Source organism: Ruegeria meonggei (genome assembly GCF_042768335.1).
Classification (GTDB): Bacteria; Pseudomonadota; Alphaproteobacteria; order Rhodobacterales; family Rhodobacteraceae; genus Ruegeria; species Ruegeria meonggei.
Map to the genome: position 1 here is coordinate 3,050,819 of NZ_JAXHBT010000001.1, position 56,939 is coordinate 3,107,757.

55 protein-coding genes, 1 pseudogene and 1 riboswitch (2 of these 57 running past the window's edge) are annotated in these 56,939 nt (G+C 58.3%); of the genes and pseudogenes, 36 read left to right on the forward strand and 20 right to left on the reverse strand.

Annotated features, from left to right (window positions below):
* Positions 1-199, forward strand: the final stretch of a protein-coding gene (locus SJY13_RS15050; RefSeq protein WP_085822500.1) for a L,D-transpeptidase family protein. It extends 320 nt beyond the left edge of the window; 199 of the gene's 519 nt are visible here — the last part of the coding sequence; its start codon lies beyond the left edge, outside the window; it ends in the stop codon at positions 197-199.
* Here the strand turns inward: SJY13_RS15050 and SJY13_RS15055 are convergent.
* The 7 genes from SJY13_RS15055 to cysQ form a co-directional block, all read right to left on the reverse strand.
* The gene (locus SJY13_RS15055) at positions 183-1,628 is read right to left on the reverse strand and encodes a nodulation protein NodH (RefSeq protein ID WP_377191921.1); all 1,446 of its coding nucleotides are present in this window, start codon (positions 1,626-1,628) and stop codon (positions 183-185) included. The genes SJY13_RS15050 and SJY13_RS15055 overlap by 17 nt on opposite strands.
* Before the next feature lie 6 nt (positions 1,629-1,634).
* Positions 1,635-3,335 (reverse strand): DUF5927 domain-containing protein, encoded by a 1,701-nt coding sequence (locus SJY13_RS15060; protein WP_377191923.1) that lies wholly within the window; start codon positions 3,333-3,335, stop codon positions 1,635-1,637.
* Positions 3,332-4,318, reverse strand: coding sequence for a glycosyltransferase family 2 protein (locus tag SJY13_RS15065; RefSeq protein ID WP_377193672.1), 987 nt, complete (start codon positions 4,316-4,318; stop codon positions 3,332-3,334). The genes SJY13_RS15060 and SJY13_RS15065 overlap by 4 nt, the downstream gene beginning before the upstream one ends.
* Positions 4,319-4,464: 146 nt before the next feature.
* Complete coding sequence (locus SJY13_RS15070; RefSeq protein ID WP_377191925.1) at positions 4,465-5,532, reverse strand: glycosyltransferase family 2 protein; 1,068 nt, start codon at positions 5,530-5,532, stop codon at positions 4,465-4,467.
* 7 nt (positions 5,533-5,539) lie between these two features.
* The gene (gene galE, locus SJY13_RS15075; RefSeq protein ID WP_377191927.1) at positions 5,540-6,523 is read right to left on the reverse strand and encodes a UDP-glucose 4-epimerase GalE; all 984 of its coding nucleotides are present in this window, start codon (positions 6,521-6,523) and stop codon (positions 5,540-5,542) included.
* Between the two features lie 70 nt (positions 6,524-6,593).
* A complete protein-coding gene (locus SJY13_RS15080) occupies positions 6,594-7,394 on the reverse strand; it encodes a 3-deoxy-manno-octulosonate cytidylyltransferase family protein (protein ID WP_377191929.1) in 801 nt (266 codons plus the stop codon).
* Positions 7,394-8,191, reverse strand: a complete 798-nt coding sequence (cysQ, locus tag SJY13_RS15085) for a 3'(2'),5'-bisphosphate nucleotidase CysQ (RefSeq protein ID WP_377191931.1) — start codon at positions 8,189-8,191, stop codon at positions 7,394-7,396. Before cysQ ends, SJY13_RS15080 begins: the two co-directional genes overlap by 1 nt.
* Before the next feature lie 122 nt (positions 8,192-8,313).
* Between cysQ and SJY13_RS15090 the strand changes: the two genes are divergently transcribed.
* A complete protein-coding gene (locus SJY13_RS15090; protein WP_377191933.1) occupies positions 8,314-9,135 on the forward strand; it encodes an ABC transporter permease in 822 nt (273 codons plus the stop codon).
* Here SJY13_RS15090 and SJY13_RS15095 read toward each other — a convergent pair.
* Positions 9,132-9,734: an alpha-ketoglutarate-dependent dioxygenase AlkB family protein gene (locus SJY13_RS15095; protein WP_377191935.1), complete on the reverse strand. Its 603-nt coding sequence runs from the start codon at positions 9,732-9,734 to the stop codon at positions 9,132-9,134. The genes SJY13_RS15090 and SJY13_RS15095 overlap by 4 nt on opposite strands.
* Positions 9,735-9,947: 213 nt before the next feature.
* Here SJY13_RS15095 and dnaK point away from each other — a divergent pair, with 213 nt between their 5' ends.
* From dnaK to radC, 13 genes are all read left to right on the forward strand, one after another.
* The gene (gene dnaK / locus SJY13_RS15100; protein ID WP_085822508.1) at positions 9,948-11,858 is read left to right on the forward strand and encodes a molecular chaperone DnaK; all 1,911 of its coding nucleotides are present in this window, start codon (positions 9,948-9,950) and stop codon (positions 11,856-11,858) included.
* A gap of 75 nt (positions 11,859-11,933) precedes the next feature.
* Entirely contained in the window at positions 11,934-13,088 is a 1,155-nt protein-coding gene (gene dnaJ / locus SJY13_RS15105; RefSeq protein WP_085822509.1) for a molecular chaperone DnaJ, read from the forward strand.
* Between the two features lie 253 nt (positions 13,089-13,341).
* A riboswitch (TPP riboswitch) is annotated at positions 13,342-13,448 on the forward strand.
* Positions 13,449-13,494: 46 nt separating this feature from the next.
* Positions 13,495-14,298, forward strand: coding sequence for a bifunctional hydroxymethylpyrimidine kinase/phosphomethylpyrimidine kinase (gene thiD / locus SJY13_RS15110; protein WP_377191937.1), 804 nt, complete (start codon positions 13,495-13,497; stop codon positions 14,296-14,298).
* A complete protein-coding gene (locus SJY13_RS15115; protein ID WP_377193674.1) occupies positions 14,295-15,272 on the forward strand; it encodes an FAD-dependent oxidoreductase in 978 nt (325 codons plus the stop codon). The genes thiD and SJY13_RS15115 overlap by 4 nt, the downstream gene beginning before the upstream one ends.
* A complete protein-coding gene (thiS, locus tag SJY13_RS15120; protein ID WP_377191939.1) occupies positions 15,256-15,450 on the forward strand; it encodes a sulfur carrier protein ThiS in 195 nt (64 codons plus the stop codon). Before SJY13_RS15115 ends, thiS begins: the two co-directional genes overlap by 17 nt.
* 2 nt (positions 15,451-15,452) lie before the next feature.
* Complete coding sequence (locus tag SJY13_RS15125) at positions 15,453-16,217, forward strand: thiazole synthase (RefSeq protein ID WP_377191941.1); 765 nt, start codon at positions 15,453-15,455, stop codon at positions 16,215-16,217.
* Positions 16,214-16,810, forward strand: a complete 597-nt coding sequence (locus SJY13_RS15130; protein ID WP_377191943.1) for a thiamine phosphate synthase — start codon at positions 16,214-16,216, stop codon at positions 16,808-16,810. Before SJY13_RS15125 ends, SJY13_RS15130 begins: the two co-directional genes overlap by 4 nt.
* Positions 16,807-17,772 carry a HesA/MoeB/ThiF family protein gene (locus SJY13_RS15135; RefSeq protein ID WP_377191945.1) on the forward strand — a complete coding sequence of 322 codons (966 nt, stop codon included), beginning with the start codon at positions 16,807-16,809 and terminating at the stop codon, positions 17,770-17,772. The genes SJY13_RS15130 and SJY13_RS15135 overlap by 4 nt, the downstream gene beginning before the upstream one ends.
* A gap of 20 nt (positions 17,773-17,792) precedes the next feature.
* Entirely contained in the window at positions 17,793-18,728 is a 936-nt protein-coding gene (locus SJY13_RS15140) for an ABC transporter substrate-binding protein (protein ID WP_085822515.1), read from the forward strand.
* On the forward strand, positions 18,725-19,402 hold the full coding sequence (gene tenA, locus SJY13_RS15145; protein WP_377191947.1) for a thiaminase II: 678 nt from the start codon (positions 18,725-18,727) through the stop codon (positions 19,400-19,402). Before SJY13_RS15140 ends, tenA begins: the two co-directional genes overlap by 4 nt.
* Complete coding sequence (locus SJY13_RS15150) at positions 19,399-20,127, forward strand: ABC transporter ATP-binding protein (protein WP_377191949.1); 729 nt, start codon at positions 19,399-19,401, stop codon at positions 20,125-20,127. Before tenA ends, SJY13_RS15150 begins: the two co-directional genes overlap by 4 nt.
* Positions 20,124-20,858: an ABC transporter permease gene (locus SJY13_RS15155; RefSeq protein ID WP_377191951.1), complete on the forward strand. Its 735-nt coding sequence runs from the start codon at positions 20,124-20,126 to the stop codon at positions 20,856-20,858. The genes SJY13_RS15150 and SJY13_RS15155 overlap by 4 nt, the downstream gene beginning before the upstream one ends.
* A gap of 35 nt (positions 20,859-20,893) precedes the next feature.
* Complete coding sequence (gene radC / locus SJY13_RS15160) at positions 20,894-21,649, forward strand: RadC family protein (protein WP_085822519.1); 756 nt, start codon at positions 20,894-20,896, stop codon at positions 21,647-21,649.
* A gap of 3 nt (positions 21,650-21,652) precedes the next feature.
* Here the strand turns inward: radC and SJY13_RS15165 are convergent, their stop codons facing one another.
* The 3 genes from SJY13_RS15165 to secA form a co-directional block, all read right to left on the reverse strand.
* Positions 21,653-23,209, reverse strand: a complete 1,557-nt coding sequence (locus SJY13_RS15165) for a phosphate ABC transporter substrate-binding/OmpA family protein (RefSeq protein ID WP_377191953.1) — start codon at positions 23,207-23,209, stop codon at positions 21,653-21,655.
* Between the two features lie 24 nt (positions 23,210-23,233).
* Positions 23,234-24,118 carry a hypothetical protein gene (locus tag SJY13_RS15170; protein ID WP_377191955.1) on the reverse strand — a complete coding sequence of 295 codons (885 nt, stop codon included), beginning with the start codon at positions 24,116-24,118 and terminating at the stop codon, positions 23,234-23,236.
* Positions 24,119-24,260: 142 nt separating this feature from the next.
* The gene (gene secA, locus SJY13_RS15175; protein ID WP_377191957.1) at positions 24,261-26,978 is read right to left on the reverse strand and encodes a preprotein translocase subunit SecA; all 2,718 of its coding nucleotides are present in this window, start codon (positions 26,976-26,978) and stop codon (positions 24,261-24,263) included.
* 176 nt (positions 26,979-27,154) lie between these two features.
* Between secA and SJY13_RS15180 the strand changes: the two genes are divergently transcribed.
* From SJY13_RS15180 to SJY13_RS15190, 3 genes are read left to right on the forward strand one after another with little or no spacing between them, the layout of a single operon-like run.
* On the forward strand, positions 27,155-28,003 hold the full coding sequence (locus tag SJY13_RS15180; RefSeq protein ID WP_377191959.1) for a peptidylprolyl isomerase: 849 nt from the start codon (positions 27,155-27,157) through the stop codon (positions 28,001-28,003).
* 6 nt (positions 28,004-28,009) lie between these two features.
* Positions 28,010-29,236, forward strand: a complete 1,227-nt coding sequence (gene argJ, locus SJY13_RS15185) for a bifunctional glutamate N-acetyltransferase/amino-acid acetyltransferase ArgJ (RefSeq protein ID WP_377191961.1) — start codon at positions 28,010-28,012, stop codon at positions 29,234-29,236.
* 55 nt (positions 29,237-29,291) lie between these two features.
* A complete protein-coding gene (locus SJY13_RS15190; RefSeq protein ID WP_377191963.1) occupies positions 29,292-29,690 on the forward strand; it encodes a (deoxy)nucleoside triphosphate pyrophosphohydrolase in 399 nt (132 codons plus the stop codon).
* A 78-nt stretch (positions 29,691-29,768) separates the two neighbouring features.
* Here the strand turns inward: SJY13_RS15190 and SJY13_RS15195 are convergent, their stop codons facing one another.
* Positions 29,769-30,512: a hypothetical protein gene (locus SJY13_RS15195; RefSeq protein ID WP_377191965.1), complete on the reverse strand. Its 744-nt coding sequence runs from the start codon at positions 30,510-30,512 to the stop codon at positions 29,769-29,771.
* 299 nt (positions 30,513-30,811) lie between these two features.
* On the opposite strand from SJY13_RS15195, the gene SJY13_RS15200 reads away from it, so the two are divergent.
* The 10 genes from SJY13_RS15200 (at position 30,812) to SJY13_RS15245 (ending at position 41,722) form a co-directional block, all read left to right on the forward strand.
* Positions 30,812-32,755, forward strand: a complete 1,944-nt coding sequence (locus SJY13_RS15200; protein ID WP_377193676.1) for an AMP-binding protein — start codon at positions 30,812-30,814, stop codon at positions 32,753-32,755.
* A 78-nt stretch (positions 32,756-32,833) separates the two neighbouring features.
* On the forward strand, positions 32,834-33,652 hold the full coding sequence (locus tag SJY13_RS15205; protein ID WP_377191967.1) for an ABC transporter ATP-binding protein: 819 nt from the start codon (positions 32,834-32,836) through the stop codon (positions 33,650-33,652).
* A 29-nt stretch (positions 33,653-33,681) separates the two neighbouring features.
* Positions 33,682-34,668 carry a branched-chain amino acid ABC transporter permease gene (locus SJY13_RS15210; RefSeq protein WP_085822527.1) on the forward strand — a complete coding sequence of 329 codons (987 nt, stop codon included), beginning with the start codon at positions 33,682-33,684 and terminating at the stop codon, positions 34,666-34,668.
* A 2-nt stretch (positions 34,669-34,670) separates the two neighbouring features.
* Positions 34,671-34,928, forward strand: a complete 258-nt coding sequence (locus tag SJY13_RS15215; protein ID WP_085822528.1) for a hypothetical protein — start codon at positions 34,671-34,673, stop codon at positions 34,926-34,928.
* A gap of 3 nt (positions 34,929-34,931) precedes the next feature.
* Positions 34,932-36,008 (forward strand): branched-chain amino acid ABC transporter permease, encoded by a 1,077-nt coding sequence (locus SJY13_RS15220; RefSeq protein ID WP_377191969.1) that lies wholly within the window; start codon positions 34,932-34,934, stop codon positions 36,006-36,008.
* A 74-nt stretch (positions 36,009-36,082) separates the two neighbouring features.
* Positions 36,083-37,366 carry an ABC transporter substrate-binding protein gene (locus SJY13_RS15225; RefSeq protein ID WP_377191971.1) on the forward strand — a complete coding sequence of 428 codons (1,284 nt, stop codon included), beginning with the start codon at positions 36,083-36,085 and terminating at the stop codon, positions 37,364-37,366.
* 71 nt (positions 37,367-37,437) lie between these two features.
* Complete coding sequence (locus tag SJY13_RS15230; RefSeq protein WP_377191973.1) at positions 37,438-38,271, forward strand: ABC transporter ATP-binding protein; 834 nt, start codon at positions 37,438-37,440, stop codon at positions 38,269-38,271.
* 19 nt (positions 38,272-38,290) lie between these two features.
* Entirely contained in the window at positions 38,291-39,511 is a 1,221-nt protein-coding gene (locus SJY13_RS15235; RefSeq protein WP_377191975.1) for a phenylacetate--CoA ligase family protein, read from the forward strand.
* Positions 39,512-39,629: 118 nt separating this feature from the next.
* Positions 39,630-41,294: an ABC transporter permease gene (locus SJY13_RS15240; protein WP_377191977.1), complete on the forward strand. Its 1,665-nt coding sequence runs from the start codon at positions 39,630-39,632 to the stop codon at positions 41,292-41,294.
* A 77-nt stretch (positions 41,295-41,371) separates the two neighbouring features.
* Complete coding sequence (locus SJY13_RS15245; protein ID WP_377193678.1) at positions 41,372-41,722, forward strand: DUF2794 domain-containing protein; 351 nt, start codon at positions 41,372-41,374, stop codon at positions 41,720-41,722.
* Here the strand turns inward: SJY13_RS15245 and SJY13_RS15250 are convergent.
* The 4 genes from SJY13_RS15250 to SJY13_RS15265 form a co-directional block, all read right to left on the reverse strand.
* Positions 41,719-42,438, reverse strand: coding sequence for a C40 family peptidase (locus SJY13_RS15250; protein ID WP_377193680.1), 720 nt, complete (start codon positions 42,436-42,438; stop codon positions 41,719-41,721). The genes SJY13_RS15245 and SJY13_RS15250 overlap by 4 nt on opposite strands.
* The gene (locus tag SJY13_RS15255; RefSeq protein ID WP_377193682.1) at positions 42,422-42,472 is read right to left on the reverse strand and encodes a hypothetical protein; all 51 of its coding nucleotides are present in this window, start codon (positions 42,470-42,472) and stop codon (positions 42,422-42,424) included. Before SJY13_RS15255 ends, SJY13_RS15250 begins: the two co-directional genes overlap by 17 nt.
* Complete coding sequence (locus tag SJY13_RS15260) at positions 42,453-43,835, reverse strand: leucyl aminopeptidase family protein (RefSeq protein WP_377191979.1); 1,383 nt, start codon at positions 43,833-43,835, stop codon at positions 42,453-42,455. The genes SJY13_RS15255 and SJY13_RS15260 overlap by 20 nt, the downstream gene beginning before the upstream one ends.
* Positions 43,836-43,898: 63 nt before the next feature.
* On the reverse strand, positions 43,899-44,288 hold the full coding sequence (locus tag SJY13_RS15265; RefSeq protein WP_377191981.1) for a hypothetical protein: 390 nt from the start codon (positions 44,286-44,288) through the stop codon (positions 43,899-43,901).
* A 144-nt stretch (positions 44,289-44,432) separates the two neighbouring features.
* Here SJY13_RS15265 and SJY13_RS15270 point away from each other — a divergent pair, with 144 nt between their 5' ends.
* The 8 genes from SJY13_RS15270 to SJY13_RS15305 all read left to right on the forward strand — a co-directional run bounded on the left by SJY13_RS15270 (position 44,433) and on the right by SJY13_RS15305 (position 53,137).
* A complete protein-coding gene (locus SJY13_RS15270; protein ID WP_085822537.1) occupies positions 44,433-45,083 on the forward strand; it encodes a carbonic anhydrase in 651 nt (216 codons plus the stop codon).
* 106 nt (positions 45,084-45,189) lie between these two features.
* Positions 45,190-45,726 carry an SRPBCC family protein gene (locus tag SJY13_RS15275; RefSeq protein ID WP_377191983.1) on the forward strand — a complete coding sequence of 179 codons (537 nt, stop codon included), beginning with the start codon at positions 45,190-45,192 and terminating at the stop codon, positions 45,724-45,726.
* Positions 45,727-45,824: 98 nt separating this feature from the next.
* On the forward strand, positions 45,825-46,982 hold the full coding sequence (locus tag SJY13_RS15280) for a LacI family DNA-binding transcriptional regulator (protein ID WP_377191985.1): 1,158 nt from the start codon (positions 45,825-45,827) through the stop codon (positions 46,980-46,982).
* The gene (locus SJY13_RS15285) at positions 46,979-48,334 is read left to right on the forward strand and encodes an ABC transporter substrate-binding protein (protein ID WP_377191987.1); all 1,356 of its coding nucleotides are present in this window, start codon (positions 46,979-46,981) and stop codon (positions 48,332-48,334) included. The genes SJY13_RS15280 and SJY13_RS15285 overlap by 4 nt, the downstream gene beginning before the upstream one ends.
* 63 nt (positions 48,335-48,397) lie before the next feature.
* On the forward strand, positions 48,398-49,630 hold the full coding sequence (locus tag SJY13_RS15290) for a carbohydrate ABC transporter permease (protein WP_377191989.1): 1,233 nt from the start codon (positions 48,398-48,400) through the stop codon (positions 49,628-49,630).
* Positions 49,630-50,838: a carbohydrate ABC transporter permease gene (locus SJY13_RS15295; protein ID WP_377191991.1), complete on the forward strand. Its 1,209-nt coding sequence runs from the start codon at positions 49,630-49,632 to the stop codon at positions 50,836-50,838. The genes SJY13_RS15290 and SJY13_RS15295 overlap by 1 nt, the downstream gene beginning before the upstream one ends.
* A 5-nt stretch (positions 50,839-50,843) precedes the next feature.
* Positions 50,844-52,091, forward strand: coding sequence for an MGH1-like glycoside hydrolase domain-containing protein (locus tag SJY13_RS15300; protein WP_377191993.1), 1,248 nt, complete (start codon positions 50,844-50,846; stop codon positions 52,089-52,091).
* The gene (locus tag SJY13_RS15305; RefSeq protein WP_377191995.1) at positions 52,091-53,137 is read left to right on the forward strand and encodes an ABC transporter ATP-binding protein; all 1,047 of its coding nucleotides are present in this window, start codon (positions 52,091-52,093) and stop codon (positions 53,135-53,137) included. Before SJY13_RS15300 ends, SJY13_RS15305 begins: the two co-directional genes overlap by 1 nt.
* A 54-nt stretch (positions 53,138-53,191) precedes the next feature.
* Here the strand turns inward: SJY13_RS15305 and SJY13_RS15310 are convergent, their stop codons facing one another.
* The 4 genes and pseudogenes from SJY13_RS15310 to phnY form a co-directional block, all read right to left on the reverse strand.
* Positions 53,192-54,100 (reverse strand): endonuclease/exonuclease/phosphatase family protein, encoded by a 909-nt coding sequence (locus SJY13_RS15310; RefSeq protein ID WP_377191997.1) that lies wholly within the window; start codon positions 54,098-54,100, stop codon positions 53,192-53,194.
* Positions 54,101-54,419: 319 nt separating this feature from the next.
* Positions 54,420-55,021 (reverse strand): annotated as a pseudogene (locus SJY13_RS15315) (IS6 family transposase).
* Between the two features lie 161 nt (positions 55,022-55,182).
* The gene (gene pbfA, locus SJY13_RS15320; RefSeq protein WP_377191999.1) at positions 55,183-56,535 is read right to left on the reverse strand and encodes a (R)-1-hydroxy-2-aminoethylphosphonate ammonia-lyase; all 1,353 of its coding nucleotides are present in this window, start codon (positions 56,533-56,535) and stop codon (positions 55,183-55,185) included.
* Between the two features lie 106 nt (positions 56,536-56,641).
* On the reverse strand, positions 56,642-56,939 hold the final stretch of the coding sequence (gene phnY / locus SJY13_RS15325) for a phosphonoacetaldehyde dehydrogenase (RefSeq protein ID WP_377192001.1). 1,166 nt of this gene lie beyond the right edge of the window; the window shows 298 of its 1,464 coding nt (coding positions 1,167-1,464); its start codon lies off the right edge, out of view; its stop codon occupies positions 56,642-56,644.

Here is a 56,939-nt window from a genome sequence, read left to right on the forward strand (position 1 = left end):
CATTGCGCAGGCCAAGGCGGCCGGGGTTGATCCCGGCGGTGACATATTTATCCACGGTCAGCCCAAACGTCGTTCGGAACTCAAGCGTGCCAAAAAGACACCGGATTGGACAGCGGGCTGCATCGCCGTCAAGAATGAAGAGATTGAAGAGATCTACGCGATGGTGAACCGCGGCACGCTGATCACTCTGCGGGCGTAAGCGGCTTCCAACCCCCAAACCCAAATTGCAAATAGTCGCGCTGGTAGGCCTCGGCCGCCAGCGTTTCCAGCGCGTCGTCATAGACCTCGCTTAGAGCAAAGGGCATATCCGCTGCGCTTAGACCGGGTGAAGGCGCGGTGACCTGCCCCATTTGTCGGCCCAGATTGGGCAGGGCAGTGGCGATCTCATCCTCGCGCAGAATGAAGTCGGGCTGGGCAAAGGCGGTTATCCCTTCGATCACCTGTGACTGGCTGCACCACACCCCGTCCACCCGCACCGGTGTTTGCCCCGACAGGTTCTGACGCAGGAATGTCAGAAAGGCCGAGAACGCCTCGTGGTGCTGATCGCGCGAATAGTTGTCCCCGCGCAGTTGGCCGGGGATCGGAATCTTGAACCGGTTGCGTAACACGTTGCGGATTTTCAGATATGCTCCGGGTTCAGTACTCAGGATGTATGAGCAGAACGCGGAATGCGCCCGCGCCAGAGGGTGTCGCAGCACGGTGAACTTTCGATGCTCGGGATGGGCTTGCATCCAACGTCTTGTCTGCTTTCTGTTCTGATTGGTGATCAGCTTATCGGTGCCGACCCCATCCAGATCAGCCAGCCATTGGGCAACGAGCCCTTCGATGCCGCAGCGCACTGGCAGATACATCAGCGGTGTTTTGGGTGCGATCACGTAATTGCCAACCGCCGGACCGCGCCTTGGTTCGAAATTCGGTGTGCGGTGCAGGTTGAAACTGTCGATCCGGGCCAGCGCGCCCTCGGTCTGATCCGGGTTTGTCACCTTGGACAGGGTAGGATCGGGGTTCTGCGGCTTGAGAGTATCGTCAATGGCCGTCAACCGGGCCGTGATGCCAAGCCACGCGGCCAGACCATTCAGGGCGTCCAGACGGTTAAGATCGTCGTAAGCGATGTAAAACCCGGTCTGCCCGGTGTCCTGCAACTGGTGCAGAATCGTCAGTTGAAACCCCTGTTGTTGATCGAGATAACTCTCGAACTCTTTCGGGTCAAATTCGATCCGCGCGTCGCGGCGGCGTTTGATGTTTTTCAGCTGCCACTGTTTGGTTTCGCGCGCGATTTTCAGCGAGATATAGCTGTCCAACGGATTGCGCGTCAGGATGATCTTGGCGCAGCGGGGGTCAGACAAAACAGGCTCTAACACACGTGGATCATGGCCCTGGAAAAAGCGAAACCCGTTCAATGCACCCGGGGCGGACTTTATTGCCCCGATCAGTCTTTGCGGGTCACTGTCGCGATCCTCAAGCGAGATATCCAGCAGGCTGTCCGACTTGAGTCGCCCGATGAAATGCGGGTTGAACGCCTCACCATGGCAGGTGACACCGTCCAGCGCATTCAAGTTGGCCTCAAGCAGGTTCGAACCGGTCCGCATGGCCGCGAGAACGACAAAGTAATCGAAATTGGGTGTCATAACGGACTATTGCACCAGATAGGGTTTTCGGTAAGGCCGGATCCGCGTGCCAAACACATCGTCTGTGGGAAAGTCACCCATCATATAGGGGTGCATCCCCTGGTTCTTGAGGTTTTGCAGGAACTTTCCAAACCCGGACAGGTCCACCATGGTCGGCGCTTCGGTCAGGTGGCTGGCGTGAACGGTTCCTATCTCTTCGATCACCGATTGCAGCGGTTCCATCGGAGATTCCACAAAATCGGCCAGCGACCAGCTGCGTATCCGCGCTTTGGCCCAGACTGAACGCAGCACCTCAATCTGTTTGGCTTCGACCTGTTGCAGGTGGGCCGCCGCAGTCCGGATATCGGCAAAATTCAGGTTTGACCGAAACAGCGGGATAGCCCAGGCGCCGGTAATGACCGAAATCTGCGCATTCTTGTCGCGCGCAAGGAACCAGTTGATTTTCTGGGTATCCCCCGGGCCGAACTGAAAACACTGCCGTTCGCCCCGAGTGTTCCACACCAGATTTGAGAGAAAGGCCGTTGGGTTATAGTCCCGCAACACCGCGCAATCGCTGAGCGCGCCGTTGATGATCGTCTCACCACCCGAAAACTCGGCACGCTCGGGACCGAAAAGATGGCCGTGAACGCGGGTGCCGGTGGTTTCGGTCAGCCACTGCTCAAAATCCTCAAATAGCTCAGCAAAGCCCTGAAAAACTGAATAGGGGAAGGAGGTCAGGCCGTTTTCGCTGCCGTGACGAGGAAAGCGGCTTTGCATATACAGCCCGTCGCGCCCCCGCGTGCGCCGCTCGACTGCATTGGAAAACACCCGGTCGATCTTGCCGGGATTGGGTTCGGTCGGTCTCATCGCCCCGGCCTGATCGGTCAGAAAGGCCTGATACAGGCGGTCCGCATGGGACCACGCCTTGCGGGCCACAAAGCAGTCGGACCGGCGCAAGAGCTGCAGATGGTCGTCATAGTAGATATGTGGACGCCCCTGATAGTCGAACTTGGACAGGGTCAGAGACCGGCTTTCGATATGTGTTGAATAGAGCCGCGATAAAGTCTGGAAATAGCTTTCATCCGGAATCCACACTCGCCGGAAATAGCGGTCATAGGTCTGCCGCCTCGGGTCCTGCAGAACCGCCGAAAGAGTTTGGCGGGTCAGGCACCACCATTGGCTGCCCATATGCGGCATGATCCCGTCGGGGATGCGACGGCGCATCCCGGTGGCGCGCTGAAACTTAACATAGGCGTCGAACAGTTTACGGTTTTTGCGCCACGAAAACGGGAAGCGCAGGGTGAATCTTTCCTGATCCAGCCCACCGATGGTCCAGCTGACATCCGCGGTGGTGGCGCTTTCGATGAAATCGACGCGGGGCCGGTCCAGAAGATAGTCGATCAACTCGTCCACCGGGCGCAGTGGCAGGCAGGCGCCCGAGGAAAGATAGACGTGATGCACATCCGGAAACGCCTCGAGCATCAGCTCAGCCGCGGACTGTGACGCCGCGACGATGCCCCATCCGCCCCATTCACAGACGTGGCGGTCTGAAAAACGGATCAGTGGCTCATCCGCGCAGGCGGTGACGAAATCGGAATAAACCTTGTCGGACACTTTTTGATCCACATGGATTACCACAGGGCAGCCCGACGCGGTCCAGTGACGTGCGACCTGTTCGGCCCGGTGCAGCGCGGTGTGGACCAGCATGAGGATGCCAAGACTGCTCATGCCCAGTTGCCTTTTGACATCAGGCCCAGAATCTCAAGTTGTCGCCAGTTGATGTATTTCTCGGACCGGTCGCACCAGAATACGGGCTTGTCGGCCAGTTGTTCAGCATAGGCGCGGTATTCGCCCGAGCGGCGATAGTGCTGGCCGCGCTGCAGTTCCTCTTGGGCTTTGTCACCCAGGGTGTTGATCAGCTTGGCATGCAGCAACGCGCCACTGGCCTTTTCCCCGCCCCATTCATCATACACCTGGTTCAGGCCGCGCGGCAGCAGCGAATGGGTCGAGCTGACGTAAACATATCGCCGGTCCCACTTCACCAGCGGGATCTTGTTCAGTGCCGGCGCCTTGGCCGGGTTGTCCCGAAAGAACACCCGAGCCCGTGGGCCGCCCTGTATCCAAAGATTCCCGTAATCGGGGTTTTTGGTGATCATGTAGTTCCCCGCATCGAACCACCGGGCGATTTGAAACGGATCCTGTCCTTCGTGATAGGTTTCGGCATCCACCGGACCTTGCGGGTACATGTCGATCAGCATGGTGCCGAAACTGCGTACGGCGCAGCCGTTCAACCAGTCCGTCAGGGCGCGGATAGGGCGGGTATCGCAGAACGGATAGATAAAGAATTCATCAGGGTCGACGGTCAGAACCCAATGGTCGTGGGCATATTTGCGCAGCAGATAGTTTGACCAGTCAGTGCCAAACGTGGCGCGCTTGTAACTGGCGTTGGTATGCCAGATCGACACATCCGGCTGATCGCTCAGATAGTCGCCAGTGCCGTCGTCGCTGTCATTGTCGATGAACAGAAAATGGTTGATGCCCAGCTTGCGGTAATAGTCCAGAAAATACGGCAGGCGGATTTTTTCGTTCCGCACCACACTCATCAATAGGATATCACCGCGTTTGATCTTGGCAGTGTTGTCGGAGACGGACTTCAGATCCCGACGTTTGCGCAGGCAGCGCATCAGGCGACGCTTGCGCCGCAACCTCATCCGGTATGAATCCAACAGACTCACGCGGCTGTTCAACCTTCTTGTCTACGCGAGCATGCCCGGGGTCTGGACAATCCAGAGTGGTGCCGGACAATTGCTGACTTATGCCATTTTTACATCTTTCAAAGCAACGACTTTAAAAACCGTTAGCCGGATGCGTTGCTTTCGTGTTGTTTCCAGCTGATCTGTCCCATCAACCCCAGTTGCTGTAACTGCGCCCAACCCTCATAGCGAACCGAGCTTGCATGCCACATGTCGGGCCGGTCCCCAATGGCATCATAGTATGTCCCAAATAGGTCGGGATCATGAAAATGCTGACGGCGCAGTTTTTCGGTTTTTGACCTGTCCACCACTTCGGGCAGGAATTTGGTGTGCAGCAATACACCCGAGGGCGCATTGCTGCCCGGCCCGTCATACGCCGCGTTCAGGTACCGGGGCACTGCGGAATGGCACGAGTTTACGTAGGCAAAGCGTCGTGACCAGTGCACCAATGGGATTTTGTTCAACGTCGGCGAATGCCGTTTTCTGTCAGCAAAGAACATACGTTCCCGAACCCCGCCCTGAACCCAAAGATTGCCCAGCGGGCTTTGCCGTTGCACCCGAAAAGGACCGGAATCGAACCAGGTTAGAACCTCGGCAGGGTCGGTTAAAGGGTCGTAATCTTGCGCACCTAGCGGGCCTTTGGGATAGAGGTCCAGCAGCAACGCGCCAAAGGCGGTGCGGCCCTGATAGTCCAGCGCCGCGGTCAGATCATGCAGGGATTTGCGGTCGTGATTTGGGTAGATCAGCAGCTCATCCGCATCCACCATCAGGGTCCAGTGGCCGTGCCCATGGCGCATCTGCAGCCAGGTCAGCCAGTCCAGGCCATAGCGGGCATCGCGATAGCTGGCACCGGTTTGCCACAGCGACACATCCGGCTGGTCCAGCAGATATTCGACAGAGCCATCGTTGCTGCCATTATCGACAATCATAAACTGATCCACCCCCAGCGCGCGATAGTGGCGCAGAAACCAGGGCAGGCGGGTGACTTCGTTACGCAACGTGGTAAACGCAAGAATATCGCCTGACCCAATCCGCCCGGTCCGATCGCTGAGGCTGCGCAGTTGACGGCGGCTGCGAAAGGATCGCCACAACAGCCGTTTGCGTTTCAGCCGCAACCGGTACTTCTGTGCCCATCCGATGGGTGGGAGCTTATCGGTTGCCGTGCCTGTCACCTACCGCTCATTTATCGTAGTGACCGTTCTGATGCCAGCGCCATGCATCGCCGATCATCGTCTCTAACGTTGATCTTTTCGGGGTCCAACCCAGCTCCTCTCCTGCGCGGACCGAGCCTGAGACCAGCTTGGTGCAATCCCCGGCGCGGCGCGCGCCGATGGAATAGGGCACCTCGCGATTGGTGACGGCTTTGGAATGGCCGATCACCTCCATCACCGAAAACCCGCTGCCGGTGCCCAGGTTGAAGACCCGGCTGCCCTTGCCCTGTTCCAGCCAATTCAGCCCCAGAACATGGGCGTCGACCAGATCGCAGACATGCACATAGTCGCGAATGCAGGTGCCGTCAGGCGTGTCGTAATCGGTGCCAAAAACGGTCAGCCCGTCGCGCTTGCCGTCAATCGCGTCCAGCATCAGCGGCACTAGATGGGTCTCGGGGCGGTGGAACTCACCTACATCGCCGTCGGGGTCGGCACCGGCCACGTTGAAATAACGAAAGATCACATGGTTCAGCCCATGCGCGGCCTCGAAATTGTGCAGGATATCCTCGATGGCGCGTTTTGAGGCGCCATAGGCATTCAGCGGCTCTTGCGCTGTGTTTTCGTCCAGCACCACATTGTCATGTTCGCCATAAGTGGCGCAGGTTGATGAGAACACGAAATTCAGGCAACCGGCGTTGACGGCGGCCTCGATCAGTGTCAGGGAGCCGGTCACGTTATTGGACCAGTATGTGCCAGGCTGAGACATCGCGTCCCCGACCTGGCTGAGGGCGGCGAAATGCATCACGGCGGCGGGTTGGTATGTGGCAAACACCTCATCCAGCCGTGCCCGATCCAGCAGGTCGCCCCGTTCAAACGGTCCGAATTTCACCGCGTCCTGCCAGCCGGTGATCAGGTTGTCATAGGTTACCGGAGTGTAGCCTGCGCGGGACAGCGCCTTGCAGGCATGGGATCCGATATACCCGGCCCCGCCGGTTACCAACACGTTTGTCATTGCAGATCCCAAGTTGTCGCAGTGCCGACACAAAGCCAACGCGGAGCCGCGGAGTCACGGGGAAAACGGATCACTCCAACCCCATCGCGGCCATCATCTCTTCCAGCTTCGGCACGTCCTGCGGGTTGTTTAGCTCCCAGAACTGGCGGCCTTTGGCTTCCACCTCGACGCACAGAACCTTGCGGCCGTTTTCCATGAACCGCAGCTGTTCCAGCCCTTCCAATTGTTCCAGCGGTCCAACCGGCCAACCGGGATAAGCAGCCAGCGCGTCTGGACGATAGGCATAAACGCCAACATGGTGGAACACCGGGGTCGGTTGTTTCCCCGCATAGGTTTGTGCGGTGTAGGGGACGACCTCTTTCGAGAAATACATCGCGCTGTGATCAGCGGCGAAAACGGCGGTGGTGCCGCCGACGCGCCCGTGTTTGCGGTCGTCCAGCAGACCGTTCAGCGCGTCGCCATCGCAGCGCAGCACGGGGGTCGCGACACCAGCCTCGGGCGCGGCGCGCAGGCCGGCGATCAGGTCCTCGACAAACCAATGTGGGGTCAGGGGGGCATCGCCTTGCAGGTTCACTACGATGTCATAGCCTGCGCCCAGTACGTCATGCGCTTCGGCGCAGCGTTCGGTGCCATTGCCGCAGGTCTCGGATGTCATCACCACCTCGGCGCCGAAACCTTCAGAGGCTTCGCGGATACGGTCGTCATCAGTGGCCACAACCACCTTGTCCACGCCCGATACCGAACTGGCCGCACGCCAGGACCGTTCGATCAAGGTCATCGCGTTGCCACTGGCTCCGGTCAATGGCACCAGCGGTTTGCCCGGGTACCGGGTCGAGGCGTAACGGGCGGGTATGGCGATCAATACGGACATCAGGCCTCCTTCAGCTCAACACCCGGAGCGTAGGCGATGAAGAACGGGTTTGCATAGCCATCCTTGCCATAGGTCAGCGGGCTGTGGTCGTCAAAGCGCACGACCTTGCCGCCCGCGCCGGCCAGAACGGCATGGCCTGCGGCGGTGTCCCATTCCATCGTGCGACCGACGCGCGGGTAGATGTCAGCCTCACCGGTGGCAACCAGACAGAATTTCAGCGATGAACCTGCACTTTTGCTGTCCTGAACCTGATATTTGTTGATGTAGTCATCAGTGGCCTGATCCCGGTGCGATTTCGATGCTACGACCAGAAGGGCCGCGTTGTCCGGCTCAGACACCGAGATCGGTGTTACGGCACCAGCTTGCGCCTTGTCCAACGCGCCGGTTTCCTCAACCGTCTGGCCGTCGGCCAGGGTATAGAACATACGACCACGGGCGGGGGCATAGACAACACCCCGGGTTGGAACGCCGTTTTCGACCAGCGCGATATTCACGGTGAAATCGCCGCGCCGGTTGATGAATTCCTTGGTGCCGTCCAGCGGATCCACGATCAGGAACGTATCCCCTTTTTGCGTGTGCGAGGCAGCCTGTTCCTCGGTCACCAGCAGGATATCCGGGAAAGCGGCACGCAGCCCGGCCGAGATCAGGGCGTCGGCGGCTTCGTCCGCTTCGGTCACGGGGCTGGCGTCGGATTTGACCTTCACGTCGAAGTCATCCGCTTCGTAGATTTGCATGATCGTGTCGCCCGCTTCCAGGGCCAGACGTCGGATGACGGGAATAAGGGCGTCGTAAGTCACAAAAATGCTCCGTTCGCGTGGTTTGTTGATCGAAATTTCTATCGGCCTTATGATGTGCCGGTTACGGATCGGCAAGAAATTCGTGGCAGATTGCTGGCGAAAAAGCGGGAAAGACACTCAGAGTGTATTATTTCAAGCGAAACCAGTCCCTTCTGGGCGGTGCGTTTACAACTGCGGAATTGATATTCCATGCGGTGGTGCGCAACGTGCGGTCGCAGCACTCCAACGCGTTGCTTGCGATCATCATTAACATTGTACAGATACTGGCACTGGTTTTGGTGTTCTATACCATCATGTCGTTCATGGGGTCGCGTGTCGCCAAAATTCGGGGCGAGTTCATTCTGTATCTGTTGACCGGAGTGTTTTTGTTTCTAACCCATATAAAAGCCGTCAGTGCGATTGCGGGCGTCGGCACCGGGAACAGTCCGATGATGCTGCATTCGCCGATGAACATGATGGTCGTTTTGTTGGCCACGGCCTACGGCTCGCTTTACACGCAGATGATGTCCATCCTTGTGATCCTGTTTCTGTATAGCGTTGCGGTTTCCCCGATCGAAATACAGGAACCAGGCGGGGCGTTTGCGATGCTTATACTGGCCTGGTTTACCGGCTGTTCGGTTGGTGTTGTATTCATGGCGATGAAGCCCTGGTTGCCGGGTACGTCTGAGATGCTGAAAAACATCTACCGGCGTTTGAACATGATATTTTCGGGTAAGATGTTTGTGGGCAATGCGCTGGGTGGGTTCATGCTGACTATGTTCATCTGGAACCCGCTGTTTCATATTATCGACCAGTGCCGGGGCTTTGTTTTCCGCAACTATTTCCCGCGAAATACCAGTTGGGAATATGCGCTTTGGGTTGGTTTGGTGTTGTTGCTTATCGGACTTTTGGGAATATTCTTCACGCGTCAGCATGTTTCGCAAAGCTGGGGCGCGCGCCGCTAAGCGGCCACGCGCAAGGTCAGATTGATCCGTCCGCCCTTGGGCAACAGCTTGGAGGAGCCAAAGCGGATACGGTCGACCCCGTGATAGGTCAGGCGCGCGGGTCCTCCCATAATCACCACGTCGCCCGAGTTCAGCCAGATCGATTCCGTTTTACCACCGCGGGTTTGGTTGCCAATGCGGAACAGCGCATCATCCCCCAATGAGATCGACAGGACGGGCCACGAAAAATCCGCCTCATCCTTGTCCTGATGCAGGCCCATCCTGGCGCCCTCGCCGTAGTAGTTGATCAGGCAGCAGTCTGGTTCACGGTCAGAGCTGGCCAGATCCCGCCAGATGTCCAAAATCTTGTCGGGGATAACTGGCCAGATCGCACCTTTGGGGTGTTCGGGCTGATATCGGTATCCGGCCTTATCCGTGACCCATCCCAACGCGCCGGCCGAGGTCATGCGCACGGACATTTCCTTGCCCGAGGGCGTCACCGGCCGAAACAGCGGGGCGGATTTCAGAATCGGGCGCAGCACTTCTACCAACTGGGTCTGTTCCTCCATATCCAGATAGGTTTTTCTGATATCAAAATCGCGCAAATGCAGCCGCGCCATCGCAGAATCCTCAATCCTTGCCAAAACCTTGCCAAAAAAGGCCATAGATTCCCGAAAACCTGCGATTTAGACCGCTTGCAGGCCTTTGGTCTCGCCCTTATATACGCCGGGACGCGCGATGGTGTAGAGCTGTTGCGCATAACTGATCGAGGCCGGGATGCCGTAACGGGTTCAGGCCTTGGGACATCGCCTTGAAGAGAAAGGGATCGACATATGGGAAAAGTAATCGGTATTGACCTCGGCACCACAAACTCGTGTGTGGCCATCATGGACGGCTCGCAGCCGAAGGTCATCGAAAACGCAGAAGGGGCGCGGACCACGCCCTCGATCGTCGCCTTCACCGAAGATGAGCGACTGGTCGGTCAGCCCGCAAAACGGCAGGCGGTCACCAACCCCGACAACACGATCTTTGGCGTCAAGCGCCTGATTGGCCGTCGTGTGGATGATGCAGAAGTCGAAAAAGACAAGAAAATGGTGCCTTATGCCATCGTGAACGGCGGCAATGGCGACGCGTGGGTGGAAGCCCGCGGTGAAAAGTACTCCCCAAGCCAGATCTCGGCCTTCACTCTGGGTAAGATGAAGGAAACCGCCGAAAGCTATCTGGGTGAGGAAGTCACGCAGGCCGTGATTACCGTACCGGCCTATTTCAACGACGCTCAGCGTCAGGCCACCAAAGACGCAGGCAAGATCGCCGGTCTGGAAGTGCTGCGGATCATCAACGAACCGACAGCCGCCGCGCTGGCCTATGGTCTGGACAAGGAAGAAACCCAAACCATCGCGGTCTATGACCTGGGTGGCGGTACGTTCGACGTGACCATTCTGGAAATCGACGACGGTCTGTTCGAAGTCAAATCGACCAACGGCGACACCTTCCTGGGTGGTGAAGACTTTGACATGCGCATCGTCAACTACCTGGCGGACGAGTTCAAAAAGGAACACGGTGTCGATCTGTCCAGCGACAAGATGGCGCTGCAGCGGCTGAAAGAAGCTGCTGAAAAAGCCAAGATCGAACTGTCCTCGACCTCGCAGACCGAAATCAACCAGCCGTTCATCTCGATGGGTGCCAACGGTCAGCCGCTGCACATGGTCATGAAACTGACCCGTGCCAAGCTGGAATCACTGGTGGGTGATCTGATCAAAAAGTCGATGAAACCCTGTCAGGCCGCGCTGAAAGACGCCGGTTTGTCGGCGGGCGACATTGATGAGGTTGTTCTGGTCGGTGGTATGACCCGGATGCCGAAAGTCATCGAAGAGGTCACCAAGTTTTTCGGCAAAGAGCCGCACAAGGGTGTGAACCCGGACGAAGTTGTGGCCATGGGCGCGGCCATTCAGGCCGGTGTTCTGCAGGGTGACGTCAAGGACGTGGTTCTGCTGGACGTGACGCCGCTGAGCTTGGGTATTGAGACGCTGGGTGGCGTGTTCACCCGTCTGATCGACCGCAACACCACGATCCCGACGAAAAAGTCTCAGGTCTTCTCGACTGCCGAAGACAATCAGAACGCCGTGACAATCCGGTGCTTCCAGGGTGAGCGTGAAATGGCCGCGGACAACAAGATCCTGGGTCAGTTCAACCTTGAAGAAATCCCGCCCGCGCCACGTGGCATGCCTCAGATTGAGGTGACGTTTGACATCGACGCCAACGGCATTGTCTCGGTCTCGGCCAAAGACAAAGGCACCGGCAAAGAACAGAAGATCACCATTCAGGCATCGGGTGGTCTGTCGGACGAAGACATCGACAAGATGGTCAAGGACGCCGAAGACAACGCCGAGGCGGACAAAGAACGCCGCGAGTTGATCGAGGCGAAGAACCAGGCGGAAAGCCTGATCCACTCGACCGAAAAGTCCGTCGAAGAACATTCGGACAAAGTCGATCCGACGACTGTCGAAGCCATCGAACTGGCAATCGCCGCGCTGAAAGACGAGCTGGAGACTGAGAACGCCGACAAGATCAAGTCGGGTATCCAGAACGTCACCGAAGCTGCGATGAAGCTGGGCGAGGCGATCTACAAGGCGCAAGCTGAAGAGGGTGACGACGAACCTGCGGCGGCTGACGAGGCTCCGGCGGGTGAAGACGACATCGTCGACGCCGAGTTCGAAGATCTGGACGGCGACAAGCGCAACTAACGGGTAACCGGGCCAAGTCGGGCCGGTCCGGTGACCCGGGCCGGTCCGATTACGTTGAGACATAAGGAACAACTGATGTCAAAACGCGACTACTATGATGTGCTCGGCGTGTCCAAGGGCGCATCGGCGGACGAGATCAAAAAGGGTTTTCGAACGAAAGCCAAAGAGCTGCATCCCGACCGCAACAAAGACAACCCGGATGCCGAAGCCCAGTTCAAAGAAGCCAACGAGGCTTACGACGTTCTGAAAGACGCTGAACGCAAGGCCGCCTATGACCGTTTTGGTCATGCCGCGTTTGAAAACGGCATGGGCGGTGGCGGCGGACGCCCCGGTGGTGGTTTCGGACAGGGGGATTTCTCCAGCGCCTTTTCGGACGTGTTTGACGACCTGTTCGGCGATTTCATGGGCGGCCAGCGCGGTGGCACTGGCGGCGGACGTCGTGCGGCCCGTGGATCTGATCTGCGCTATAATCTGCGCGTGTCGCTGGAAGATGCCTTTGCAGGCCTGCAAAAAACGATCAGCGTCCCGGCTGCTGTGGCTTGTTCGGCTTGTGACGGATCGGGTGCGGAAGGCGGCGTGGAACCTACGACCTGTCCGACTTGTTCGGGCATGGGTAAGGTACGCGCACAACAGGGTTTCTTCACCGTTGAACGCAGCTGCCCCACCTGTTCCGGTCTGGGCCAGATCATTAAGAACCCCTGTAAATCCTGTCAGGGCGCAGGCCGCGTCGAACGTGAACGCGCGCTTTCGGTCAACATCCCTGCGGGCGTTGAAACCGGCACCCGCATTCGGTTGGCTGGCGAAGGCGAAGCCGGGATGCGCGGAGGCCCCCCGGGCGATCTGTATATCTTTGTTGAAGTGTCAGATCATAAGCTTTTCGAACGTGACAGCGTGAACTTGTATTGCCGCGTGCCGGTCAGTATGGCCAAGGCCGCGCTGGGCGGATCCATCGAGGTGCCTACCATTGATGGTGGTCGCGGCCGCATTCAGATCCCTTCTGGCAGCCAATCCGGCCGCCAAATGCGCCTGCGTGGCAAAGGCATGCCGGCCCTGCGCGGAGGCGGCGTTGGGGACATGTTCATCGAACTGGCCGTGGAAACCCCCGTCAATCTGACCAGCCGTCAGAAAGAACTACTGCGGGAATTTGACGACTTGGGTGAGGACAACCACCCGGAATCCAATAGCTTTTTCTCGTCTGTAAAGTCTTTTTGGGACGGGATGAAAGGCTAACCAGCCTTTCCGTACATCAAGGGGGGGCTTTACCCCCGCCGCGGCAAACCGCGACTCCCCCGGGATATTTTCTGGCCAGATGAAGCATGGATCGCCTGCTTCATCTGGCTCTAAATATCCCGGAGCGCGAGGCAGAGCCTCGCAACGTTCCACAAGTTTCCAATGCGCGTGTTGGCCTTATTTCCGGGTTCAATGTGGCCATATAGCCCACAGATTGACGCTTGATTTTCGCCACTTCACCTGAGATTGTCCGCAACAACCGTTGGGGTGCCCCATGTCAGGGGCTGAGAGGCATGCACGTGTCAACCCATCGAACCTGATCCGGGCAATACCGGCGGAGGGAACGGTCTAACACGTTACAGACGTTTTCCACGCCCCGTTGCCCAAACCGAATTGGAGCAACGACATGACGCCGATTGCATTGACAATTGCAGGGTCTGACAGTGGCGGTGGGGCCGGGATTCAGGCCGACCTCAAGGCGATGTCCGCGCTGGGTACTTACGGTGCCAGTGTGATTACAGCGGTGACTGCCCAAAACACCAAGGCCGTGACAGCTGTACATGGTATCCCGCTGGACGTCATAGCAGCGCAGATCAAGACAGTGCTGATCGATTTGGATGTTGATGCGATCAAGATCGGCATGTTGGCCACGCCCGAGATCATTCACACCGTCGCAGATGGCATCGCCGGGTTTACTGGCCCTGTTGTTCTCGACCCTGTCATGATCGCGAAATCCGGTGATGCGCTGTTGGCGCAGGATGCGGTCCAGACATTGCGCGATGTTCTATTGCCCCGTGCAACCGTGCTGACACCAAATCTGCCGGAGGCTGCCCGATTGCTCGGCGCGCCTGAGGCAGCGACGCCAGAGCAAATGGTTGAACAGGGGCTTGCCTTATGTGGGCTGGGTGCCGGATCCGTTCTGATGAAGGGTGGGCATGGGCTGGGTGAAATCTGCCAAGACTTTCTGATCAGCCCTTCCGGGCGGGTTGCTGAGTTCAAGGCGCCGCGCCGGGATACGCGCAACACGCATGGTACCGGGTGCACGTTGTCCTCTGCGATTGCAGCAGGGCTTGCCAAAGGGCTTGGCCTGGTCGAGGCCACCGCACAGGCACATGCGTATTTGCAAGGGGCGATCGCCGCGGCGGATACGCTGTCCATCGGCCAGGGGCATGGTCCGGTTCACCATTTCCACCAAGTTTGGCCCGCGTGACAGTCTGGTCGGTCATAGGGTCCGGCGTCGCCGGTCTGGCTGTTGCCAGTGAGCTTGTGTCGCGCGGTGCACAGGTTCAGATCTTTGATCCCGGTGGCCCGCCTGGCCCGCACGGGTGTTCATGGTGGGCCGGGGGCATGTTGGCCCCCTGGTGCGAGTTTGAAAACGCGGAAGAATCGGTGTTGCGGCTTGGTCAGCTTGCGCTGGAGTGGTGGGGCACACGGACGCGGGTGCAGCGACGTGGAACATTGGTTGTGGCTAATCCTCGAGATTTGCCAGATCTGCGTCGTTTTTCCCGCCGGACCGAAGGGTTCGCCGAGGTTGATCAACCAAAAATCAGAGAGTTAGAGCCTGACTTACATGGGTTCACCAGAGGTCTTCTCTTTGCGGATGAGGCCCATCTGGACCCGCGACAGGCCTTGCGTGATCTGCGCACCCAGCTTGTGAAACAGGGGGTCGAGTTCCACCATAAACTGGCGCCCACACGGCTGGAAAACGCGATCGACTGCCGGGGTCTGCACGCGCGGGACGTCTTGCATGATCTGCGTGGTGTCAAAGGAGAGATGCTGGTAATCCGCTGCCCAGACGTGACCCTGACCCGGCCCGTGCGCTTGCTGCATCCGCGGATGCCGCTTTATATCGTTCCGCGCGGGGACGGCGTCTATATGCTGGGCGCGACGATGATCGAATCCGAGGACAGCAGCCGAATTACGGCGCGCTCGATGCTGGAACTGCTCAGTGCGGCTTATGCGCTGAACCCTGCTTTCGGCGAGGCTGAGGTGCTTGAGATCGGCGTAGATCTTCGCCCCGCCTTTCCCGACAATCTGCCCCGCATTCGGCGGTTAGGCCGGACAATCTATGCCAATGGGCTGTACCGCCACGGCTATTTGCTGGCCCCTGCCTTGGCGCAAGGTGTAGCTGATCTGGCGCTAAAGAACACACATTCGGAGATGGTTGATGAAGATCGTGCTTAATGGCGAACCGCGTGAGATGCGCGGCGAAACTCTCTCGGATTTACTGCAGGAATTTGGATTCTCGGGCCGGGTGGCAACGGCAGTGAACGAAGACTTTGTGCCGTCCAGCCTGCGCATCGCACACAAGCTGAACGATGGAGACCGGGTCGAAGTTGTCGCCCCGATGCAGGGGGGCTGAGGATGAAACTGTTTTATGGCACGCAACTGCCAAACCCGTTGATGCTGGGCACGGCGCAATACCCCAGCCCAGCCATTCTGGAACAGGCGTTTCGCGACAGCGGCGCTGGGGTGGCGACGGTGTCTTTACGTCGCGAATCCGGGGCGGGGCAGACGTTTTGGCGGATGATCCGTGATTTGGGTGTGCTGATTTTGCCCAACACGGCCGGCTGTCACACGGTGAAAGAGGCCGTGACCACGGCCCATATGGCGCGCGAGGTGTTTGACACCAAGTGGATCAAGCTGGAATTGATTGGCCACACCGACAGCCTGCAGCCGGATGTGTTTCAGTTGGTCGAGGCCGCGCGCATCCTGACTGAGGACGGGTTTCAGGTCTTTCCCTACACTACCGACGATCTGATTGTGGGAGAACAGTTGCTGGCTGCTGGGTGTGAGGTGTTGATGCCCTGGGGTGCGCCGATTGGATCGGGCCGTGGGTTGAACAACGCATATGCCTTGCGTGCGATGCGAACTGAATTTCCCGATGTGCCGCTGGTGGTTGATGCCGGGATCGGTTTGCCCAGCCACGCGTCAAATGCGATGGAACTGGGATATGATGCGGTCTTGTTGAACACCGCCGTGGCCCGGGCGGGCGATCCGGCGATGATGGCCAAAGCGATGAAGTTGGCGATTGAGGCCGGGTACCTGGCCTATCAAGCCGATCCGATTGAGGCGCGCGATATGGCCGAACCTTCAACCCCCGTCATCGGAAAGGCGTTTTTGTCATGAGGCTGGATCAGTTCTACCCAATCTTTGATCATTCCGACTGGCTGCGGCGCATGCTGCCTTTGGGCGTTAAACTGGTACAGCTACGGGTCAAGGATCAGCCCGAACCGATTGTGCGGGAACAGATCGCAATCTCGCGCGATCTGTGCCGCGAACATGGCGCAATGCTAGTGGTGAATGACCATTGGCAGGCCGCCATTGACGCCGGGTGTGATTGGATTCATCTGGGTCAAGAGGATCTGGACGAGGCGGATCTGAAAGCCATCCGCAAGGCAGGGCTGAAACTGGGCGTCTCAACCCATGACGATGATGAGCTTGAGCGTGCCTTGGCAATGGATCCAGATTACGTCGCACTAGGTCCGGTCTACCCCACCATCCTGAAGAAAATGAAATGGCACCAGCAGGGCTTGCCCCGCGTCACCGAATGGAAGGCGCGCGTGGGCGATATCCCCCTTGTCGGGATCGGCGGGATGCGTGTTGAGCGGGCGGAAGGTGTGTTGCAGGCGGGGGCGGATGTCGTCTCGGTCGTCACCGATATTACCCTGAACGCTGACCCAGAAGCCCGTGTGCGCCAATGGATCGAGGTCACGCGATGAGCCGCTATGCCCGTCAGACCCAACTGCCCGAAGTAGGCCCCGAAGGGCAGGCGCGCCTGTCCTCGACGCGTGTGCTGGTGGTGGGCGCGGGCGGTCTGGCCGCACCAGTTTTACCCTTGCTGTCCGGGGCTGGGGTTGGCCGGGTCACGATTGTGGATGGCGACAGTGTTGATCTGTCAAACCTGCACCGTCAGACGCTGTTTTCCGAATCGGACTGCGGTCGTCCAAAGGCTGAAATCGCCGCAGCCCGGTGCCGTGCGTTGAACGCTGAGATTGATGTGATCGGTCAAAAACAGTCTCTAACAAGTGTAAACTCAGCCGGGTTGGTGGCGCAGGCGGATGTGATCTTGGATTGTGCCGACAACTATGCCGCCAGCTATACCCTGTCGGACACCTGTCTGGCGCAAGGCAAGCCGCTGATCTCGGCCTCGGTGCTGGGATTGTCGGGCTATGTCGGTGGCTTCTGCGGCGGCGCGCCGTCATTGCGCGCGCTGTTCCCTGATGCGCCGGACAGTGGTGCCAGTTGTGCCACAGCTGGTGTGCTTGGCCCCGTCGTTGGTGCAGTTGGCGCGATGCAGGCGCAGATGGCGCTAAACCTGATCCTCGGGCTCGATCCCTCGCCTCTGGGTCAGATGGTACAATACGACGGCCGCACCCTGCGCAGCAGCGGTTTCCGGTTCGATGACGCGCCGGAGCCGAACAGCTGCTTTCGCTTTCTTTCGGCCAGCCAGCTGACTGACGAAGACCAGATCATCGAGCTTCGCTCGGTGGACGAAGCCGTCTGTCCGGCCCATCCCAACGCAAAACGGGTGACGCCTGAAAACGTGAACGTGATAGATCCTAATCAAGGAAAAAGACTGGCGCTTTGCTGCGCCACCGGCCTGCGCGCGTGGCGTGCGGCCGAACAAATTCAACCGAATTGGCCGGGCGAGATTGTCCTCGTCGCGGCCTCAACCTCGTGAGTAAGAAGGAAACGCGAGATATGAAAAAGCTGATCACTGCCATCGCCCTGCTGGCCGCCGCGCCCGCCTGGGCCGAAGACAAGATGACCGTGCTGCTGGATTGGTTCATCAACCCCGATCATGGGCCTATCATTGTGGCGCAGGAAAACGGTTACTTCGCTGAACAGGGGCTTGAGGTCGAGATCGTTCCGCCTGCTGACCCTTCCGCCCCGCCGCGTTTGGTTGCCGCTGGTCAGGCTGATCTGGCCGTGTCGTATCAGCCGCAGCTGCACCTGCAGATCCACGAAGGCCTGCCGCTGAAGCGGGTCGGTACGCTGGTGGCGACACCGCTGAATTGCCTGCTGGTGCTAGAGGATGGACCGATCAAATCACCCGCAGACCTCAAGGGTAAGAAGATCGGTTTCTCAGTTGCAGGTGTAGAAGAGGCCGTCCTGACCACCGTTCTGGGTAAATACGGCGTCAAACTGGATGAGGTTGAGCTGATCAATGTCAACTTCTCGCTCTCGCCCTCGCTGATGACTGGTCAGGTCGATGCGGTGATCGGCGCGTATCGCAATTTCGAACTGAACCAGATGGATATCGAAGGCGTTCCCGGTACCTGTTTCTATATCGAGGAAGAAGGCGTGCCCGCCTATGACGAGCTGATTTATGTTGCCAACCCTGAGACCATGGATATCGACAAGGTCACCCGTTTTCTGGCCGCAACCGAAAAGGCGACGCAGTACATCGTCAACAACCCGGACAAAAGCTGGGAGATTTTCTCGGGCACCTCGCCTGAGTTGCAGGATGAGCTGAACGCCCGCGCCTGGGTCGACACGTTGCCGCGTTTTGCCCTACGCCCGGCAGGTCTTGAGGCGGGTCGTTATGCAAGGTTCGAAGCGTTCCTGAAAGACAGCGGCATGATCGACAGCATCAAGCCGGTCAGTGACATTGCCATCGACGTAACCGCGAAATGAGCAGCGGTTACGGCAAAGCCTTCGCGCTGATGCGCGAGGCGGGACAAGGGCCGTGGCGGGATTATACCCGCCATGCCTTTGTCGAAGGGTTGAAAGACGGCACCCTGCCGCGCGCGGCGTTCCTGCATTACCTGCGGCAGGATTACGTGTTCCTGACCCATTTCTCGCGCGCCTGGGCGTTGGCGGTGGTTAAGGCGCAGACCCATGAGGAAATGCAGGTCGCTTCGGCGACAGTGAATGGGCTGATGCATGAAGAGATGATGCTGCATGTGGGCGTTTGTGCCGACGCGGGGATCTCGCGTGAGGAGCTGTTTGCAACGCCAGAGCGGCCGGAAAACCTGGCTTATACCCGATTTGTGCTTGAGGCCGGGTATTCCGGTGACTACCTGACCTTGCTGGCCGCGTTGGTGCCCTGCGTCATCGGCTATGCCGAGATCGGCGCGCGGTTGGCACAAGAAGCGACATCGGAAACCTACCGCCCGTGGATCGATACTTATGCGGGCGATCAGTATCAGAGTTATTGCCGTGATATCGGTGCTTTGCTGGATTCTGCGCTGATCCGACGGTTGGGCGAAAACTACGATACGCTTCCAATATGGTCCGACCTTTGCAAGACATTTGAAACGGCAACGATGCTCGAGGTCAATTTCTGGCAAATGGGTCTGACTCCGTGACCCCGGCACCCGACCTGATCGTCAAAGGCAAAGCCTCGATCGATGGCGCTACACTGTTCGCACCGTTGACCCTGACCCTTGGGGCGGGGCAGTGGACGTGTCTTTTGGGCGGGTCGGGTGTTGGAAAAACAACGGTGCTGCGGTTGATTGCCGGGCTAAACACCGGCGCGGTTTTCACCGGTGAGATTATGGCCAGTGACGGCCAGCCCGTGACTGAACGGGTCGCCTATATGGCGCAGGATGATCTGTTGCTGCCCTGGGCCACGGTGGCGCAGAATGTCTCGCTGGGCGCGCGCCTGCGGGGGGAAAAGCCCGATCTGGCCCGCCGCGACCGTCTGATCGAACGAATGCGGTTGCAGGAGCATTTGGGCAAAAAACCGTCCGAGCTGTCCGGCGGCCAACGGCAACGGGTGGCTTTGGCTCGCACGTTGATGGAAGACCGCCCCATCGTGCTGTTGGATGAGCCGTTTTCAGCGCTGGATGCCCGTACCCGGGCCGATATGCAGGATCTGGCCGCTGAGGCGTTGCAAGGCCGTACCGTCCTGTTGGTGACCCATGATCCGGGCGAGGCCGCACGTCTGGGCCAGTCCATCACTGTCATGACCCAGCACGGGTTGACGCCTTGCGATCCGCCACATGCGCCAGCGCCGCGTCATGTGGACGATTTGGAGACGTTGGCAACACAGGGCGCGTTGCTGCGTATGCTGCGCGAGGATGCGGCATGAAGTACCTCTCGGCCCTTGCTGCCACGATCTTTGCGCTGGCGATCTGGCAGGGGATCGTTTCCCTGACCGGCCTGCCAAAGTTTATTCTGCCGGGGCCCGCGCTGGTGGCTGAGACCTGGTGGCAGAACCGTTGGCTGATTGCCGAACATACCTGGATCACCGCGATTGAGGTGGTGATCGGCCTGGCGTTTGGCACGATCCTGGGTGTGATCACCGCGTTGCAACTGGCCAATTCCCGGGCCGCGCGGGTGTTGGTGCAGCCGATGCTTGTGTTCACGCAGGCGCTGCCGGTTTTTGCACTGGCCCCTCTGCTGACCCTGTGGCTGGGCTATGGGTTGTGGTCCAAGGTGGCGATGGCCGTGCTGATCATCTATTTCCCGATCACCTCGTCCTTTTTTGACGGGTTGATGCGCACACCGTCGGGCTATCTTGATCTGGCACGTACGATGCAGGCCAGCCCACGCGCGGTGTTGTGGCATATCCGCATTCCGGCTGCTTTGCCCTCGCTGGCGTCGGGGATGCGGCTGGCTGCGGTCTATGCACCCATTGGGGCGGTCATCGGTGAGTGGGTCGGTTCCTCGCAAGGGTTGGGGTATCTGATGTTGCTGGCCAACGGTCGCGCCAAGACGGACCTGATGTTTGCGGCCATGCTGACACTTGGTGTGTTTTCCATCGTGCTGCACATGATCATTCGCCGCGCCACGGCACGCATGGCCGGTGAGATGCGTTAACCTTTCAGAAACCGATTCTGGACCACTCTGGAGGCATGACACAGGATGCCTTTGCCGAAGCCCCGATGCTGTTTGAAACAGATGAAGCCCCGGTGCAGCCGCTGCCTTCAGGCCGCCTGCCGTCTTACATAAAGGATCACCGCAAACGCCTGCGGGAAAGGTTTATGTCCGGCGGATCGGCCGCGATGCCGGATTACGAGCTGTTGGAGCTGGTTCTGTTTCGCTCAATTCCTCGGCAGGATGTGAAACCCTTGGCGCGGGCGTTGATGGATACGTTTGGTGATTTCAACCGCGTGCTGACCGCGCCCGAAGACAGGTTGCGCCAGATCAAGGGCGTCGGCGATACCGTCATCACCGACCTGAAAATCCTTGAGGCATGCGCCCACCGGATGGCCCGTGCACGGGTGATGCAACGGCATGTGATCTCGGGCTGGGACGCGCTGTTGGACTACTGCCACACCACAATGGCACATCGCGAGACAGAACAATTCCGGGTGTTCTACCTGGATCGGAAAAACGTACTGATCGCGGACGAGGAGCAGGCCAAGGGCACCGTCGACCACGTGCCTGTCTACCCGCGCGAGGTTGCAAAACGGGCGCTGGAATTGAACGCATCGGCCTTGATTGTGGTGCATAACCACCCCTCGGGTGATCCGACCCCGTCGCAATCGGATATCGATATGACTAACCGCATTCAGGACGCATGCGTGGCGCTGGGCCTGACCCTGCACGACCATTTGATCATCGGCAAATCGAACGAGCTGAGCTTTCGGGCCGAAGGCTATCTGTAGACGTTACTGAACCCAGACCTCGACCCGGCGATTTACCTTGCGGCCCCAGTCGGTGTCGTCGCAGGCCATCGGCATCGCCTCACCAAAGGCATCGACCTCAAGCTCTACACTGTCCGGAATGGCGGTCTCGACTGCGGACAGCACCGCATTGCGCACGGTCTTAGCCCGCAAAAGCGCGATCCGGGCATTGGCCGACGCAGGACCGTCGCCATCACTGAAGCCGATAAAGACCAGTTTGCGCGCATCCAGCGTGCCGGCTTCAAGCTGCTGCGCCAACTGGCGGATGTTTGAACGCGACTGCGCATCTGGCCGGGATGAGCCTGCCTCGAACCGGAAGGACAAAGACAGGCGCGCCATGGGCCGCAACGTGTCGATCATGCGTTGCAGCTCTTCCAGACCCACCTCGGCACCGCCCGCGGCCACCGCATTGGCCAGACGATCCCCCTGCAATCCAAGGCGCATGGCCTCTGGGGCCTGATCCACAAACCCCGCATCGCGGATCGCCATCTGGGCATCCTCGCTTTGGGTATAGGCCAGGAACTGCCTTGCAATGCGCGGCAGGCGGCGGTCGGGCAAGTACAGGAACATAGGCGAGGTCAGCGGGTAATCCTCGGTTTTGATCGATTGGCGCGTCGCGACCAGCGCATGGCCGCAGCCACCCGTCAGGGGCAAGGCACGCGCTGTTTCGGCCTCGGCTTTACTGGCGATTCCGATGCCAAAAGGGTCTTTGGCCACGGCGCGAACCAAATCACCGCTGTTGTGATGGCGTATTGTCCCATCGGCCAAAGTGGCATTGGCCGGGCCAAGTAGTTGATCCTCGAACCCTTGTGCCAACCCTGATCCGACATCGGGCAGATGCAGCGCAATCGGCGCGTCCGGGCCGCCAAGGTCCGACCAATTCGCAATCGCGCCGGAAAACACCCGAACCAGATCGGTGGGAGAGATCTGCCGCACCGGATTGTCCCGCGCCACAACGGGCACCAGAGCATCCAGTGCCACCACACGGGACCGGCGCACATCGGTCAGATCACCCAAACCGGCGGTTTCGGCGATCATTTGTTCTGACGGGCGAATTTCACGCAGGGCCATGACGATATCAGCCTGATCCGCGGTTAGATCGGCAAAGCCTTGGCCGGTGTTGCTGACATCAAAAATAAACCGGCCCAGAGGCGCATCCCGACCAGACTGATGCAGCGCATAGGTTTGGCTGTTGGCGTCGATGTGTGGCTCTGAGATGGACAGCCCTTCATGGTCAGCAAACCCCATCAGAAGGGCGGGCAGAACGGCCTCGGCCATGGCGGACGCGCCCGAGAACCGAATCTCGGCCACGAAATCGGTCAGGCTGGGGCAGGCCGGGCCGTCACAGGTGACACCGGACCCGTCGACGGTCAATTCACCGAACTGGGTGTCGACGCGATAGAATTCACCATCAAAGCCAAGCAGAGTGCCGGTGACTTCGACTTTGCCGTCATGGGATGTCAGCGTGATGTCCTGCGCCTGCGCGCCGGATGCAAGGATCACGAAAAACAGTGCAGCGGACGCCGCACGAAAGAATGTCATAAGAGTGTCGAGCCTGCCTGCGGATTACTTTTCCGCGATTGTCAGGTCTTGGAACAGATTATTCAACACCAGAAACTCACCGGTCCGCGAACAATCGGGAATGTTCAACGTCAAATCGTGCGAGCGCAGCTTCCGATCACCACGCAGCTCCAGCGATTGCACGCTCAGGTCACGACCACAGTTCTCGGCTGTCACTTCGGCTTCGACCGTTACTTCGATCGATCCTGCCTCGGACGCCCGGCCAGCGGGGAATGAGTACACTTGTAGGTTGCGGGCATCAGTAAGACCGGCCTGACCCAAATGCACAACGCTGCCTATGCCTTGCGTTTCCGGATTCGCTGAAACGTGGCCCTTGCTGCCGTAACTAGCGCCAAATTCCAGCGCGTGAATCTGCAAATCGGTCTGACCCTGCCATTGCAAAGCGATGCGCGCGTAATGGCCCATGTCAGGGATGTGAGTGGTGGCAACGGTACCTTGCTTGTTTTCAAGCGAGATCAGGAAAATTGCATATTCCGACAAGGCGGGAATGGTCAGGTCAAGTGTCCCGCTTGCATCTGTGTGCTGGGTCACGGTCAGGCCGCTGTGATGGATTTCTACCCGTTCATCTGCATAGCAAGGTGCTTTGACAATCACCCGGGCCGTGGCTCCGGGCATTGCATGGGCCCGGGCACTTAAGCTGCAGTTGGCATGGTCAGAGGGGGCTGACCGGCTAGGCTGCAGGGTTCGTCGCGCAGGTTCGGTGACGGCATCCGTACGATAGGCCGACGGCGAGGAGGTCAGAACAATTCCGTCCAGCCCGGGCATCACCGAGGTTTGCGCCACGGTGGCAGCCGCGACTTCAGCATGCGCGGCGTTACGCTGCGCAGTTGATCCATTTTGCATCAAGTAACCGATAGCGAGAGCACACACGACTGTGCCTCCGGTGGTTACGTAGTTCTTTATTACAAACAAGACACCCTCCCTAGTTGAAGGAGCGAGTCGCACATTGTCCCTGAAACACGGCCAATATGTGGCCGTGCAGCGGACTCATTGTGTCTGAACTACGGTGACGTCAGGTCAGGCGGCCATGGCAATGTTTAAATTTCTTGCCGGATCCACAAGGGCATCTGTCGTTGCGCGACGGGTTGCCCCAAGTGGCTGGATCATCCTCGACAAAGCCGGGGCGCGGATCACCCGAGGCTTCAGCCTCGGCCACTGCTTCGGCCTGATTGGTGGCCTGTTCAACTGATTGTTGTGCCTGTGCACGCTGTGCAGCCATCTGTGCCAGCATTTCCTTTTGTTCTTCTTCGGTCAGCGGGCGGACGCGCGACAATTGCTGGGTCACGGTTTCACGCAGGCTGTCGAGCATGGATTCAAACAGCTGGAAGCTTTCGTTTTTGTATTCGTTCAGCGGATCGCGCTGGGCGTACCCACGGAAACCAACGACGGAACGCAGATGTTCCAGCGTCAGCAGGTGCTCGCGCCATTTGCCATCAATGGTCTGCAGCAGAACCTGCTTTTCGATGTTGCGCATGTTCTCGGGGCCAAAGGCCACGGCTTTCTGCGCCATCATCTCATCGGCCGCATTCACCAGACGCTCGCGGACCTGTTCGTCATCCACGCCCTCTTCGGCGGCCCAGTCCTGAACCGGTGCGTCGATTGTCAGCTTGTCCTTGACCGCCTCGTGCAAACCATCGGTGTCCCATTGGTCGGCATAGGATTTCGGCGGCATGTGTTCGTCGATCAGGTCGTCGATCACCTGTTCGCGCATGTCCGAGACGATCTCGGACAGGTCGTCAGTCGACATGATCTCGCGCCGCTGGCTGAACACCACTTTCCGCTGATCGTTCATCACGTCGTCGAATTTCAGAACGTTCTTACGCATGTCAAAGTTGCGACCTTCGACCTTGGACTGCGCGCGCTCCAGCGACTTGTTCACCCAAGGGTGGACGATGGCCTCACCTTCTTTCATGCCCAGCGTGGTCAGAACCTTGTCCAACCGTTCCGAGCCGAAGATGCGCATCAGGTCGTCTTCGAGGCTGAGGTAAAACACGGTGCGGCCCGGATCACCCTGACGACCGGACCGGCCCCGCAGCTGGTTGTCGATACGGCGGCTCTCGTGCCGTTCGGACGCCATGACATACAGCCCACCGGCAGCCAGGACCTTTTCTTTTTCTTCAGCATGGCGGGCTTCTTCCGCGGCACGCAGCTCGGCCGGATCTGCCTCGGGGTTTTCGGCCAGCGCCTGCAGAACCTTCATTTCCACATTGCCGCCCAGCTGAATATCAGTACCGCGACCGGCCATGTTGGTGGCGATGGTCACCGCGCCATACCGACCGGCATCAGCGACGATCTGCGCCTCTTGCTCGTGCTGACGGGCGTTCAGAACGTTATGTTCGATACCTTCCTTGGTCAGCAACTGGCTGAGCAGTTCGGATTTCTCAATCGACGTGGTGCCCAGCAGAACCGGTTGGCCCTTTGCCTGCGCTTCCTTGGTCTCTTCGATCATTGCGCCGTATTTTTCGCCGGCGGTGCGAAAGACCTGATCGTCCTCGTCCAGGCGGGCGATCGGCTTGTTGGTCGGAACCTCGACCACGCCCAGACCGTAGATTTCGGCAAATTCCTCGGCCTCGGTCAGCGCAGTGCCGGTCATGCCGCCCAGCTTGTCATATAGGCGGAAATAGTTCTGGAAGGTCACGCTGGCCAGCGTCACGTTCTCGGGCTGGATCTGCACGCTTTCCTTGGCTTCGATGGCCTGATGCAGACCCTCGGACAGGCGACGGCCAGGCATCATGCGGCCAGTAAACTCGTCGATCAGCACCACGTTGCCATCACGGACGATGTAATCCTTGTCGCGCGTGAACAGTTTATGCGCGCGCAGACCCTGGTTGACGTGATGCACCACTGTGGTGCTTTCGGGATCATACAGCGAATGTCCCTCGGGGATCAGGCCTGCAGCGATCAGCTGCTGTTCCAGGAACTCGTTGCCCTCATCGGTGAAGGTCACGCCGCGGGCTTTCTCGTCCAGCGTAAAGTGATCATCGCCCAGTGACGGGATCATTGCGTCAATCGCCGTATACAGGTCTGACCGATCTTCGGACGGCCCAGAGATGATCAGCGGCGTCCGCGCCTCGTCGATGAGGATCGAGTCAACCTCGTCCACAATCGCAAAATTGTGGTGCTTTTGGTAGATCTCGGCCAGATCGGCCTTCATGTTGTCGCGCAGATAGTCAAAACCCAGCTCGTTATTGGTGGCATAGGTGATGTCGCAGCCATAGGCGGCCTTTTTCTCGGCATCAGGCTGGCCTGACCAGATCACGCCAGTGGTCATGCCGACAGATGCAAACACCTTGCCCATCCAGTCCGAGTCGCGCTTGGCCAGGTATTCGTTCACCGTTACCACATGCACGCCCTTGCCGGTCAGCGCGTTCAGATAGGCGGGGAAAGTGGCGACCAGGGTCTTGCCCTCGCCGGTTTTCATTTCCGAGATGTTGCCTTGATGCAGGAACGCCCCACCCATCAGCTGCACGTCAAAGGCACGCAAACCCAGCGCGCGCTTGGCGCCTTCGCGAACGTTGGCAAAAGCTTCGGGCAGCAGGGCATCCAGGGCCTCGCCATCCAGTGCACGTTTGCGCAGCTCGGCGGTTTTTTCGATCAAGCCTTCATCCGACAGTTTTTCGAACTCCGGCTCCAGCGCGTTGATCTGTTCGACCAGCGGGCGGGTCGCCTTGATCTTGCGGTCGTTCGGTGTTCCGAACACCTTTTTGGCAAGCGTTCCGAGTCCCAGCATGTTCACTCCAGCGGATCTGTTCTTGTCTTGGTTGCGACAGGCTTGCCCACCTTGCGCGCAACCCATAGATACGGGGGGTGAAAGGCGGCCCTGTCCAAGGCTTCAAAGCGATGTAAGCGGCAGGTCCCAGAGTGTCAACGCCACGCCCTGTCGCGGCAAAGAAATAGGAAGATTCCATGCCCAAAGGCCTCACTTTTCTGCCAACGCTGGCGCTTGCCGCCGTGATGGCCCTGCCATTGGCTGCTGAAACCAAGCCCGATGCGTCGACCGTGGTGGCCCGTGTAAACGGCGATGAGATCACCTTGGGTCACGTTATCGCCACCGTTGCGACCTTGCCGCCGCAATATCAGCAGGTCGAAGATGACGTTCTGTACGATTTCATCATCGAGCAGCTGATCCAGCAGCAATTGCTGGGGCAGGAACAGGACAATCTGACCAAGTTGAATGCGCTGGCGCTGGAAAACGAATCCCGTTCTTTGCGGGCTGTGCAGACAGTGAACGCGCTGGTCGGTGACGCCGTGACCGATGACGCCATTCAAGCAGCCTATGATGCACAGTTCGCCGAATTCCAGGGCGCGGATGAATACAACGCCAGCCACATTCTTGTGGAAAGCGAAGAAGAAGCCAACGAGATCAAGGCGCAGCTGGATGATGGTGCTGATTTCGCCGAGATGGCCAAAGAGAAATCGACCGGCCCATCGGGTCCCAATGGCGGTGAGCTGGGCTGGTTCGGCGCAGGCCGCATGGTGCCCGAGTTCGAGACCGCCGTTATCGGTCTGGAAAAGGATCAGGTGTCTGATCCGGTGAAAACACAGTTTGGCTGGCATGTGATCGTCCTGAACGACAAACGCAAAAGCGAAGCGCCTGCGCTGGACATTGTGCGCGAAGAGCTGGCCCAGACCCTTCAGCAAGAGGCCATTCAGACCCGCATTGATGAGCTGACGCAACAGGCCCAGATCGAGCGCCCCGCACCCGAGGGCCTGACCCCGGACGTTGTGCGCCAGTTGGACCTGATTCAGGAGTAATCTCGCGTGGCGAAGATCACCAAAGTCTCACCGCTGGCGCCTGTGGCGTTTCCCGAATTGCCCGCGATTGACGGTGTGCGTTTTGCCACCGTCGAGGCGGGCGTGCGCTATCAGGGCCGGACCGATGTGATGCTGGCGGTGCTGGACCCCGGCACATCTGTGGCCGGGGTTTTTACCCGATCGGCAACCCGGGCGGCCCCGGTACTGGACTGTCAGGACAAGGTCGGCGGGGCCAATGACGGGCCCGCGGCGATCCTTGTGAACTCGGGCAATGCCAACGCGTTCACCGGACATTACGGGCAAAGCTCAGTGACCGAAGTAACGCAGGCCGTGGCAACAGCAACCGGTGTTGACGTCGGGCGCGTCTTTACCTCATCAACCGGGGTGATTGGCGAGCCTTTGCCGCATGAGCGTATCGTGGCCCAGCTTGAGGTGTTGAAATCGGGCCTCAGCCGTCATGCGATCGAAGACGCGGCGCAGGCCATCATGACCACAGATACCTTCCCCAAAGGGGCCAGCGCGCAGGTTGAGATTAACGGCAAAACAGTCTCTATCGCGGGGATTGCCAAAGGATCGGGCATGATCGCGCCGGATATGGCGACGATGCTGGTTTACATCTTCACTGACGCACAGGTCGCCCAACCCGCGTTGCAGGCCATGCTGGGCACACAAGCTGATCGGACGTTCAACTGCATCACCGTCGACAGCGACACGTCGACTTCGGACACGCTGCTTTTGTGTGCGACTGGGGCATCCGGCGTGGATGCCACCGGCAATGACGCGTTTGCCCGGGCGCTGGAAGGCGTGATGCTGGATTTGGCGCATCAGGTGGTGCGCGACGGCGAGGGGGCAACGAAATTCGTGGAAATCCGCGTGACTGGGGCAGTCTCAGATACTGACGCCAAGGTGCACGGTTTGGCCGTTGCCAATTCACCGCTGGTGAAAACGGCCATTGCCGGCGAGGATCCAAACTGGGGTCGTGTGGTCATGGCTATTGGCAAATCCGGTGCCGCTGCAGATCGCGACCTGCTGAGCATTTCCTTCGGCGATATTCTTGTGGCCGAAAAAGGCTGGGTCAGCCCGGATTATCGCGAAGAAGACGCCGCTGCATATATGAAAGGCCAGGACCTAGTGATTGCAGTTGATCTGGGGCTGGGCGATGGAAAATCGACTGTCTGGACCTGCGATCTGACCCATGGGTATATCGAGATCAACGCGGATTATCGCTCGTGAAACTGAAACAACTCCGGCAAATGTGGAACCCGGTTTTGCGCCCGGGGTTGCGACCATGAAAACTGTATTAGTGTCTGCCGTCGCCCTGATCGATATCGAGGGCCGGGTGCTGTTGGCGCAGCGCCCAGAGGGCAAATCCATGGCTGGTCTGTGGGAATTTCCCGGCGGTAAAATCGAACCCGGAGAAACCCCCGAAGCCGCCCTGATCCGCGAGCTGGAAGAGGAGTTGGGCATCAACACCTGGGCCTCGTGCCTGGCGCCGCTGACCTTTGCCAGTCACAGCTATGACGATTTCCACCTGCTGATGCCGCTGTTTGCCTGCCGCAAATGGGAAGGCATCCCGCAATCTAAGGAGGGTCAGGCATTGAAATGGGTGCGTGCGAATGAACTGCGCACCTGCCCAATGCCTGCGGCGGATGTGCCCTTGATCCCTATCCTGCGGGACTGGTTGTAACCAAGGACCATTAAGAAACCGACCCTAAAATGGGGAATTATCGGTAAAACGGCACAGATTCTCTGGTGCCGAGATGAACTATAACTGGAAATGTATGTGATCGTCGTGACGGGCTGCCCGGCATCCCTGAAACCTAATTTTCTCATGCGAGATACCAAGGCTGTCAGCCAAATGCGGCTCCACAAAGATCTTCTCAACACGGGCATTGGCCGCCAGAACCTCAAGCGTCATACGCGTGCGGGCTTGTTCTATGCTGTAACTCTTCCAAAACGTTTGAAGACGTCGCAAGTTCCACCGCATCGTTGGCCAGGAATTCGCGCAATTGGACGACCCATCTTCGAAGGCGAAGTATCCAATTGGTGACCTTGTTGCCCCGCTCAGATAGCCTTCCTCGTTACTATAAAAAAATGCCAAATCTGCCTTTACACCGTCATCATGGGAAAGATGTGGAAGCAACGGAAAGCCATCAAAGAATGGAAAGTTGGCATCAAGTAGCAGCGTTTTGGTCCCTGGAAAGCGCGCATTCACCGTCTGCGCGGTATCTTCCAAAACATCCGCCAATTCAGGAGAAACATAGTTTCGGTTTAGCGCGCAATACATCCAGCTTTGGACTTCAAGCGGCCCACGGTCAAAGCAGCTTATGGCGACGCGTCCAAAGTAAGGAGCAACCCATACAGCTGATGTAGCAATAAGGGCATAAGCGAGGGCAAACGCGAACAACTTGCGCTTGAAGAACAAAGCAAAGATCCAGGCGAGGCCCCCGACTTGCGTCAAAAGAGTCAACAAAACAACAATAGAAGAATTAAAGAGGATACGTATCATACGGTGCAGTCGTGCATTAATGGGTCAAAAACCTAAAGCCCTCTGCGCCGCACTATGTCAATCGCTCTCGCGCTTCGCGGGTTGAAGATTCTTGTAAGCATCAACCAGCTGAGCATGCCCCTGTTACAATTCGTAAGAATTGAGAAAACATCAGGAAAAAGTTGACGCTGATCGTGCAACCGTCCCTTATCGGGGCGCTGGCGTCCGGGGTTTGGCCTCGGGTCCGCCGTTTCCGGCCCGGGGAGGGCCGGATGGGGAGGAGAAAGAGATTGGCTCAGACGCAGTCGGGCGCTGAGGGGATGGTTTCCCTTCCGGCGCTGTTACATCGCAATGCGACGCAGTTCGGGAATGTCCCGGCCTATCGGGAAAAGGAATTTGGGATCTGGCAATGCTGGACCTGGGCAGAGGCAGCCGCGGAAATCCGTGCTATCGCGCTGGGATTTCTGGAGCTTGGCATCGAGAAGGGCGACCATATCGCTGTGATCGGCCGCAACCGCCCGGCGCATTACTGGTCGATGGTCGCCGCGCAAATGGTCGGCGCGGTGCCGGTGCCGCTTTATCAGGATTCCGTCGCCGAAGAGATGGCCTATGTGCTGGAACATTGCGGCGCGAAATATGTTGTGTGTGGCGATCAGGAACAGGTCGACAAAGTCGTCGAAATTCAGGAAAATCTGCATCAGGTCAAACATATCCTCTATACCGACAAACGCGGGATGCGGAAGTACGACCATGCCCAGATGAACGCGCTGGACGACATCAAGGCCGAAGGCACCGCCGGCCACGCACGTTTTGATGCGGAACTGGACAAGCGGATCGGCGCGCTGACTTACGACGACACCTGCGTGATGCTCTATACCTCGGGCACCACGGGCAAGCCAAAGGGCGTGGTGCTGTCGAACCGGAACGTGATCGAAAGCGCCAAAAACTCGGCCGAGTTTGATCACCTGACCCGGAATGAAGACATCCTTTCTTATCTGCCGATGGCTTGGGTCGGCGATTTTATCTTCTCCATCGGGCAAGCCTATTGGTGCGGGTTCTGCGTGAACTGCCCCGAAAGCGCCGACACGATGATGACCGACTTACGCGAAATCGGGCCTACTTATTTCTTCGCGCCTCCGCGGGTGTTCGAAACCCAGCTGACCAATGTGATGATCCGGATGGAGGATGCGGGCAAGCTGAAGCAGCGGATGTTCCACCATTTCATGGCCCATGCCAAGAAGGTTGGCGGGCAGCTGTTGGACGGCAAACCGGTGGGTTTTGGTGATCGTGTCAAATACGCGCTGGGCAATATGTTGGTTTACGGGCCGCTCAAGGACACGTTGGGCTATGGACGGTTTCGTGTGGGTTATACAGCTGGTGAAGCGATCGGGCCGGAAATCTTTGATTTCTATCGCTCATTGGGCATCAACCTGAAGCAGCTTTATGGTCAGACCGAGGCGACGGTCTTTATCACCGTGCAGCCGGATGGCGAGGTGCGGGCCGATACCGTCGGCGTACCAGCCCCGGATGTCGAGCTGAAGATTGATGAGACGGGCGAGATTCACTATCGCTCGCCCGGCGTGTTTGTCGAGTATTTCAAGAACCCAGACTCCACCGCCTCGACCAAGGATGCCGAAGGCTGGGTGGCCACGGGCGATGCCGGGTTCATCGAGGAAAGCAGCGGCCATCTGCGGATCATCGACCGCGCCAAGGATGTGGGCAAAATGGCCGATGGCTCGATGTTTGCGCCGAAATATGTCGAGAACAAGCTGAAGTTTTATCCCGATATTCTTGAGGTCGTGCTGTTCGGAAACGGCAAGGATCGCTGCGTGGCCTTCATCAATATCGACCTCACAGCAGTGGGCAACTGGGCCGAGCGCAACAACGTCGCCTATGGGTCCTATCAAGAACTGACAGCACATCCGCAAGTATTAGAGACGATCAAATCCCATGTGGAAGAGGTCAACAAATCTGTCGCGGCTGATGAAATGTTGTCGGGTTGCCAGGTGCATCGCTTTGTGGTGTTGCACAAGGAACTGGACGCGGATGACGGGGAAATGACCCGCACCCGCAAGGTGCGGCGCGGGTTCGTCGAAGAGAAGTTCGCCGACATCATCGCGGCGCTGTATGACGGGTCTGAAACCGTCTCGACCACAACCGAAGTAACCTATGAGGATGGCCGCAAGGGATCCATCAGCGCGACGCTGAAGATCGTGGACGCGCCGGTTGTGGCTGCTGTGCAGCACAAGGTGGCGGCGGAATGAGGGAACAACGCGCGCCGATCGACCTGCGGTCACCGCCCCGCCCGCCATCCCGTTTTTGCGCAAGTCAGGGAGTGACTGATGCTGGATAGTGCCGAAGGATACGTCACCGAGGATGGCCGCAAGATCGGCGCTGTGGTGATGGAGATGAAACACATCACCCTGCGCTTTGGCGGTGTGGTGGCGATCAAGGATATCTCGTTCGACATTCGCGAGGGTGAGATCCGGGCCATTATCGGCCCGAACGGCGCGGGGAAATCCTCGATGCTGAACGTGATCTCGGGGTTTTACGTACCGCAAGAGGGCGAGGTCTGGTTCCACGGGGCCAAGCGACCACAGATGCGCCCGTTTGAGGTGGCACAGCAGGGGATTGCGCGGACCTTCCAGAACATCGCCTTGTTCGAAGGTATGAGTGTTTTGGACAACGTCATGACCGGGCGGTTGAGCTTTATGAAAACCAACATTCTGCAGCAGGCGCTGTGGAAGGGTAAAGCCGAGGCGGAAGAGAATGAAAACCGCGAGGCGGTTGAGAAGATCATCGATTTCCTCGAAATCCAGCACATCCGCAAAACGCCGGTGTCCCGCCTACCATACGGGCTGAAAAAGCGGGTCGAACTGGCTCGCGCGTTGGCCGCCGAACCCAAGCTTTTGCTGCTGGACGAGCCGATGGCCGGCATGAATGTCGAAGAGAAAGAGGACATGAGCCGCTTTATCTTGGACGTGAATGATGAATTCGGCACCACCATCGCCCTGATCGAACACGATATGGGCGTTGTCATGGACCTGAGCGACCGCGTGGTGGTGATGGATTACGGCCGCAAGATCGGCGACGGCACACCCGATGAGGTACGCAACAACCAGGAAGTCATCGACGCCTATCTGGGGGTGAGCCATGACTGACCATCTGACAGACATGAGAGGGGGCGCACATGCCTGATCAGTTGATTTACGCGATGGAGGTCATCCTGAATGGCCTGATGGCCGGGGTGTTGTATGCGCTGGTCGCGCTGGGCTTTGTTCTGATTTACAAAGCTTCGGGGATTTTCAATTATGCCCAAGGGGTTATGGCCCTGTTCGCGGCGATGACACTGGTGGGGATCATGAACGGGCAGGTGCCGTTTTCCCATCTAATCAACGCGACCTTCGGGACGCATATCCACTATTTCGGTTGGAACGTACCTGCGCTGTTCGCCATCCTTCTGACCATGGCAGTGATGGTTCTGCTTGCCTGGGCCGTTCAGCGCTTTGTCATGCGCCATCTGGTAGGGCAAGAGCCGATTATCCTGTTCATGGCGACCATCGGTCTGGCCTATTTCCTTGAGGGTGTGGCCGACCTGATGTGGGGGTCTGAAATCAAAAAGCTGGATGTGGGTCTGCCGCAGGGTATCAACCTGTGGATCGACGAAAGCACGTTCAACATCTTTGGCTACGGTTTTTTCATCGACAATCTGGATGTTGTGGCGACGGTGATTGCGGCGCTATTGGTGGCTGCTCTTGTTGCCTTTAGCCAGTACACCAAACAGGGCCGGGCAATGCGCGCGGTGGCCGACGACCATCAGGCGGCTTTGTCGGTGGGGATCTCGCTGAACTTCATCTGGATCATGGTCTGGTCGGTTGCGGGTTTTGTCGCGCTGGTCGCGGGCATCATGTGGGGCACCAAGTCGGGCGTGCAGTTTTCCCTGTCGCTGATCGCGCTCAAGGCGCTGCCGGTGCTGATGCTGGGCGGGTTCACCTCGATCCCCGGTGCCATTGTAGGTGGGCTGATCATCGGTGTGGGTGAGAAATTGTTCGAGTTTGCCATCGGCCCGCTGGTCGGCGGCGCGACCGAGAACTGGTTCGCTTATGTGCTGGCGCTGATCTTCCTGGTGTTCCGGCCGCAAGGCCTGTTCGGCGAAAAGATCATCGAGAGGGTGTAGCGATGTCAAAACTGATTGCCATCCTCAATGTGATCGCGTGGGCCGGATTCTGGGCCTTTGGCTATATCGCCCTGACCTCGGATGACCTGACCGAGGGCCAGTTGGTGATCGCGGCGATCCTGGCCTTTGCCGGGCTGGTTACGGGCATTATGGCCTACATGAAACTGGTGCGCACATCCGAGGCAAGCGGTTACGCCAAAGGGTCCAAACAACTGGACGCCGCGACCCGAAACAGGGCGCAGGAAGAATGGGGAAAGTAAGACATGTTTTATCGTGAGGCTGGAGATTTCAAAACCTCCTACACAGATGACAGCCAGACCTTCCCGATCAAGTTCGACCGGTATCGGTATTATGTGGTGGTGGCGGTGGGTTTTGGGATCATCCCTTTTATCATCAATGACTATTGGGCCAATGCGCTGCTGCTACCGTTCCTGATTTACGCTATCGCGGCGATCGGGCTGAACATTTTGGTGGGCTATTGCGGGCAGGTGTCGCTGGGCACGGGCGGGTTCATGGCCGTGGGGGCCTATGCCTGTTACAAACTAATGACCGCGTTCCCGGATGTCAGCATGTTTGTCCACGTGTTCCTTGCCGGAGGGGTCACGGCCATTGTTGGCGTATTGTTCGGCCTGCCATCTCTGCGGATCAAGGGGTTTTATCTGGCGGTGGCCACCCTGGCCGCACAGTTCTTTCTGGTCTGGCTGTTCAACCGGGTCCCATGGTTCTACAACTATTCCGCCTCGGGACAGATAAACGCGCCCGAGCGGGATGTATTCGGTATCATCATCACCGGACCAAACGCGCCAGCCTGGGCGACTTATTTGTTCTGCCTAATCTTCCTGGCCTTCTGCGCCATCATCGCGCGCAACTTGACCCGCGGCACCACGGGGCGTTCCTGGATGGCGATCCGCGACATGGACATTGCGGCCGAGATTATCGGGGTAAACCCTCTCAAGGCCAAGCTGACAGCCTTTGCCGTCAGTTCTTTCTTTGTCGGTATCGCAGGGGCGCTGTTTTTTGCCGTGTACCTCGGTGCGGTCGAGGTTGGCGAAGTGTTCGGCATCCAGAAATCTTTCCTCGTGCTGTTCATGGTGATCATTGGCGGCCTGGGTTCGATTTTCGGATCCTTTGCGGGTGCTGCGTTTCTGGTGCTGCTGCCCGTAGTTCTCAAGGTGGTTGGTGTCGACGTGCTGGGCTGGCCCACGGATATCGTCGCCCATCTGCAACTGGTGATTGTCGGTGCGCTGATCATCATGTTCCTGATCCTCGAGCCGCACGGTCTGGCGCAGCTTTGGCGCGTGACCAAAGAGAAACTCAGACTCTGGCCATTCCCCCACTAGGGGGCTGGCCCAATCAAAAAACGGGTGGGAAAGCCCGAACACAACATCGGATTAATCAAGGGAGGAAACACCCGATGACAACAAAACTGGCAACCATGGCGCTGGGCGCCCTGATGGCCGCTGGGCCGGCACTGGCGGATCTGGTCATACCAGATCTGAGCTATCGTACCGGGCCTTATGCGGCTGGCGGCATCCCGTTCTCGGATGGATACAATGACTATTTCACCCTTCTGAACGAACGGGATGGTGGCATTGGCGGTGTTCCAGTCCGCATGGTCGAATGCGAGACGGGCTATAACACTGAAAAAGGTGTGGAATGCTATGAATCCACCAAAGGCGAAGGCGCGTTGGTCTATCAACCGCTGTCGACCGGCATCACCTATCAGCTGATCCCAAAAGTGACCGCAGATGGCATCCCGTTGCACACGATGGGCTATGGTCGGACCTCGGCTAAAAACGGCGATGTGTTCAGCCATACGTTCAACTATCCCGCCAACTACTGGGATGGAGCTTCTGGCGCGATCAACTATCTGCTTGAGGAAAACGGCGGCGATCTGAGCGGTAAGAAAATCGCTTTGGTCTATCACAACTCGGCCTATGGCAAAGAACCGATCCGTACACTGGAAGAGCTGTCCAAGAAACACGGCTTTGAACTGGCGGCGTTGCCGGTGGATCATCCCGGTCAGGAACAAAAGTCCCAGTGGCTGCAAATCCGCCGTGACAAGCCGGATTATGTGCTGATGTGGGGCTGGGGTGTGATGAACCAGGTTGCTGTGCAAGAAGCCGCGAACATCCGTTTCCCGATGGAGAACTTCATTGGCATCTGGTGGTCAGGTTCGGAAAACGACGTGTTGCCAGCGGGCGAAGCCGCCAATGGCTACAAGGCGTTGACCTTCCACAATGTGGGCACGGATTTCCCGGTGTTTGACGACATCCAGAAATATGTCGTCGATACGGGCAAGGCTGCGGGTGCTGGCGATCAGGTGGGCACGGTTCTGTATAACCGTGGTCTTTATGCGGCGATGCTGGCGTCGGAAGCCGTCAAGAAAGCTCAGGAAATCTCGGGCAATGCCGACATTACCCCCGCAGAAATGCGTGATGGCATGGAAGCGCTGGAGATCACCGAAGCGAAGATGGTCGAACTGGGTCTGCCGAATTTCGGTCCAACCTTCTCGGTGTCGTGTGAAAACCACGGAGGTGATGCATTGGTTGGTGTGACCCAGTGGGACGCAGCCAACAAGACTTGGTCGCTGATCTCAGAGTTTAAAGCCACCGATGGCGGCGTGATTGGTGCGCTGATCAACGAGGATTCCGCAGCCTATGCGGCAGAAAACAACATCGAATCGCGCTGCAACTAAGGCGCTTTTGACACGCGGGGCGGCGGTTGGCCGCCGCCCCGAACCCGACACTCGCACGAGGACACGCGCAGATGCTGGATGCGGCAGAAAACACCAAAGTGCAGGCCGATACCCTGCTAGAGGTCAACAATATCGAGGTGATCTACAACCATGTGATCCTCGTTCTTAAAGGTGTCAGCCTGACGGTTCCCAAAGGCGGTATCACCGCGCTGCTGGGTGGCAATGGTGCGGGTAAGACAACGACGCTGAAGGCGGTGTCCAACCTGCTGCATTCCGAACGTGGCGAGGTGACAAAAGGCACGATCAAATATCGCGGCACCAGCGTACATGAAAGTGACCCCGCTGTTTTGGTGGAAAAAGGTGTCATCCAGGTAATGGAAGGCCGCCACTGTTTCGAGCACCTGACGGTCGAAGAAAACCTGCTGACCGGAGCCTATACCCGTAAGGATGGCAAAGCCGCGATCCTGCAGGATTTGGAACTGGTTTATACATATTTCCCCCGCCTCAAGGAACGTCGCCGGTCGCAGGCAGGCTATACCTCGGGCGGTGAACAACAGATGGTGGCGATGGGGCGGGCGCTGATGTCGCGGCCCGAGACGATCCTGCTGGATGAACCCTCGATGGGTCTGGCGCCGCAGCTGGTCGAAGAGATTTTTGGCATCGTGAAGGATCTGAACGAAAAGGAAGGCGTGTCCTTCCTGCTGGCCGAACAGAACACCAACGTGGCGCTGCGGTTTGCGCATTACGGATACATTCTGGAATCGGGCCGCGTCGTCATGGATGGCCCGGCGGCCGAACTTCGTGAAAACCCAGATGTGAAGGAATTCTATCTGGGCATGTCCGACGATGGCCGAAAAAGCTTTCGCGACGTGCGGTCGTATCGCCGCCGCAAGAGGTGGCTGTAAGCGGATGGAGGATTTAGCGATGACGAAATTCTACGATGCGCTTGAAACCCGGTCAGCTGATCAGCGCGCCGCCGATCAAACGCAGGCGCTGCGAGTCCAGATCCAGCGGGCAAAATCCGCGCCCGGGTTTGCCGCGCATATGGCTGGTGTGGACACCGATGATGTGACCTCGGTCCAGGATCTTGTGAAGCTGCCTGTTTTACGCAAGTCTGATCTGGCACAGGCTCAGGCGACGCGACCGCCCTTTGGCGGGTTCACTGTCAAACCGGCGCGCCATTTCCATCACGTTTTTCAATCCCCCGGCCCGATCTATGAACCGGGCAGCACCGACCATGATTGGTGGCGCATGGGGCGGTTTCTGCACGCCGCAGGTGTCGGACCGGGTGACATTGTCCAGAACTGTTTTGGCTATCACTTGACGCCCGCGGGCATGATTTTCGAAAGCGGTGCGCGGGCTGTCGGAGCAGCAGTGCTGCCTGCCGGAACCGGCCAGACCGAGCTGCAGGTGACGGCGGCGCGCGATGTGGGCTGCACCTCGTATGCTGGTACGCCGGACTATCTGAAAGTGATCCTGGACAAGGCCGACGAGATGGGCGTCGCGCTGAATTTCTCATCCGCTGTAGTGGGCGGTGGCGCATTGTTTCCGTCGCTGCGGCAGGACTATGCGGATCGCGGAATTTCCTGCCTGCAGTGTTATGCGACGGCCGATCTGGGCAACATCGCCTATGAGAGCCCCGCGATGGAGGGCATGATCCTCGACGAACACGTGATTGTGGAAATCGTCACCCCGGGCACCGGAGCCCCCGTCGCCGCAGGTGAGGTGGGTGAGGTCGTGGTTACCACCCTCAACCCCGATTACCCGCTTGTCCGGTTTGCGACCGGTGATCTGTCCGCGATCATGCCGGGTGAATCGCCCTGTGGTCGAACCAACATGCGTATCAAAGGCTGGATGGGACGTGCCGATCAGACCACCAAGATCAAGGGGATGTTTGTCCGCCCTGAACAGGTGGCTGCACTGGTCGACAAACACGCTGAGATCGTCAAAGCCCGCGTCATCGCCGCGCGCCAGGGTGAAATGGACACCATGACCGTTCAGATCGAAAGCCCGGGTGGGGACGACATTGCCTACGCCAGATCAGTGATCGAAGTGTTGAAACTAAAGGGCGCGATCGAGGTCGTGGCCCCGGGAACGCTGCCCAAGGACGGGTTGGTGATCGAGGATCAGCGCGTCTACGAGTGACTTGAAAACAGCTCTGCGGCAGATTGCGCCGCAGAATTGTATCCCGGCCCACTGGTGTTTCTTAGCGTTTTAGTCGATTAAAGGTCGAACCTGCGCTTGTCAGCCACAAACCGGAACCATGGCCGAAATCGACTACTCAGAGCACGGAACGCGCAACCGTGGTGCTTTTGGCACCCGGCTGGTGGGTACTGTGGCATGTTTGGTGGCGGCTGCGTGTCTGTTGCCAATGGTTGCGGTTGTTCTGGCGGCGGTGACGGGCGGGACGGAAACGATCTCGCACCTGTTGGACACGGTTTTGCCCGGTTATGCGCTGACGACGGTCATATTGGTGGTTCTGGTGGCTGCCGGTACCTTTTGCATCGGAGTTGGGGCGGCGTGGCTGGTGACAATGACCCGGTTTCCCGGTGTGCGCTTTCTTGAGATCGCTCTGGTTCTGCCGCTGGCCTTCCCTGCCTATGTGCTGGCCTATGCGTATACGTTCATTCTGGACCATCCGGGCATAGTTCAGTCCACCCTGCGCGATGTAACCGGCTGGGGTCCGCGGGATTATTGGTTTCCTGAGATCCGCTCGACAGAAGGCGCAGCGGTCATGCTGATCCTGGTGCTTTACCCCTATGTGTACCTGCTGGCGCGTGCGGCGTTTCTGCAGCAAAGCGCCACCGCGTTTCTGGCCGCCCGCGCGCTGGGCAAAAGCCCGTGGCTGGCGTTCTGGCATGTGTCGCTGCCGATGGCCCGTCCGGCCATCGCCGGGGGCGTCCTGCTGGCGATCATGGAAACCATCGCCGATTTCGGCACTGTGGCTTATTTCGGCGTACAGACCTTTGCTACCGGTATCTATACCAGCTGGTTTTCGATCGGAGACCGGGCTGCAGCGGCGCAACTGGCCCTATGCCTGCTGGGCTTTGCCTTGCTTATGGCGGTGGCCGAACGGATGCAGCGGGGCAGGGCAAAATACTATCAAGCTGGCAAAAGCCACGCCAGTTTACCCTCGGCACAGCTTAAAGGCTGGCAATCTGCTGCGGCCTTTACACTGTGTGTCATTCCGGTTCTGCTGGGCTTTTTGCTGCCGGTGTTCATCCTGATCCAGATGGGGCTGACATCTGAACAGAACCTGCTGTCGCAGCGCTATGTCGGGTTCATCCAGAACTCTTTGACCCTTGCGGGCGTGGCCGCTGTGGTAACGGTGTGCGCGGCGATCTGCGTCGGGTTCTTTCAGCGGCTGAGGCCAGGCCAGGTGTCGTCCAGCACCGGGTATCTGGCGCGGCTGGGCTATGCGGTGCCGGGGGGCGTGATTGCTGTGGGGCTGATTGTGCCCTTTGCCAGCTTCGACAACGCACTGGATGCGTGGATGCGGCAAACCTTCGATATCTCAACCGGCTTGCTGGTCACGGGTTCAATCTGGTTGTTGGTTGCGGCCTATATGGTGCGCTTTCTGGCCGCTGCGCTGAGTGCCTATGAAGGCGGGCAGAGCACGGTGCATGCCAATATGGATGCGGCTTCTCGGTCCTTGGGTCAGACGCCGCTGGGCACGCTGCGCCGGGTGCATTTGCCAATCCTGACGCCGTCGCTGCTGACTGCGTTGCTGATCGTCTTTGTAGACGTGATGAAAGAGCTGCCCGCAACCCTGATCATGCGGCCTTTCAACTTTGATACGCTGGCGGTGCAGGCCTATCGGCTGGCCTCGGATGAGCGGCTGGAAGGCGCAGCTGTTCCTTCGCTGGTGATACTGGCCGTGGGTCTTTTGCCTGTGATCCTGATCTGTCGGCAAGTTGGACGACGCTAAAGCACACCGGTTCAAAAATGCCACATACTCAAACCAGCGGGCTTGATTCAAATGCGTTTTCCGGCGAGGCTTGGGGTATGAACATGCAGCCTCCCAGCCGGTTTTCTGCGAATTCGGCCCAGATGCCCGTCGCGTTCGACCGTCGCGAGATGTCCCATATCCTGTCAGTCTATGGCCGAATGGTTGCTGCCGGAGAATGGCGCGATTATAGCATTTCCAACCTGCGCGACATGGCGGTGTTTTCCATCTTTCGGCGCACGGCAGAACATCCGATCTACCGGGTCGAGAAAGACCCCCGCCTGCGGCAAAAGCAGGGGATGTATTCGGTGGTTGGAATGGATGGGCGTATCCTGAAACGCGGCCATGATCTGCGCACGGTTTTGCGGGTGCTAGAGCGCAAGTTGATCCGCTCGGTTGACCTGGATTAGAGCCGTTTGTGGGCCATCACAGGCCCGTCGCCCTGTTCCAGAATGCGCGTAACCGCCTGATCCATCGGCTCAAACGTCACATCCATGTGGAAGGCGTTGGCGTGTAACAGCATGTTGTCACCATAGACCCAGGCCACGTGCCCTTTCCAGAACAGCAGATCGCCGCGTTTGGCAGGCGTTCCTTTGGGCAGCGTCTCGCCCAGCTCTCGTTCCTGATCACCGCTGTCGCCGGGGCAAGGCAGGCCGCAGGCCAGCAACCCGGCCTGCACGAGACCTGAGCAATCCAGCCCGAACCGGCTGTTGCCGCCCCAAAGGTAGGGTGTGCCCAAAAAAAGCTCGGCCACTGACACCGGATCGGTCAGTCGAGTGGCGTTTAGTTTGGCATGAACCGCAGGGATAAATCCCAATTCCGTTTCCAGAAATCCGTTTTGTTCGGACAACACCAGCACCTTGCTTCCGAAACTCAGCGATACGCGATCGGGGCTTTTCATATCCGGCAGGGCATAAGCATGGGTGGCCGGGGCGGTGATCCAGTGGGTGTCGGGAACTGGCTCTGCAAGCTGATCCGAAGCCACCCAGCCGGGATACCCGTCCTTGTCTGCGGCGACGCGGCTCCAACCAGTTTGGGTTTCGACCACCTCGACCGTGTCACCGAACAACAGTTGACGATCGCGCGGCCCATCTGGCTGGCGCAGCAGGTCAACGACCGGGTGAATGACGCGCCTCCTGGTCATAGGTCCAACATCTCAGGCAGGGCGGTCAGCAGGGCACGGGGACCCTGGCCCAAGCCACCCTTGGTGCGCCCAGGTGCGTTGCCGGGCTGCCAGGAATAAATATCGAAATGCATATAGCGGCTGTCACCCACGAACCGGCGCAGGAACAAGGCAGCAGTGATAGATCCCGCGAACCCGCCAGAGGGTGCATTATCCAGATCGGCGATGCCGGGCTCGATCATCGTCTCATACGGCTCATGAAACGGCATTCGCCAAACTGGATCAGCAGCCTGTTGTCCGGCCAGCGCCAACGCCCCTGCCGCGTTGTCATCATCCGTATAGAACGGGGCCAGATCCGGCCCCAGTGCCACCCGCGCCGCGCCCGTCAGCGTCGCCATCGAGATCACCAGATCCGGCGCGCCCTCATCGGCCAACGCCAGCGCGTCGGCCAGCACCAGCCGCCCTTCGGCATCGGTGTTGTTGATCTCAACCGTCAGGCCTTTGCGTGAAGTCAGGATGTCGCCGGGCCGAAAGGCATCTCCGGCCACCGCGTTTTCGACGGCCGGTATCAGAACCCGCAGTTGCAGCGGCAGGTTCAGCGCCATGATCATCCGCGCCAGACCCAGAACATTTGCCGCGCCCCCCATGTCCTTCTTCATCAGCGCCATCGAATTTCCCGGCTTCAAGTTCAGCCCGCCGGTATCAAAACAAACTCCTTTGCCCACCAATGTCAGTTTCGGCCCCGCGCTGCCCCAGTTCATCTCTATCAGGCGCGGATCCTGCGCGGCAGCCCGACCGACGGTGTGGATCAAGGGGAAGTTCTGTTCCAACAAAGCTGCGCCGCGCACCACCTCGCAGACAGCATCGAATTCCTGTGCCAGCGCCTCAGCCGCAGCGTGCAATTGATCGGGACCCATATCCGACGCGGGCGTATTGACCAGATCGCGGATCAGGGCCTCGGCATTGGCCAGAACCTCGATCCGAGCGGCATCCACCCCTTCGGGTGCAACCAGCCGGGCCTTGGCCGGTGATTGCGAGGCATAGCGGTCAAACGCGTATCTGGTCAGCAACCAGCCCAGGCACTCGGTGGCCAGTGCATCATCGGGCAGGCCCGAGGCAATGTGGTAATTCCCTTCGGGCAGATCCAGGGCAGCGGTCGCCAATGGAAACCGTTTGCGAGCCCGGCCAGAGCTTTTGCCGTATCCGGCTAGCGCATGTTCGGGTGTGCCTTCGGGGCCGGGGATAAGCACCACCTGGCCCAGCGCGGCGGTAAATCCGCTGGCCCGAACCCAGGACGTGACCTGATCGGATTGACTGCTTAGCCATGTGTCCAGATCTGGCTGTGCAATGACATGCAGCGGCACAGAAGGATCGGAGCGAGAAGCGAAGGACAGGGTCATGAATATCTCGATTGGTTCTATTTGTACCCAGCCTAGCTGCCCACGATCCCTCTGCAAGCCCTGTCAGACCGAAAGATCCTGCTGATCCCAGATTACAGTCAGCGATTTTTCACCGACCCGGATCAACCGGGACAACGTGGCGCCGGTTGCCACAACGTCACCGGCATCCACCGATCGGGCAACGTCACCGGCCACATGGGCCAGTGCCATCATGCCGATCTGTTCCGAAATCGCCACCAGCGAGCGGGCGCATTTGCGCAACCCCGCCCAGTCGCGCTGCCGCCAGAACCGCTCACAATTTGACAGGCGCACGGCCAGTTCTTCGACCGTGCGGCACAGCACGTCCAGCGCATTCTTGTCGCCCAGTTGCCGGTACAGACCGGTCAACCGATCCGGATCCAACCGCACCGTTTCTTTGTGTTCAAGCGTGACTATCTTTTCCACCACATTCACCCCAATTCATTGCGCCCCCACGGCATAACCAGACCTTGGTGGTGAATTCCTTTGCAAAACCTTGCTAAAGAACAGGATAATCACTCGAATTTTCCTCGAATTCAGGTTACAGCAACCTTCAGCAACACGACAATGGACACTAGAATGGACTTAGCGAAACCTCTGCCAGGTTATCTGGTCAAACGGTATCACGGTTGGAAAGCCACCACCTATTCCGAAAATCAGGTCTGGTTCCGCCGCCTGGCAACCGAGGGACAGCGCCCGCGGGCGATGGTTATCTCGTGCTGCGACAGCCGGGTTCATGTGACGTCGATGTTCGGAGCAGATCAGGGTGACTTTTTCATTCATCGCAACATTGCCAATCTCGTGCCGCCTTATGCGCCGGACGGTGACCACCATGGCACCAGCGCCGCAATTGAATACGCGGTCACAGCGCTGAAGGTTGCGCATCTGATCGTGCTGGGCCATTCGCAATGCGGCGGCGTTCAGGGCTGCATTGACATGTGCAAAGGTCAGGCCCCGCAATTGGAAGCCAAAGAAAGCTTCGTCGGTCGCTGGATGGACATCCTGAAACCAAAGTACGAGCTGGTGGCCGATATCGAGGACAGTGTCGATCAAGCCCGTCAATTCGAGAGGCAGGCGGTTGTTGCCTCGCTCGAAAACCTGATGACTTTCCCGTTTATTGCCGCCGCGGTCGAGGACAGCTCACTCAGCCTGCACGGGCTGTGGACCGACATTGGCGAAGGTGGGTTGCAGTGTTACGACCCAGCAGAACAGAAGTTCGTGGTTGTCTGAGCGGCCCCGGACAAAGTGACTGAATGATTGGCGCTGGATCAGACCTCTGATTCTGCGCCATTTTTTGGTATAGTCGCCGCATCCCTGTTTGGATCAGGCGCGTATTATGCGATTCATTAAACGTATTCTCGTTACCCTCATTGTCCTGGTATTGGCCCTGGTAGGTATTTCTTACCTGTTGCCAGGCCAGGCCGAAGTATCGCGCAGCATCACGATTGATGCCCCGCCCAACGCGATTTTTCCGTTCGTGAACTCGATGCAAGAGACCGAGAAATGGTCCCCCTGGTTGTCCCGTGACCCGAACACACAGCTATCCTATAGCGGACCCGAAGCCGGCGTAGGCAACACCCTGAACTGGAGCTCGGATCACCCGCAGGTCGGGACAGGTTCGCAGGAGATTACCGCCAGCACGCCCGATCAGGCTGTCAGAACCGCACTGGATTTTGGTCCGATGGGCACTGCGCAGGCTTCTTTTGAATTGCAGCCTGAAGGGGATCAGACCCAGGTGACCTGGGGGTTTGTCTCGGATCTGGGCCTGAATCCGATGTCCCGGTGGATGGGGTTGATGATGGATAACTGGGTCGGGGGCGACTACGAGCGCGGACTGACCAATCTGAAGGCTTTGGTCGAAACTCAGGGCTGACAGCAGGTTTTCCGCAAAAACGTTGAAAATTGGCCAATTTGTATCTTTTTTAACTTTTTCGTTGCCGAAACCGGTTTCGGAACAAACAAATAAACAAAATGACTGCGAATTCTTCATATCAACGGCGTTCATCCGCGAATCGCAGCCCGGTCTCTGGCCGGGTCAAGTTGGACGAACTGGCCGCACATCTGGGTCTGTCCAAAAGCACGGTGTCGCGGGCGATGAATGGTTATCCGGATATCTCCGAATCGACACAAATGCGGGTCAAGACTGCGGCCCGCAAGTTGGGATACCGGCCACTGAGCCATGCGCAGGCGATCCGGACTGGTCAGGTGCGCGCGATTGCCATGGTGCTGAACAGTGACGAACCGGATCAGCACAATCCATTCCTGCAGGATTTTCTGGCTGGCGCCTGTGAAGCGGCCAGTAGTCTGGACTGGACCATAACCATCTCTACTGCAACGTCGGACCGGGACACGCTGAACGTGCTCCGCCGCCTGGTCGAAGAGCGCAAAGCCGACGGGTTCATCCTGCCACGGACGGCGGTCAAGGACAGCCGGGTCGGGCTTTTACGAGATCTCAAAGTACCGCATATCCTGTATGGCCGCACCGGGTACGGACAGCCAAATAACCTGGAGGAGACGTCGTGGTTCGACATCGCTGGTGAAACTGCCATGCGCAAGGCTGTGCTGCGGCTGGCCGGGTTCGGGCATCAGCGTATCGGTTTTGTCGGCAGCGATCCGAAGTTCAACTACAGCCATTTGCGCCGTGATGGATATCTTAAAGGTCTGCGCGAGGCGGGATTGTCTGCTGACCCCGCACTGATCAGAAAAGGCGCACGGACACGTGATGATGGCGCTGCGCAGGCGATGGCCCTGATGCAAGTGGACCAACCGCCAACCGCGATTGTCTTTGCCACCGATCTGGCCGCATTGGGCTTTTGTTCCGCGGCGCAGGATCAGGGGTTTGAGATTGGCCGCGATGTTTCAGTGATCGGCTATGATGGCATTCCGGAATGTCGCTATGCCCGTCCGGCGCTGACCACCTTTGCGGTGGAATCCCGCACGGCAGGGCAGCGGCTGGCAACCCTGTTGATCCGCCAGATCCAAGGCGAGGATCCCACCACCCTTCGGGAGTTGACCGAGGCGACGCTGGTCGAAGGCGGCTCGGACGGGCCGCCGCAGCTGACGCCGTCAGAGCTGTCGCAAAAAATACGCCACTACAAAGACCAAAACCGGGGAGGAAACCACCGATGAAACTGACACCCAAAGCAGCCAGGCTGATGCTTGGCTCATCGCTTGTACTGGCGTTGACCGCGCTGTCCGTGCAGGCCGACACGATCCGCTTCTGGACCACCGAGGAACAGCCAGAACGTCTGGCCAAGCAGCAGGAGATGGCCGATCAGTTCAAGGCCGATACCGGCACCACGGTCGAGGTGATCCCGGTCACTGAAACCGATCTGGGCACCCGCGCCACTGCCGCCTTTGCCGCCGGTGATCTGCCTGATGTAGTCTATCACCCGCTGCAATACGCGTTGCCCTGGGCCGAGGCGGGCATTCTTGACACCGAAGCCGCCACCGAAGTGATCGAAGAGTTGGGCGCCGACACTTTTGCCCCCGGCGCGCTGGCCATGGCTGCGTTCAACGATGAAACCGCATCCGTGCCGGTGGATGGCTGGACGCAGATGGTGGTCTACCGCAAAGACCTGTTTGATGCCGCTGGATTGGATGCGCCCAGCTCCTTCGCCAATGTGGTGACAGCACTGGACGCATTGCATAACCCGCCCGAGATGTACGGTTTTGTCGCCGCCACCAAGGTGGACGAGAATTTCATGAGCCAGGTTCTGGAGCATGTTTTCCTCGCCAATGGTGTCAGTCCGGTTGGAACTGACGGTTTCCAGGCTTTGGATGAGGCAAAAACGACCGAGGTTCTGGATTTCTACAAAGCGATCTCAAAAGCGTCGCCTCCGGGAGAGCTGTATTGGAAGCAATCGCGCGAGCTGTATTTTGATGGCAAGGCTGCGATGATCATCTGGTCACCCTTCATTCTGGATGAACTGGCCGGACTGCGCGATAGTGCCCCACCGACCATCACCGACGATCCGACGTCACGCGATCTGGCGTCCAAAACCGGTATCGTCACCAATTTCTCGGGACCGTCCAACCCCGATGGCGCAGCCTGGGGCGACGTTCGTTACTTCGGCATCACCAATGACGCCGACACCGACGCGGCGATGGAGTTTGTGAAATACGCGATGGATCAGGGCTATACTCAGACCCTGGCAATTGCCCCCGAGGGGAAATTCCCGGTGCGTCGCGGCACCGCCGACAACCCGGCCGCATTTTCCGAGGCATGGGCGCAACTGCCCGTTGGTGTAGATCGAAAGGCACCCCTGGGCGAATTGTATGATCAGGCAATGATCGACGAGATCGTCAATGGACTGGACGTCGCCCAGCGTTGGGGCGTGGCCGAGGGACAACTGGCGCTGGCCTCAAAGATGATCAACTCTCAGGCCATCAACCGGGTCGTGCGTCAGTATATCGACGATGAGATCGGCGCCGCCGCTGCGGTTGCCGCCATGAATGAAGAGCTCGCCAAGGTCCAGTAACTCTGCCGCTCTGGCACTTGCAGCGGCCTGCGCGCCGCTGCATTCAACCCTTCGAGGTATCCCATGTCTTCGGCCACCCCACCGACCGCAACCGGGGCTCTAGCCAAACGCGAGGCGCGTCTGGCCTGGGCGCTGTTGGCTCCAACCGTGATCAGTGTCTCGCTTGTCGTGATCCTGCCGCTGCTGGCAATCATCTGGATCAGCTTCAAGCCCTTTACCCTGTCCGATCTGCGCCCCCCTGCGCCGATCGTCCGGGAAAGCCTGCGCGGATCAGGCGACGACCTGCGGATCGAATACCGGCTGCGCAACTCCAGCCAGGAGATCGCAATTGATGGGGTGTCCTTTTCCGATGTGTTGCCCGACGGTGTGACAGTCGGCGAAGTCACCGCACCCTGCGTGCTGGACGGGCAACAGCTGTTGTGCGATTTCGGCACGCTGGAAGGCGGCCAGCGGGAACGCATCCGTATCCCGATCACCGTCGATGGCGACCCGGACGCGTTTGAGGATCTGGTCGAAAACTCGGAACCTGATGTGACTGGCAGCGGGCCCAATGTCCTGACCAATCTGGACTTCAGCCTGGAAAACTTTGCCCGCGTCTTTGACGGGTCCGAGTTTTGGGGCGTGCTATGGGTCACTCTGTTTTATACCGTTTTTGGCACCATCGGAGCGCTGGTCATGGGGCTGTTTGCGGCCCTGTTGCTGAACAAGAGTTTCAGGGGACAAGGCATCATCCGGGGGCTTTACCTGTTTCCCTATGTCGCCCCGGTCATTGCCGTGGCCTTTACCTGGGTCACGCTGTTTGATCCCTTTTCGGGTTCGGCCAACGCGCTGCTGGTGCAGATGGGCGTAAGCAGCGAGCCGATCAATTTCTTCGGGGAACGCCCGCTGGCGCTGATCATGGTGACTGTGTTCGAGATTTGGCGCTATTTCCCGCTGTCCTTCCTGTTCATCCTTGCAAGGATGCAATCCATCAACTCCAGCATGTATGAGGCGGCCGACATGGACGGGGCCTCACCGTTCCAGAAGTTCTGGCTGCTGAGCATACCGCAACTTTTGGGCATCCTGTCAGTCTTGTTCCTGCTGCGCTTTATCTGGACCTTCAACAAGTTCGACGACATTTTCCTGCTGACCGGCGGCAATGCGGGCACCCGTACGTTGACCGTGAATGTCTATGAGCAGGCCTTTGCGATTTCGAACATTGGGGCGGGTGCCGCCGTGGCCGTGGTGATCCTGATCTGCCTGATCGCGTTCAGCTTTGTCTTTTTCCGCTTTATCAGCCGAGAGGAGGGCCTGTAATGCGCAAGGGGTACCTTACCGGCCCGGTACTGGGCGCGCTGTGGCTGGTGGTGATTGCCACTACAGCTGCCATCACTCTGTCATTTTCAACCGGGGCTGCGTTTCGCCCGCAGGTTCTGCTTTGCCTGATCTGGGGAGCAATTGCAGGTCTGGTTTATGTCCGGTTCCCGATGCGGCGCGCACCGGCCCGTCTGGGCATATCCGCGCTGCTGGGCCTGTCCGGGTTGACCGGGTTTGGCCCGGTTCTGATCGGCGCGAATACCTCGGTGCAGGCGGTTCTGGTCACCGTGGTTGTGATGGCTGTGGTGATGCACCTGTCTTTGGCAGCGATCCTGAAAGAGACACCGTTTGCGGCGCTAACCCGGCACGAGTTCGAGGATGCCGTCATCCGGTTCTGCACCGGGTTCGGATACATCTTTTTCACGGCCATTGTGGTCATTCCATTTTATGTGATGGTGATGACCAGCCTGAAATCGCAGCAGGCATTGCTGCAGAACCCGCTGGATTTCTCGGTCGACCTGAACCAGGGTGCTGCCCTGTTCCGCAGCTATACCGAACTGTTTCGCGATTTCAATTTCGGTACCTATCTGTGGACGTCTTTCATTGTCTCGGTGGTGACAGTGGCAATTACCCTGGCCTTCAGCGTGCCCGGCGCATATGCGGTGGCGCGGTTCCGGTTTCAGGGGCAAAAGGCATTCTCGCGCTCGATCCTGCTGATCTATATGGTGCCAATGATCGTGCTGGCGCTGCCAATCTATATTGCCTTTTCGGTGACCGGGCTGCGCAATTCAATCCTTGGGATTGTGATGATCTACCCGGTCACTACGATACCCGTCGCGCTTTACATGCTGCAGGGCTATTTCCGCGGTTTGCCGACCGAGGTGGAAGAGGCTGGGCTGATGGATGGATTGTCGCGCCTTGCGGTGATCTGGAAGATCACCCTGCCGCTTAGCCTACCGGCGCTGGCTTCGGTGTCGCTGTATGTCTTCATGATTGCCTGGAATGAGTTCCTGCTGGCCTTCATGCTGCTGGACGATCCGTCGAAATTTACCCTGACCCGGGGCGTTACAATGCTGAACTCTTCGGAAATTCCCCGCCAACACCTGATGGCCGGGGCGGTGATTGCCACCGTTCCGATCATGGCCCTGTTTTTGGGGCTTGAACGTTTCATGACCAAGGGCCTGACGGCCGGTTCGGTCAAAGGATGACTGAGATGAACCACTATACCTCGCCGAGTGAATCCGCGCGCAATATCCTGACCGCCAATGATCGCGGCGGTTATACCATCCCAACCAGCGGGCTGTACCCGTATCAATGGAACTGGGACAGCGCGATTGCGGCGCTGGGTTTTGCCGAGTTTGATATCGACCGCGCCTGGGTCGAGCTTGAGACCCTATTCTCGGGCCAGTGGGCGGATGGCATGGTGCCGCATATCCTGTTCCACAACCCTGATCCGGGCTATTTCCCTGGACCGGATGTCTGGGGCGGTATTGGGCCGATCCCGTCTTCGGGGATCACACAGCCGCCGTTGGCCGCCACCATGGCGCGGCGCATTCTGGATATGGATGCCGAGGCGGGCGCCAAGCGGATGCGCGCGCTGTTTCCAGCCATGCTGGCCTGGCACCGCTGGATCATGAAGTGGCGGCTGGATGATTACGGTGCCGTTTGTACCACCCACCCGTGGGAGGCCGGGCGCGACAATGCCCCAGATTGGGACAGGGCAATGGCGGGCATCGATGCCTCGGATGTGGGTGAATATCAGCGCCGCGACACCAGCCATGTCAACAGCGATGACCGCCCCACCAAATACGACTATGACCGGTACATCAAACTGGTGCAGATCGGGCGCGATGTCAGATGGGACCAGCAGAAACTGCTGACCCTCAATCCGTTCCGCGTGGCGGATCCCACCATGAGCTTTACCACCCTGCGCGCCGCCCGCGATCTGTTGGCCATCAGCGCACAGCTGGGGCTTGAGGCTGACGGGCTGCACGCCGATATCGCCCGGCTGGACGCAGGCGCGCAGTCGCTGTGGAATGACATGCTTGGCTCGTTTGATGCGCGAGATGCCCATAGCGGCGAGTGGGCACAAAGCGTCTCTAACGCTAGCTATTTGTGTTGGTACGCGGGAATTGAATCGCCTCAGATGCTGGAGCGCCTGAAATCCGTTCTGACCACGGTGCCGCATCCGATTCCCAGCTATGATCCAAACCTGCCCAAATTCGACGAACGCCGGTACTGGCGCGGCCCGACCTGGGCCTTCATGAACATGCTTGCGGGTTTTGGACTGGCCGGCATGGGACACGGTGTCGAAGCTGAAGCCCTGCGTTTGAAAACTGCCCGTCTGATTGCGGGTCACGGGTTTGCCGAATATTTCGACCCGATCACCGGCGGACCTGCGGGGGGGAACTCGTTTACCTGGACGGCCGCCGTCTGGTTGCATTGGGCAGGGAGAAACTGATGGGCAGCATAGAACTCAAAGCCGTCGAGAAATGGTTCGGCAGCGCACAGGTCATCAAGGGCATCGACTTGCAGATCGAAGAGGGCGAATTCGTTGTCTTTGTTGGCCCTTCGGGTTGTGGCAAGTCCACGCTGCTGCGGATGATCGGCGGGCTCGAGGATATCTCACGCGGGGCGCTGTTGATTAATGGCAATGACGTCACCGACCACCCGCCATCCAAGCGCGGGTTGACGATGGTGTTTCAGTCCTACGCGCTTTACCCACATCTGACCGTGGCCGAGAATATGGGCTTTTCGCTGAAGGTGGCCGGTGTCTCCAAGGCGGAAATCGCAAAGCGCGTCGGCCATGCAGCAGAGGTTCTAAAGTTGGACCCCTATCTGGAGCGCCGCCCCAAGGATCTGTCCGGCGGGCAGCGGCAGCGCGTGGCCATCGGGCGGTCTATCGTGCGCGACCCGACTGCGTTTTTGTTCGATGAACCGCTGTCGAACCTTGACGCCGCGCTGCGGGTCGAAATGCGGTACGAGATCGCCAAACTGCACCAGAGCCTGAACCGCACCATGATCTATGTGACCCATGATCAGGTTGAGGCGATGACCCTGGCCGACCGTATCGTTGTGCTGGAGTTCGGCACCATTGCCCAGGTCGGTACCCCGCGCGAGCTGTATGAACGCCCCGCCAACCTATTCGTGGCACAGTTCATCGGCAGTCCGAAGATGAACGTGATGCCCTGCTCAGTGTCAGGGGATCGGTTCCTGCTGGACAACGACGGCGCCGGCCCGTTTGACCGGACCGGAGCGGCCACGAAACTGGGCATCCGACCGGAACATATCACCGTGGTTGCGCCGGGTGCGGGTCACAGTGACGGAGTGGTCGAGGTGGTCGAATATCTGGGGGCCGACATGTTTGTCATTGTCGATTGCGGCACCGGGGAAATGGTCACCGTCCGTCTTGGCGGCGACACGGATCTGAAACCAGGTACAAAGATCGGCCTGCATTTTGCGCCCGACAAATTGCAGTTCTTCGACGCAGACGGTCAGGCCGTATAGGCCTGTACGGCGACGCGGATCAATCCAGCGCCACCCCTTCGGGCCTGCTGAATTTCAGGGCAGGTTGATACGGGCTTTGATCCCCAGATGGTCAGATCCCATGAAAGGGCGCAGTTCTGCATTGCCGGTTGAACCTTTGGGGGCAAGAAGGTTGTCAATTGGCATGGGCACCATCCAACTGCCCAGGTTGTGGGTGTTCAAAGCCGGACCAAAGACCTGACTGCCGGCAGCAGATGCAATCCGGCGCACACTGCCACCCCAGTGAACCATGTTGAAATCTCCTGCAATCAAGACCGGACCTTCCAGTTGTTCGATGTGCTCTGCGATCTTCTTGCTTTGTTCAAATTGTCCATACGGGTAAGGCCAGTTGAGGTGAACGGAAATAACCCAGACTGGCTGGTTGTCCGGCCCAACGACCTGAAGGCCAACCATCCCCAACCCGTGCTGACAAAACTCTGCGCCCTCGACAACTGGCAGAGTCGTCAGGATCGCAACATTCTGCTCAGGCCTGAATTCACAAATTGCTGACGTCGGATAGTGGTCGAACAGGTTGCGCATGTATTGCTGATTGTGACTGGATACTTCCTGAAGGGTCACAATCTCGGCATTGGACTCAATAATATCGTCAGCCAATGAATACCTTGGCCAGGCGTGGGACATAAGGTTTTTCTGGTACAGCGTAACGCAGGTAGTGCCGCAGTCGTCTTGCGAGGGCAAGTACCCGGCTGCGACGGAACCTACTGTAATCGTGGCAAAGACCAGCGAGACCAGCGCAAAACCTCTGGCATGCACAAACAACAGGATCACGGCAAACACAATCAACAAGACCCCGATCTGGGGCCGCATGAGGGCGATGGAATCCCCGGCCGCGAAATAGCGCCCTGTAAAACCGAATACCGCCAGCCCGATCAGGATAGCTGCACCGGCCAGTGCCAGGAACCTTAAAACCTTGTTATCGGACATGAATCTCAAATGATGCTCCGTAAATTCTGCTTGACCCGCCGTTCGACACCGTGTGCAGAAACCTGGCGGGTCGCCTATGCCTTGCTGTCCAAATGTCGTCCACCTACAGCCGACTGTTAAGATGGTAAAGAGGCGCTGCAATCGCAACGGTCCATACCGGATATTATTCGGAGGTTAAGATCAGGTCGTGTTCAGCGCCTGTTGGACAAGCATTGGACTCTGTCGCAAATTTTTCATGGATCAGGGCGAATGAACTGACTGGACGGAGTTGTTCCGCGAGGTTCGCAAATTGACGAAAGCTGAACTTCAATTGGTAAAGCTACTCCTTGCGGATCACATTGGCGGTCTCGATCCCGGTAAGTGTCGCTGCAGCTGGGGTGAGGTTTTTGAAGCCAAACGTCGGTCGTGTGAGGCTTTTGTTAAACCAATAGTCGCGTTCAATAATATTGTTGAGAAACTTCGAGCGAACGGTATCGATTTTGAAAGATTTGCTCAGGCGCTTGAAGATCTTGTTTACCTCTTTGATTCCGGCCGCGTTGCTCTTGCTTTGGTCAGTTGTGATCCGTTTCGGGATGCCATTGTTGTAGATTGCATTGGCGAAGAATTTTCGTGCAACCGTCGTGTCTCGCTTATTGGAAAGCATGAAATCAAAGGTTTACCCGCGGCGATCTTCGGCGCGATGTAAGTACACCCATTCACCGCAGACTTTGATATAGATCTTATCCATACGCCAGGATTCGGGGGCGTTGGCCTTCCGCTTCTGCGCTACGCGCGCCGCCTCGGTTGACTATTTCGCGACCCAGCGGTTCTGACTCGTATAATCAACCGATACACCTCGTTCCCCTACAGGTCGCGGTTCGAGACGCCGTATCGGACGTAGAAACAGACCCCATACAGGATCACGGATTTTGGGTAGTGCACACCTCAGAAGTCGATAATCCGGCATTCCTGAACGTTGCCTCAGTCAACCGTTCAGCTGGATCAAATTACACCAAGATGCAGCATGCCAACCTGAGTTTGTGACAGAGCCCCGGCAAGCAGTAACCACGATGATTTTCACTCACCTGGTATGGCCCTAAGGGTCAATTTTCGTCCCTTATCGCATTGACAACAATATCGATCGCGCAGTCCAAATCTTCCCGCGAGATCGTTAGCGGCGGCGACAAAGTCAGTACACACCCCTGGCTGATCTTAAAACTCAGGCCGGCTTCCAAACAGGCATAGTAGATACGCTCTGCGCGTGCATTTCCAGGCGTCTTGTCGGCGCGGTCATCGACGATTTCGACGCCAAACATCAGGCCGCGGCCGCGAATATCGCCTACGATCGGAATATTCTGAAGTTCGTCCCTCAGGCGGTTAATAGCGTGTTCGCCAAGTTTAGCGGCACGATCAACCAGCCCCTCATCTTCTATGATTTGTATCGTCGTCAGCGCGGCCCGCGCGGTAACCGGGTTTTTTTCGTGTGTATAGTGCCCAATGGCAAAATCTCCACAAACATCGAGTCCAGTTCGCGCAATACAAGCGGCAATGGGAAGGATACCTCCACCAAGCGCCTTACCCAAAGTGACGATGTCAGGGATAATCTCGTCATGCTCAAAGGCGAACATTTTGCCGGTCTTACCAAGACCTGTGGGAATCTCGTCCATGATCAGAAGAGCCCCATGACGATTGCACGCGTCCCGAACCGATTTCCAGAAATCTGGGGGCGGCACATAGGGCACAGCGCGCATAGGTTCAGCGATGACCGCAGCTACATCACCTTCGCGTTCCAAAACGAACTCGACCATTTTTGCACATGCCAATCCGCAGGTTTCCGGTCCGACGTGATTGTAGGGGCACCGGTAACATGCAAAGGGTGCGACGTGCTCGGCACCCGGCAAAAGCGGGCCGGCTATGTGGCTGCGAAATGTTGCCTCTCCTCCGACACTTGCGGCACCGAAACCAGCGCCGTGGAAAGCATCCCAGAAGCTAATTGTTTTGAACCGACCGGTTGCTGCGCGTGCGATCTTGAGAGCAACCTCATTGGCATCAGAGCCGCCAGTGGTAAATAGCATCTTCCCAAGGTCACCTGGCGTGATTTCGGCGAGTTTTTCGGCCAGTTCTACTGCGGGGTCATTGGTAAAGCGACGGGGCGAGAATGGCAGGTCATCCAGCTGCGCCTTGATCGCGGCGATCAAACGGGGATGGCCGTAACCGATATGGTGCACTGAATTACCATGGAAATCCATGTAACGGCGGCCGTCTAGGTCCTCGACCCAAATTCCCTCAGCCTTGGCTATGGTGCTGACGCATGGCGAGGACAGTGACTGATGCAGAAACCTGTTCGCGTCACGCTTTAGCAAGGGTGAAGATTTAGGCCCTATAGATTCCTTCATCCATGCTTTTCGCGCGCTGGAAGTATTGGATTCGCCTTCCGTGTGGACGATTTGTGACATGCTTTTCCTCAACGCCGCTTGTGAAAAAATGCGGACCCCGCAAAGTCCGCCATTACCAGGGAGGAACTTTTGGTGCCCCGGCCCGGATCGGGTCGAGGCGCAAAAACTAGCGTGGCCAGGGCAGCGAGTAGGTCTTTACGTTGGTAAAGAACTTCATGGCCTCAATGACACCTTCTTTGACCCCATTACCGCTGTCCTTGATGCCGCCGAAGGGGGACATTTCGATACGGTATCCGGGTTGTTCCCAGATGTTGCAGGTGCCCACGTTCAGACCGTTGATAAAGGCAATCGCACGGTTCAAGTCGTTGGTACAGACGCCCGAAGAAAGACCGAATTCGGTACTATTGGAAATGCGCATCACCTCGTCGTCATCGTCCGGAACCCGAACAATGGGCACAATGGGA

Excerpts from the sequence above, each read along its gene's own strand:
- SJY13_RS15205 (WP_377191967.1), top strand. The coding sequence starts at position 32,834 with ATGCTGGATAGTGCCGAAGGATACGTCACCGAGGATGGCCGCAAGATC.
- SJY13_RS15210 (WP_085822527.1), top strand. The coding sequence starts at position 33,682 with ATGCCTGATCAGTTGATTTACGCGATGGAGGTCATCCTGAATGGCCTG.
- SJY13_RS15165 (WP_377191953.1), bottom strand. The coding sequence starts at position 23,209 with ATGACATTCTTTCGTGCGGCGTCCGCTGCACTGTTTTTCGTGATCCTT.
- SJY13_RS15245 (WP_377193678.1), top strand. The coding sequence starts at position 41,372 with ATGAACATGCAGCCTCCCAGCCGGTTTTCTGCGAATTCGGCCCAGATG.
- SJY13_RS15060 (WP_377191923.1), bottom strand. The coding sequence starts at position 3,335 with ATGAGCAGTCTTGGCATCCTCATGCTGGTCCACACCGCGCTGCACCGG.
- SJY13_RS15295 (WP_377191991.1), top strand. The coding sequence starts at position 49,630 with ATGCGCAAGGGGTACCTTACCGGCCCGGTACTGGGCGCGCTGTGGCTG.
- SJY13_RS15200 (WP_377193676.1), top strand. The coding sequence starts at position 30,812 with ATGGTTTCCCTTCCGGCGCTGTTACATCGCAATGCGACGCAGTTCGGG.
- SJY13_RS15135 (WP_377191945.1), top strand. The coding sequence starts at position 16,807 with ATGAGCCGCTATGCCCGTCAGACCCAACTGCCCGAAGTAGGCCCCGAA.
- galE (WP_377191927.1), bottom strand. The coding sequence starts at position 6,523 with ATGACAAACGTGTTGGTAACCGGCGGGGCCGGGTATATCGGATCCCAT.
- SJY13_RS15180 (WP_377191959.1), top strand. The coding sequence starts at position 27,155 with ATGCCCAAAGGCCTCACTTTTCTGCCAACGCTGGCGCTTGCCGCCGTG.
- SJY13_RS15155 (WP_377191951.1), top strand. The coding sequence starts at position 20,124 with ATGAAGTACCTCTCGGCCCTTGCTGCCACGATCTTTGCGCTGGCGATC.
- pbfA (WP_377191999.1), bottom strand. The coding sequence starts at position 56,535 with ATGTCACAAATCGTCCACACGGAAGGCGAATCCAATACTTCCAGCGCG.
- SJY13_RS15190 (WP_377191963.1), top strand. The coding sequence starts at position 29,292 with ATGAAAACTGTATTAGTGTCTGCCGTCGCCCTGATCGATATCGAGGGC.
- SJY13_RS15270 (WP_085822537.1), top strand. The coding sequence starts at position 44,433 with ATGGACTTAGCGAAACCTCTGCCAGGTTATCTGGTCAAACGGTATCAC.
- thiD (WP_377191937.1), top strand. The coding sequence starts at position 13,495 with ATGACGCCGATTGCATTGACAATTGCAGGGTCTGACAGTGGCGGTGGG.
- SJY13_RS15065 (WP_377193672.1), bottom strand. The coding sequence starts at position 4,318 with ATGAGGTTGCGGCGCAAGCGTCGCCTGATGCGCTGCCTGCGCAAACGT.
- SJY13_RS15080 (WP_377191929.1), bottom strand. The coding sequence starts at position 7,394 with ATGTCCGTATTGATCGCCATACCCGCCCGTTACGCCTCGACCCGGTAC.
- SJY13_RS15230 (WP_377191973.1), top strand. The coding sequence starts at position 37,438 with ATGCTGGATGCGGCAGAAAACACCAAAGTGCAGGCCGATACCCTGCTA.
- SJY13_RS15275 (WP_377191983.1), top strand. The coding sequence starts at position 45,190 with ATGCGATTCATTAAACGTATTCTCGTTACCCTCATTGTCCTGGTATTG.
- SJY13_RS15310 (WP_377191997.1), bottom strand. The coding sequence starts at position 54,100 with ATGTCCGATAACAAGGTTTTAAGGTTCCTGGCACTGGCCGGTGCAGCT.
- SJY13_RS15125 (WP_377191941.1), top strand. The coding sequence starts at position 15,453 with ATGAAACTGTTTTATGGCACGCAACTGCCAAACCCGTTGATGCTGGGC.
- SJY13_RS15235 (WP_377191975.1), top strand. The coding sequence starts at position 38,291 with ATGACGAAATTCTACGATGCGCTTGAAACCCGGTCAGCTGATCAGCGC.
- tenA (WP_377191947.1), top strand. The coding sequence starts at position 18,725 with ATGAGCAGCGGTTACGGCAAAGCCTTCGCGCTGATGCGCGAGGCGGGA.
- SJY13_RS15280 (WP_377191985.1), top strand. The coding sequence starts at position 45,825 with ATGACTGCGAATTCTTCATATCAACGGCGTTCATCCGCGAATCGCAGC.
- SJY13_RS15130 (WP_377191943.1), top strand. The coding sequence starts at position 16,214 with ATGAGGCTGGATCAGTTCTACCCAATCTTTGATCATTCCGACTGGCTG.
- SJY13_RS15285 (WP_377191987.1), top strand. The coding sequence starts at position 46,979 with ATGAAACTGACACCCAAAGCAGCCAGGCTGATGCTTGGCTCATCGCTT.
- SJY13_RS15305 (WP_377191995.1), top strand. The coding sequence starts at position 52,091 with ATGGGCAGCATAGAACTCAAAGCCGTCGAGAAATGGTTCGGCAGCGCA.
- SJY13_RS15240 (WP_377191977.1), top strand. The coding sequence starts at position 39,630 with ATGGCCGAAATCGACTACTCAGAGCACGGAACGCGCAACCGTGGTGCT.
- SJY13_RS15215 (WP_085822528.1), top strand. The coding sequence starts at position 34,671 with ATGTCAAAACTGATTGCCATCCTCAATGTGATCGCGTGGGCCGGATTC.
- thiS (WP_377191939.1), top strand. The coding sequence starts at position 15,256 with ATGAAGATCGTGCTTAATGGCGAACCGCGTGAGATGCGCGGCGAAACT.
- SJY13_RS15225 (WP_377191971.1), top strand. The coding sequence starts at position 36,083 with ATGACAACAAAACTGGCAACCATGGCGCTGGGCGCCCTGATGGCCGCT.
- SJY13_RS15095 (WP_377191935.1), bottom strand. The coding sequence starts at position 9,734 with ATGGCGCGGCTGCATTTGCGCGATTTTGATATCAGAAAAACCTATCTG.
- dnaK (WP_085822508.1), top strand. The coding sequence starts at position 9,948 with ATGGGAAAAGTAATCGGTATTGACCTCGGCACCACAAACTCGTGTGTG.
- radC (WP_085822519.1), top strand. The coding sequence starts at position 20,894 with ATGACACAGGATGCCTTTGCCGAAGCCCCGATGCTGTTTGAAACAGAT.
- SJY13_RS15055 (WP_377191921.1), bottom strand. The coding sequence starts at position 1,628 with ATGACACCCAATTTCGATTACTTTGTCGTTCTCGCGGCCATGCGGACC.
- SJY13_RS15290 (WP_377191989.1), top strand. The coding sequence starts at position 48,398 with ATGTCTTCGGCCACCCCACCGACCGCAACCGGGGCTCTAGCCAAACGC.
- secA (WP_377191957.1), bottom strand. The coding sequence starts at position 26,978 with ATGCTGGGACTCGGAACGCTTGCCAAAAAGGTGTTCGGAACACCGAAC.
- SJY13_RS15140 (WP_085822515.1), top strand. The coding sequence starts at position 17,793 with ATGAAAAAGCTGATCACTGCCATCGCCCTGCTGGCCGCCGCGCCCGCC.
- SJY13_RS15220 (WP_377191969.1), top strand. The coding sequence starts at position 34,932 with ATGTTTTATCGTGAGGCTGGAGATTTCAAAACCTCCTACACAGATGAC.
- dnaJ (WP_085822509.1), top strand. The coding sequence starts at position 11,934 with ATGTCAAAACGCGACTACTATGATGTGCTCGGCGTGTCCAAGGGCGCA.
- SJY13_RS15260 (WP_377191979.1), bottom strand. The coding sequence starts at position 43,835 with ATGACCCTGTCCTTCGCTTCTCGCTCCGATCCTTCTGTGCCGCTGCAT.
- SJY13_RS15300 (WP_377191993.1), top strand. The coding sequence starts at position 50,844 with ATGAACCACTATACCTCGCCGAGTGAATCCGCGCGCAATATCCTGACC.
- SJY13_RS15195 (WP_377191965.1), bottom strand. The coding sequence starts at position 30,512 with ATGATACGTATCCTCTTTAATTCTTCTATTGTTGTTTTGTTGACTCTT.